Here is a 55,619-nt window from a genome sequence, read left to right as displayed (position 1 = left end):
CGGGAAACAGCGAGCACCATGGATTCTCTTCCCCTACGCTTTCGCTCCGGCCGGGAATGACACCGGGGGCGGCACGACCCTGTGATCCCCGGCGAGCGTCAGCGAGGCAAGGGGATCCCGATTAGGCTCAGCGTCATGACTTCGATCCGCCGCGCTCTCCCGGGAATGACGCCCGTTACCGGCCTGCCGTCGAGGAGCGCTTGCGCTCGACGAGATCGAGGGCGGCCCGGAAGGCGGCGTCGGCGTCCAGATGCGTGGTGTCGAGCGTGAGGGCGTCCTCGGCCGGCTTCAAGGGAGCGGTGCTCCGGTTCATGTCGCGCTCGTCCCTGCGGCGGATATCCGCGAGGATCGCCTCGTACTCCGCCTGCTCGCCACGGCTCTGGAGCTCCAGATGGCGGCGGCGCGCCCGCTCTTCGGGCGCTGCGGTGATGAACAGCTTCACCTCCGCGTCCGGGCAGACCACGGTCCCGATATCCCGTCCGTCGAGCACGGCGCCCGGTGCCCTCGTGCCGAACTGGCGCTGGAAGGCGAGAAGTGCATCCCGAACCGGCTGGTAGGCGGAAACCATCGAGGCGGCCTCGCCCATGGCGGCTCCCCGGAGGCGCGAATCGTCCAGATGCGACACATCGAGGGTCCGGGCCACCTCGGCGGCGGCCTCCCGGTCCTCAAGGGGAACATTCCGGTCCAAAAGCACGCGGGCCACAGCCCGGTAGAGCAAGCCCGTGTCGAGATGGGCGAAGCCGAAATGCTCCGCGAGGCGCTTGCCCAGGGTGCCTTTGCCCGATGCGGCAGGACCGTCGATGGCAATGATCATGACCGGCTTTAATCCTGAATCTGGGCGCCGAGTTCGCGCATGAGCGGGATGAAGGACGGGAAGCTCGTGACGATCATGGTTCCGTCGTCCACCGTCATCGGCTCGGCGCTCGCCAGGCCCATGACCAGGAACGACATGGCGATGCGGTGGTCGAGATGCGTGGCGACCGGGTTGCCGCCGCCGCGCACCTTGGCGCCCGATCCGTGGACGATCAGGTCGTCTCCCTCGATCTCATGGCTCACGCCGGCCTCGCCCAGGCCTGCCGCCACAGCGGCGAGGCGGTCGGATTCCTTCACGCGCAGCTCATGGAGGCCCTGCATCCGGGTGGTTCCTTGGGCAAAAGAGGCCGCGACCGCCAGGATCGGGTATTCGTCGATCATGGCGGGAGCCCGGGCATGGGGCACCGTCACGCCGGTCAGGGGGCTGTGGCGGACGCGCAGGTCGGCCACGGTCTCGCCGCCCTCGTCCCGCTCGTTCAGGCGCTCGATTGCAGCGCCCATCTCAAGGAGCGTCGTGATCAGGCCAGTGCGCAGGGGGTTCATCATGACGCCTTCGATCACCACGTCCGAGCCGGGGGTGATGAGGGCGGCCACCAGGGGAAAGGCGGCGGAGGAGGGGTCGGAGGGCACCACGATGTCCGTGCCGCGCAGCTCCGGCTGGCCCTGGAGCGTAATGGCGCGGCCATCCGCTCCATGAGGCGCAACCTCAACGCTTGCTCCGAAATGGCGCAGCATCCGCTCCGTGTGGTCGCGGGTGGCCTCGCGCTCGATCACGGTGGTCCTGCCGGGTGAGTTGAGGCCTGCGAGCAGGATCGCCGATTTGATCTGGGCGGAGGCCGCCGGGGTTTCATAGGTGACCGGGATCGTCTCGCGCGGGCCGCGCAGGGTCAGTGGCACCCGGCCGCCCTCGGCCTCGCTGACCACGGTCACGCCCATCCGGGCGAGCGGGTCGAGAATGCGCCGCATCGGGCGTTTGCGGAGTGAAGCGTCGCCGTCGAAGGTGGTGGTGATCGGGTGGCTTCCGGCAACACCCATCATGAGGCGCGAGCCGGTGCCGGCATTGCCGAAATCGAGAACGCCCGAGGGCTCCGTCAGGCCGCCGATGCCGACGCCTGCGATCCGCCACCGGCCCGGCGCCTCGCGGGTGATGGTGGCGCCCAGGGCCCGGCAGGCCTGCGCGGTGCGCAGCACGTCGTCGCCTTCCAGGAGACCCTCAACCCGGGTCTCGCCGATCGACAGAAGCCCGAAGATCATGCAGCGGTGGGAAATCGACTTGTCGCCCGGAACGCGGATGCGCCCCTTCAGGGCTGTTCCAGACCTGCTGGCGACCGGTGAGGGCGATCCGTGCGCATGCGACATGAGGCGGGTTCCTTGAAGGCTTATTGACGGCGGCTCCTAACACGGGGCTCCCGCGTCGTCACGCGCAAGCTGCACGAGCTTGGCCCTCTCCTGCAATTCTCCATTTGACAAGCCATTCCCCCACGACTAACGGAGCCTTCCCGACGATTCACACCCAAAGGCAATCACCCGTGGCCAAACCGGAACTCGGCTTGAAGCGCCAGTGCATGAGCTGCGGCGCGAAATTCTACGATCTCAACAAGGACCCGGCGGTCTGCCCGAAATGCGGCACCGTGTTCCAGGCAACCGCCCTGAGTCGGGTTGCGGCTCCCGTGGCCGCCCGCGCCGCCGTGGCGGACGACGATGAGACCGAGATCGAATCGGTCGGCCCGGAGATGGTCTCCCTCGACGAGGTCGAGGCCGGCGAGAACGAGAAGGACATCCCGGTCGACGACGATATCGACGTGGCCGACGATGTTGCCGATGACGATACCTTCCTCGAGGACGAGGAAGAGGGCGACGACGACGTGTCCGACCTGATCGACAGCGATCTGGAAGACGACGAAGAGGCTTGAACCGCGAAGCAGAGGCGACTATAGAGACGCCTCTGCTTCAAGCAGGAACTGCCGCGGCGCCCCAACGCCGCGGCTCGGATGGGGCCATAGCTCAGCTGGGAGAGCGCTTGCATGGCATGCAAGAGGTCGGCGGTTCGATCCCGCCTGGCTCCACCAAATCTTCAAAAGGCCGCCGCTCGAAGGCGGCTTTTTTGTTGGCCAGGCGCCATCCTCCGCCCTTCGTCTCATGGAAGTGGCGCTCATCTTCATTTTTAGTCGATACGCCTTAAGCTAAGGGCAGGATCTTTTAATCCACCGAAAGCGGGAACGATGACGCGCGTCCAGACGAACGGCCTCCAGGTTGCAACGGTTCTTCACGGCTTCCTCGAGCAGGAGGCGCTTGCCGGCACGGGCGTATCGCCAGACGCCTTCTGGAGCGGTCTGGCCGGGCTCGTGAGGAGCTTCGCCCCCCGCGACCGCGAATTGCTCGCGATCCGCGACAAAATCCAAGGGCAGATCGACGATTATCATCGCGCTCGCCAAGGCCAGGCCTTCGATCAGGCGCACTACGAGCAGTTCCTGCGGGACATCGGCTATGTGCTGCCCGAGCCCGAGAGCTTCTCCGTCAAGACCCAGAACGTGGACGACGAGATCGCCCGCATCGCCGGCCCCCAACTCGTGGTGCCGGTCTCCAACGCCCGCTATGCGCTCAATGCCGCCAATGCCCGCTGGGGCAGCCTGTACGACGCGCTCTACGGCACGGACGTGATCCCTGAGGACGATGGCGCCACCCGTTCGGGCGGCTACAACAAGGCCCGCGGCGCCAAGGTGGTGGCACGCGCCCGCGAGGTGCTGGACCAGGCCGCGCCCCTGGCAGGGGGCAGCCACAGGGATGCGGCTTCCTACGCGATCCAGGGCGGCGCCCTCATCGTCAAGCTTCAGGACGGGGAGACCGGCCTGGCCGATCCGGCTCAGCTCGTGGGCTACAGGGGCGATGCGGCCAGTCCGTCGGCGGTGCTGCTGCGCCACAACAACATGCATATGGAGATCCGGATCGACCGCTCGCACCCCATCGGGGCCGAGGACCCGGCAGGCATTGCCGACGTGGTGCTGGAATCGGCCGTCTCCACCATCATGGACCTGGAGGACTCGGTCGCGGCGGTCGATGCCGAGGATAAGGTCGAGGTCTACCGCACCTGGCTCGGGCTCATGAAGGGCGATCTGGTCGAGAGCTTCGAGAAGGGCGGACGCACCGTCGAGCGCCGCCTCAACCCGGACCGGGTCTATACGGCGGTCGATGGCGGCGAGCTGCGCCTGCACGGGCGCAGCCTCATGCTGGTGCGCAATGTGGGCCACCACATGTTCACCGATGCGGTGCTGGACGAGGATGGACGGGAGATCCCTGAGACCATCCTCGACGCCGCCGTCACGGCGCTGATCGCGATCCACGATCTCAAGGGCGAGGGCCCGATCCGCAACAGCCGCGCGGGCTCCGTCTACATCGTGAAGCCCAAGATGCACGGGCCGGACGAGGTGGCCTTCGCCAACGATCTCTTTGCCGCCGTCGAGGATATGCTGGGGCTTCCCAGCAACACCCTCAAGATGGGCATCATGGACGAGGAGCGTCGCACGACCGTCAACCTCAAGGCCTGCATCAGTGCGGCCTCCGAGCGGATCGTGTTCATCAACACCGGCTTCCTGGACCGCACCGGCGACGAGATCCATACCTCCATGGAAGCCGGCCCCATGATCCGCAAGAACGACATGAAGTCCATGGCGTGGATCAAAGCCTACGAGGACAACAACGTGGATGTGGGCTTGGCGTGCGGACTGCCCGGCAAGGCGCAGATCGGCAAGGGCATGTGGGCGGCGCCCGACAAGATGGCCGACATGCTGGCCCAGAAGGTCGGCCACCCGCAGGCGGGCGCCAACACCGCCTGGGTTCCGTCGCCCACCGCCGCGACGCTGCATGCGCTGCACTACCATCAGGTGAGCGTGCCGGCGCGCCAGGAAGAGCTGAAGAAGCGCTCGCGCGCGAAGCTTTCCGACATCCTGACCATTCCGGTGTCGCAGTCGAACTGGGTGCCTGACGCGGTGCAGCAGGAGCTCGACAACAACTGCCAGGGCATCCTCGGCTACGTGGTGCGCTGGATCGACCAGGGCGTCGGCTGCTCCAAGGTGCCGGACATTCACGATGTGGGCCTGATGGAGGATCGGGCGACCTTGCGCATCTCCAGCCAGCACCTCGCGAACTGGCTGCGCCACGGCATCGTCACCCAGGATCAGGTGATGCAGACCCTGCGGCGCATGGCCGAGGTGGTGGACCGGCAGAATGCGGGCGATCCGCTCTACCGCCCGATGGCGCCGGGCTTCGACGGCCCCGCCTTCCAGGCCGCCTGCGACCTGATCTTCAAGGGCGCCGAGCAGCCCAACGGCTACACCGAGTGGGTGCTGCACGCCCGCCGCCGCGAAGCGAAGGCCGCCGGTGCGCCGGATCGCATCGAGGCGAGCGGCGTCGCAACACGATGAAACGAAAGGGGCGTCGCGCTGGCGGCGCCCTTTTCTTCAGGACGCTTGATCAGATGCTGCAGGCGCCAGGCCGTTCACCATTCCGCCGATCAGGTTGCGGCTCAGCAGGTGTTCGGTGGTCAGGTTGAAGCGAACGGGCGTGAGGCTGCCGGGAAGCGCGGCGATCCAATCCTTAAGCTGGCGCGCCGCCGCAACGGCCTCGTCCCGCCCCACGGCCTTGAAGCGCACGGCCGTTCCGGGGCGCAGTTGCGCGAAGCGGCCGAGATCCGCGCTGATCACCGTTGCGATCTTCGGGTAGCCGCCAGCGGTCTGCCGGTCGCGCATCAGCACGATGGGCTGGCCGCTGCCCGGCACCTGGATATGGCCGTCCACGATGCCGTCCGAGACGATGTTGAAGCCCTTGGCGTGTTCGAGGCGGGGGCCGGTCAGCTGGAAGCCCATCCGGTCGGCCTGGGAGCTGATGGTGAATTCACTTTCCTGGAGCAAACGAATAGTTTCCGGCGTGAAATAATCGTCCTGCGGACCCAGCATGACGCGGATCGGACCGGTCTCCTCAGGCAGTGACAGCGCGAGCTGCATCGGCTCGCCGCCTTCAGCCCCGGCGCGGCAGGGGAGGCGGTCCCCGGCCTTCAGGGGGGTGCCGTTCAGGCCGCCGAGACGGGAGCGCAGATGAAACGAGAGGCTTCCCAACTGCGGCTCGACGGCAAGCCCGCCGGCCACGGCCAAGTACGCGAAGGTTCCGCTTCGCGCATGCCCCACCTCGAGGCTTTGCCCCTCCTTGAGGAGCACGGAGGTCTGAGGAGCAGCCGCCGTGCCATCGACGCTCAAGGAACAGCCGGCGCCCGCAAGTGCAACGCGAAGGTCGCCCCCCTCGGCCGTGAACGCACCGCCCAGATTCATGAACTCGATGGCGCCCGTATCGGGAGGATTGCCCACGAGAACGTTGGCCATCGCGAGCGCCCGACGATCCATGGCGCCGGAAGGCGACACCCCGAAGCGCTGGTAGCCGAGCCGTCCGCGATCCTGCAGGGTGGTCATGGGGCCGCAGGATTTCACCACGAGATCGGTCATGGGCGCACCTCCTCGGCCACGGGCTCGCCTGCGAGGGCTGCTTTCTCCAGGGCCTCCCAGCGCGAGGCATCGATAGGCTCGAAAACGAGCTCGTCCCCGGCCGCGAACAGGAACGCCGGGTCCCGCTCCGGCGCATAGGTGCGCACGGGCGTGCGGCCCAGATTGTGCCAGCCGCTCGGCATGTCCATGGGGGCGATCCCGGCCTGCTCGCCGCCGATCATGATGGTGCCCGAGGGAATCTTGGCGCGGGGATGAAGCCGGCGGGATGTGGCGATCCGCTTGTCGAGGCCGCCCAGATAGGTGAAGCCCGGCAGGAAGCCGATCAGGTAGATGCGGTAGACCGCGGAGGAGTGGATCTCGATCACCTGATGGGGCGTGAGACCATGGATTTCTGCGACCTCCTCCAGGTCGCTGCCGTACTCGCCGCCATAGACAACCGGGACCCGCCAGCGCCGACCGACGGCCTCGCGGGGCGCGATATCCCTGGCGGCATCGTTCAGGAAGCCGATGAGAGCATCGTAGTCGGTGGCGACCGGATCGAACTGCACCGTGATCGACCGGTAGGTGGGCACGGTCTCGATCAGGCCTGCCGGGGCGCGGGCGCGGATGATGTCGTCGAGCGCCAGGACCATGCCGTTGATGGCCGGGTCGATGGTCTGGCCGAATTCGACGGTCAGGGCGCTGTCGCCGCAGGGAAGGATTCTCGGTGCTGTCACCACGCCCCCAATCAATAGGCCGATACGTCAACAGACCTCTCACATCGGGGCCTGTCATTCAACGGCAAGGGGAAGAGCAAAGACATGCATTCAGCACATGGGCTCGCAAGGCCGGCCTCCTCGAGGCTATCAGTCTTTTTGCTAGGCTCAACCTCGCCTCGTGCTTCGTGCTATGCCACCCTCCATCTGATGCCTGGAGCCCAGGCCCCTGCGGAGTAGACCATGACTTTGACATCCAAGACAGCCGTCGTGACCGGCTCGACCAGCGGCATCGGCCTTGCCATTGCCCGCGCCTTCGCCAAGGAGGGCGCCAACGTGGTCATCAACGGCCTCGGCGACGCGACTGAGATCGAAAAGACACGCGCCGGCATCGAAAGCGAGTTCGGCGTCGGTGCCGTCTATTCGCCCGCCGACATGACGAAGCCCCACGAGATCGAGGAGATGATCCGCCTCGGCGAGACCAGGTTCGGTTCCGTCGACATCCTGGTCAACAATGCGGGCATTCAGTTCGTCTCGCCGGTGGAGGATTTCCCGGTCGAGAAGTGGGACCAGATCATCGCCATCAACCTTTCGTCGGCCTTCCATGCGATCCGCGCCGCCGTGCCCGGCATGAAGGCGCGGGGATGGGGGCGCATCATCAACACGGCCTCGGCCCATTCCCTCGTGGCCTCGCCCTTCAAGTCGGCCTATGTGGCCGCCAAGCACGGCATCGCGGGCCTGACCAAGACGGTGGCGCTGGAAGTGGCCACCCACGGCATCACGGTGAACTGCATCAGCCCCGGCTATGTGTGGACGCCGCTTGTCGAGAGACAGATTCCCGACACCATGAAGGCGCGCGGGCTCACCAAGGAGCAGGTGATCAACGACGTCATGCTGGAGGCCCAGCCCACCAAGCAGTTCGTGACCGTGGACCAGGTGGCGGCGCTTGCCGTCTTCCTCTGCTCGGACGCGGCGAGCCAGATGTCGGGTTCGAACCTGTCCATGGATGGCGGCTGGACGGCGAAGTAGTTTTTCATCATCGTCATCCTGGACGGCGCAGCCGGTCCGGGATCACGTAGACCAGTCAAGCACTGTCGTCGCGGGGCTGCGGAGCAGAGCCCGGGATCCATAACTACAGGCTTCGATCAGTCCGGCACTGTCAGCGGTTATGGATCCCCGCCTGCGCGGGGATGACAATGTTGTGCTTCTCGCACTCGATCCTGCCTGCAATCCCGGAACGGTTTCCGCCCTCCGGGATGCCGAGGGGGCTCACCCCCGCGCATATGCGTCCGTCGTCTCGATGAGATGATGCGTGATGCCGGGCTCGCTCACCGCATGGCCCGCATCCGGCACCATGACGAATCGGGCTTCGGGCCAGGCCTTGTGCAGATCCCAGGCGCTTTTCGGCGGCGTGGCCATGTCGTAGCGGCCCTGGATGATCACGCCCGGGATCCCTTTCAGGCGGCCGGCGTTGCGGATCAGCTGCCCTTCCTCGAACCAGCCCTCATGGACGAAGTAGTGGTTCTCGATCCGGGCGAAGGCGATGGCGTAGTGCTCGTCGCCGAACTGGTCGCTGTACTCCTGATTGTGCAGGAGCGTGATCGTTTCGCCCTCCCACAGGCTCCAGGCTCTTGCGGCATTCGCCTGAACGGCGGGATAGGGATCCGTCAGGCGCCTGCGGTAGGCGGCCATGAGGTCGCCGCGCTCCTCTTCCGGGATCGGCGCCAGGAAGCCCTCCCACTTGTCGGGGAAGATCCATGAGGCGCCTTCCTGGTAGTACCAGAGCAGCTCCGCGCGCCGCAGCGTGAAGATCCCGCGCAGCACCAGTTCGCTGACGCGCTCGGGATGCGTCTGCGCATAGGCGAGCGCCAGCGTCGAGCCCCAGGAGCCGCCGAACACCATCCACTTGTCGACGCCCAGCATCGCGCGCAGCCGCTCGATATCCGCCACCAGATGCCAGGTTGTGTTGGCCTCGAGGCTCGCATAGGGCGTCGAGCGCCCGCAGCCGCGCTGGTCGAAGAGCAGGATGCGGTACTTCTCCGGATCGAACAGCCGGCGCTGGGTGGGCGTGCAGCCGCCGCCCGGTCCGCCATGGAGAAAGACCACCGGCTTTCCCTGTGGATTGCCGCACAATTCCCAATAGACCCGATGCCCGTCGCCCACATCGAGCATGCCGTGATCGTAAGGTTCAATCTCGGGGTAGAAGGTGCGCATCGCGAGGGCTCCGCCGGAGGAAGCCTCTCCATAGCCCGCCAAGGGCCACGTGTCAGCCTGGCCATCCATTCCTAAGCCGGCTTTGAAACCACTGGCGCGTCGTTCAACTGTCATATAGTTTTGCAACTGGGGAACATGGGTAAAAGCCCAACCACACTGGAGGACGAGGATGTTGACGAAACGCGCCGGCTTGAAGCTGGCAACCGCTCTGGCCGCTCTCATGGTCGTTGGCTCGGCCGAGGCCGCCGAGAAGCTGCGGCTCCTGACCTGGGCCGATTACGTTCCGAAGGACGTGATGGAGCAGTTCACCAAAGAGACCGGCATCGAGGTCGAGGTCACCCTCTCGAACAACGAGGAGATGATCTCCAAGCTGCGCGCCACGCAAGGCGCAGGCTTCGATCTGGTTCAGCCGAGCCAGGACCGCATCGCCGGCCCGCAGACGGAATTCGGCATCTACAAGCCGCTCGATCTTTCCAAGATCAAGTCCGACCAGTTCATCGCCTCCATGCTGGAAGCCACCAAGAAGAACACCACGGTCGACGGCAAGGTCTACGGCGTTCCCCACATCTGGGGCACGGACGGCCTCATCGTGAACACCAAGACCGCCGCAAAGGTCGCCGACTACAACGATCTGTGCGATCCGGCGATTGCCGGCAAGGCGAGCTTCCGCGCCAAGCGTCCGGCGCTCATCGCGTTTGCCTTCGCCAACGGCATGGATCCCTTCGCGTCCTACAACGACCCGAAGGCCTACACGGCCATGATGGAGAAGGTCGGCACCAAGCTTGCCGAGTGCAAGAAGAACGTGAAGTTCTTCTGGGACGGCAAGGACCAGCTCCTCAACGCCATCCGCTCCGGCGAGGTGGTGGCCGCCATGGCGTGGGATACGGGGGGCTGGAAGCTCAATTCGGAGAGCGCCGACATCAAGTTCGTCGCGCCGAAGTCCGGGGCGCTCGGCTGGGTCGATACATTCGCGATTCCCGCCAAGGGCCGCAATGACGATGCCGCCTACAAGTGGATCAACTTCAACATGAAGCCCGAGATCGCCGCGAAAGTCGCCGCGACCGCCGGTAACTTCACGGCCTCGAACGGCGCCGACAAGCTCATGCAGGGCAAGCTGAAGGACCAGTTCGCCGAGAGCTTCCCGAAGGCCGCCATCGACAACATCAAGTGGTATCCGGCGGTGCCTGCCGGCATCGAGGAGATCGAGGGCAAGATCCTCGACCGCCTGAAGGCCGGTTCGTAAAACCTTGTGTATTGATCATCCCCCGGATTTCCGGGGGATGACTCTTTGTATCGGCAGCGTCATGGCCCCTTCCACCGATCTCGATATCGTTCGTGTCACCAAGCGCTTCGGCGCGCATGCGGCCGTCGATGACGTGTCGTTCAGCGTCGCCCCCGGCGAGTTCTTCTCCATCCTCGGCCCTTCCGGCTGCGGCAAGACCACCCTGATGCGCATGATCGCCGGGTTCGAGCATCCCACCTCCGGCGACATCCGTATCCGCGGCCAATCGATGATCGGCGTCCCGGCCAACAGGCGCCCCGTCAACATGGTATTCCAGAGCCTCGCGCTCTTTCCCATGATGAGCGTCGGCGAGAACGTGGCCTATGGGCTCACCTGCCGCGGCGTGTCTCGCGCCGAGGCGGAGGAGCGCGCCGGCCGCATGCTGGAGCGCGTGGGTCTCAAAGGCTTTGGCGAGCGCCGCGTGACGGCTTTGTCCGGCGGTCAGCGGCAGCGTGTGGCGATCGCCCGCTGCCTCGTGCTGGAGCCCACCCTCGTGCTGCTCGACGAGCCGCTGGGCGCGCTCGATCTCAAGCTGCGCGAGCACATGAAGATCGAGCTCAAGCAGCTGCAGGGCACCTTCAACACGACGTTTGCCTACATCACGCACGATCAGTCGGAAGCGCTCGTGATGTCCGACCGCATCGCCGTGATGAACCAGGGCCGGTTCGAGCAGGTGGGCAGCCCGCGCGAGCTCTATCACAACCCGGCCACCCCCTTCGTGGCGAGCTTCGTCGGCGAGACGAACCGCCTGCAGGGTGAGGCATCGGCCTCCAACGGGGCCATTGCCGTGCGCTTGCCCTCGGGCGCCGTGGTGCAGGGGCAGGGCAGAGCAGGACAGGCCGCGCTCGCCTTCGTGCGCCCGGAGGCCGTGGCGCTCGCGCAGGACCCCTCGTTATTGGGCAGCCTGCCCAACCGCTTCGAGGGCCGTGTCTCGGCCGTGCTCTTCGACGGTGCCGCTTCCAGCCTGCTCATCGACACGGCAGGCTTCGCCGAGCCTGTGCGCGCCGTGCTGCCCCAGGCGGGGCCGCTCGCCGGCATCCAGGTCGGCGCACCGGTCCATGTGGGCTGGACGGCGGACGCCATGAAGGTGTTCGCCGCATGATGCAAAAACCGGCGCAGCGCCTCACGCTCTTCCTGCTGCTTGCACCCGCCATCCTGTGGCTCGGGCTCCTCATCGTGCTGCCCCATGTGGAGATCCTCGTCCTCTCCTTCAGCGAGAGGGTGGCGCCGCGGGTCTATGCCTTCGGCTTTCGCAACTATCTCGAGTTCTTCACCGAGCCGCTCTACTGGCGCACCTTCGCGCGCACGGCCTTCATGTCGATCCTGGTCACGGCGCTCACTCTCGTGCTCGCCTTTCCCATCGCGCTCTATATCGCCCGCGTGGCGCAAGGCCGCGTGAAGGCGATGCTGCTGCTGCTCTGCCTGCTGCCGTTCTGGGTCTCGGAGCTGGTGCGTACGCTCGGCTGGATGATGCTGCTGCGCGAGACCGGCGTCGTCTCCTACATCCTGCGCGCGGTCGGAGCTGCCGATCAGCCGGTGGAACTGCTCTACAACGACGGCGCGGTCATCCTCGGCCTCGTTTATGGCGGGCTTCTGTTCATGATCGTGCCGCTCGCCAATGCGCTGGAAAGCCTGGAGCCGGCCGTCGTTGAGGCGGGCTTTGATCTCGGCGGCAGCCGCTGGACCGTGCTGCGCCGGATCGTCATTCCCCACGCGATGCCCGGCATTGTCGCGGGGTGCATCATCGTGTTCATGCTCACCGTCGGCAACTTCGCGACGCCGGTGCTGCTCGGCGGCAAGAACGGCCTGTGGTTCACGGAACAGATCTACGCGCAGTTCATCACGCGCTTCAACTGGCCTCAAGGGGCGGCTTTCGGCATGCTGCTCCTGCTCCTGTCCTCGGCCATCGTTTGGCTGGGACTGCGCCTCACGGGCCAGAGCCTCGGCACCACCTTGAAGCAGGCATGATCCCATGAACCGTCCGTCATTGGCCTGGAAGCTCTACATCGCGGCGTTCTACGTCTTCCTGTTCGCGCCGCTCCTCATCGTGGCGATCTTTGCCTTCAACGCGAGCCCGTTCCCGTCGCCGCCCTGGCGCGGCTTTACGCTGGAATGGTTCACCGGCTCCGGCGCCGCCTTCGGCAAGCCCGGCGTGCTCACGGATCCTGTCTGGCTGTCCAGCATCGGCAACAGCTTCAAGGTGGCGATACCCGTAGCGCTCCTCGCGGTGCTCGTCGGCACGGTCAATGCCTGGGTGCTGGAGCGGGCCGAGTTTCGCGGCAAGACGTTTCTCGCCATGATGATGCTCTGGCCTCTGGTGATCCCAGGCGTGGTGCTCGGCATCTCGATCCTCGCCTTCTTCTCGCGTCTGGCGAACGGCCTGGAAGATTGGCTTCAGACCGATCTGGACTTCCTGCGGCCCGGCCTGTCCCTTGTGATCCTCGGGCAGCTCTCCTTCATCCTCACCATCTCGACGCTCATCATCGCCGCGCGCCTTCGCAAGTTCGACCGCTCATTGGAGGAGGCGGCCTTCGATCTCGGCGCCAGCCGCACGCGGGTGCTGCGCACCGTCACGCTGCCGTTCCTGAGGCCTTCTCTCATCGGTGCGGGCTTGGTGGCGCTGCTCATGTCGTTCGAGAACTTCAACACGACTCTGATGCTCGTGGGTTCCGACGCACCGCTGCCGATCACCATGTACGGCCAGATGCGTGAGGGCGCGACGCCGGCCATCAACGCAGTGAGCCTGCTGCTCATGCTGGGCGTCGGTGGGATCGCGAGCGTGTTTGCCCTGACCGCGAAGGCGGAGCGGTAAGCAGCTCAATCCATCATCCCCGGACTGGTTCCGAGGCTCCACGTGTCAACTCTGCTTGAAAGCGTAGATGGCCGGGACGAGCCCGGCCATGACGGTGGGTGTCATCACGGATGCCGTAGGCAATCCGGTATCGCTTTCAGGAAAGAGCACTGTCATTCCGGGGCGGCGTAGCCGAGCCCGGAATCCATAACCACAGCCTTCGATCAGTCCGGCACCGTCAGCGGTTATGGATCCCCGCCTGCGCGGGGATGACAATGTTGTGCTTCTCGCACTCAATCCTGCCTGCTATCCCGGATCGGCTTCCGCCGTCCGGGATAGCCCTGGACGATCGCGGCCTATCCATCTCACCGTCCCCAGGTGCGCTCCAGAACGCCCACCCAGTTCTCGTAGCAGAGCTTGCGCAGGGTGGCCTCGTCGTAGCCGTGCCGGCGCATGGCGTCGACGAGGCGGGGCAGGCCGCGCACGTCGGCGATCTCGGCGGGAATCGTCGCCCCGTCGAAGTCGGAGCCGAGGCCCACGCCGTCGACGCCCACATGCTCGATCAGGTGGTCCATATGGCGGATCATCTCCTCCAGCGGCGTGTCGTCGTCGCGCCGGCCGTCGGGCCGGATGAACGAGGTGGCGAAGTTCACGCCCACCATGCCGCCGCTTTCGCGGATGGCGGCGAGCTGCTTGTCCGTGAGGTTGCGGGAGTGCTGGCAGATCTCCCACGCGTTCGAATGGGTGGCGACGAGCGGCGCGTCCGAGAGCCGCGCCACGTCCCAAAAGCCCTTCTCGTTCAGGTGCGACAGGTCGATCATCACCTTGAGCCGGTTGCAGGCGCGAACCAGCTCGATTCCGCGGTCCGTCAGCCCGGGGCCCGTATCGGGTGTCGATGGGTAGCGGAACGGCACGCCGTGGCCGAAGATGTTGGGACGGCTCCAGACCGGGCCGATGGAGCGCAGGCCGCTCTCGTAGAGCACGTCGAGCATGTGGAGATCCGGATCGATGCCCTCCGCGCCCTCGATGTGCAGGATGGCCGCGAGCTTACCGGTGTCGATGCAGTGGCGGATGTCGGCGGCCGTGCGGCAGATCTTCACCTCGCCGTTGGAGGCCCGCTCGATGCGGATGAGAAGCGACGCCATATGCACCGTGACCTGCTGGCTCGGCGCGAGCGCCAGGTGCGGCGGCAGGGGCACGTCGTAGCGCGGTTGCGCCATCAGGGCGTCCACATCCATGCCGATCCCTTCGGACGGGACATAGACGGCGAAGAAGCCCCCGACGAAGCCGCCCTGCTTCATCCGGGGCCAGTCGAGATGGCCGATGTTGTCGCCCTCGAGAAAGGCCTGCTCCGGCTGGATCTTGCCGCGCATCAGGCGAAGGAGGACGTCGTTGTGGCCGTCGAAGACCGGCATCAGGGAGGAACGGGGCATGGGTTCACATCAAACGGTTGGGGGTCAAAAGCTTTAGCCGGCGAGAGCCTGGGTGGATGGCCTCACAGCGCGCGTAAAGCCCTGGCTCGCATGGATCAGGGACTGAGTGTAATCGTTCGACGCCGCACCTGAGCGAAGCGCCACGGAGGTGGTTTCCTCGACGGCCTCGCCATGGCGCATGACCAGAAGGCGCTCGCACAGGTGCGCCACGACCGCAAGGTCATGGCTGACCAGAATATAGGTGAGCCCCAGCCTGCGGCGAAGATCGTCGAGAAGATTCAAGATTTCCGCCTGCACGGAGGCATCGAGCGCCGAGGTCGGCTCGTCGAGAAGCAGGACCTTGGGACGCAGGATGAGAGCCCGGGCGATGGCGATGCGCTGGCGCTGTCCGCCCGAGAGCTGGTGCGGGTAGCGGAACCGGAAGGAGGGGCCGAGCCCCACCTCGCGCAGGGCCTGGAGGATGCGCGCCTCCGCGTCCTTCTCGCCGTGGATGGACAAAGGCTCAGCGAGCGTGCGGTCGACCGTATGGCGCGGATGAAGGGATGCGTAAGGATCCTGAAAGACCATCTGCACCGTGCGGTAGAAGGCCTTGCCCCGCGGCGTGGTGACGGCCGCGCCGTCGACCCGGACGCGACCGGCCGTGATGGGCGCAAGGCCGCAGATCGCGCGCAGCACCGTCGACTTGCCGGAGCCGGATTCGCCCACGAGTCCATAGGCGGCGCCAGGCTCCACATGGAAGCTCACGTTCTTGACCGCGTCGACCCGGAGGCGGCCGGTGCCGAAGACGACTTGAAGGTTCTGGATATCGAGCATCGGATCCGTCACAGCGCCCAAGCCGGGTCACGGTTCAAGGTGGGAAGCGGACGAACGTCGTCCGCGAGCGTCGGCAGGCAGCGCATCAGGCCCTGGGTGTAGGGGTGCTTGGCCTCGCGCAGGTTCTTCGCCTCCAGCTCCTCGACCACACGTCCGGCATACATCACCAGCACCCGGTCGCAGAAGGAGGAGACGAGCTTGAGATCGTGCGAGATGAAGATCAGCCCCATGCCGCGCTCGCTGACGAGCTCGTCGAGAATGCGCAGCACCTCCATGGACACGGTCACGTCGAGGGCCGAGGTCGGCTCGTCGGCGATGAGCAGATCGGGATCGGTGACGAGCATCATGGCAATCATGGCGCGCTGGCCCATGCCGCCCGACACCTCGTGCGGGTAGAGCGAGAACACGCGCTGCGGATCGCGCATCTTCACGGCCTCCAGCATGGCCAGCGCCTTGTCGCGGGCCTCGTTGCGGCCGGCCTTGGCGTGAGCCTTGTAGGCCTCGATGATCTGCTCGCCGATGGTCATGACCGGGTTCAGCGAGTATTTCGGATCCTGCATCACCATGCTGATGCGCCCGCCGCGCAAGGTGCGCAGGGTGCGCTTGGAGGCGGTGAGAAGGTCGATGCCGTCGAAGGCGAGGCGCTGGGCCGTGACCTCGCCGGGCGGAGGGGTCAGGCCGAGGATGGCGCGGCCCGTCTGCGACTTGCCGGAGCCTGACTCGCCCACGATGCCGAGGCGCTCGCGGCCGAGCTGGAAGGACACGCCGCGCACCGCTTCCACGGTGCCGGTGCGCAGGTGAAAGCGGACGCGCAGGTCTTCGACGTCGAGAAGCGGCTTCGTCATTTGGCAGCCTTCGGATCGAGAACGTCGCGCAGGCCGTCGCCCAGCAGGTTGAAGCCGAGGCTCACCACGAAGATGGCCAGGCCCGGCATGGCGGCGACCCACCATTGATCGATGAGGTAGTTGCGGCCCGTGGCAACCATCGCGCCCCACTCGGGCATCGGCGGCTGGGCGCCCAGTCCGAGGAAGCCGAGGCCCGCCGCGGTCAGGATGATTCCCGCCATGTCGAGCGTCACGCGCACGATGAGCGAGGAAAGGCACAGCGGCACCACGTGGCCTAAGATGATGCGCGGCGTGGAGGCGCCCTGGAGCTTCACGGCGGCGATGAAGTCGCTGTTGCGGATCATCATGGTCTCGGCGCGCGCGATGCGGGCATATGGCGGCCAGGAGGTGATCGCGATGGCGATGATGGCGTTCTCGATGCCCGGCCCCAAGGCCGCCACGAAGGCGAGCGCCAGGATGAGACGCGGGAAGGCCAGGAAGATGTCGGTGATCCGCATCAGAACCGTATCGACCCAGCCGCCGAGATATCCGGAGACCGTGCCGACCAGAAGCCCGATGGGGGTTGCGATCAGGGCCACCAGCACGACGACGAAGAGCGTGATGCGTGAGCCGTGGATCACGCGGGAGAAGATGTCCCGGGCCTGATCGTCCGTGCCGAACCAATAGGTCCCGCTCGGCGGCAGGAGGCGCTGCGTGCGCAGGTCCCCGCCGGCGACCGGCGAGTAAGGGGCGATCACGTCGGCGAAGACTGCCACGAGGATCAGCATCAGGATGATGCCGAGACCGATGACGGCGAGCGGATTTCGGGTGAAGGCCCGCCAGCCGAGATAGAAGCGGCCCAGGCGCGCCTGCCAGCGGGAATTCGGCTCCGCTGACAGGAGCCAGCCACGCATGCCGGACGGCTCTGACGCAAGGGGGAGAGGGGCACCGGTCATCAGCGGGTCCTCGGATCGAGCAGACGGTAAAGCAGGTCGGAGACCAGATTGAGCAGCACGAAGACGGCTCCGATCACGAGGGTTCCGCCGAGCACCGCATTCATGTCCGCATTCTGCAGGGAATTGGTGATGTACTGGCCAAGCCCCGGCCATGCGAAGATGGTTTCCGTGAGCACGGAGCCCTCGAGCAGGTTGGCATAGGACAGGGCGATCACGGTCACCAGCGGCACGGCTGCGTTGCGCAGGGCATGGCGCCAGATCACCCGCATCTCCGACAAGCCCTTCACCCGCGCGGCGATCACGTATTCCTGCGCCAGCTCGTTGAGCATGAAGGAGCGCGTCATGCGGCTGATATAGGCCAGGGAGAAATAGCCGAGGAGGCAGGCGGGCAGGATGATGTGGGACACCGCATCCCAGAACGCGTCCCACTGGCCCTGCATGGCGGTGTCGAGGAGCACGATGTTGGTCACCGGCGTGTAGAGATAGGAATAGGTCACGTCGATGCGTCCGGGTCCCGCCACCCAGCCGAGCTTGGCATAGAAGACCAGCAGGCCCATGAGGCCGAGCCAGAAGATCGGGATGGAGTAGCCGGCAAGGCCGAGCACGCGCACGAACTGGTCGATGAAGCTGCCGCGCTTGACGGCGGCCAGGATGCCCAGCGGGATGCCGAGGATCACGCCGATCAGGGTGCCCAGCGTCGCCAGCTCCAGGGTTGCCGGAAAAGCGTTGGCGATATCCGTCATCACCGGATTGGTGGTGAGCACCGAATTGCCGAAATCGCCGGTCGCGGCTTTCTTCAGGTAGATCCAGAACTGCTGGATCAGCGGAAGGTCGAGGCCGAGTTCCTGGCGCGCGCGCTCATAGACATGCGCCGGCGCCCGGTCGCCCACGATGGCGATCACGGGATCGATGGGAACGACGCGTCCGATAAAGAAGGTGACGGCCACAAGCCCAAGAAGGGTGGTCGCCAGCACAATGACGAATTGGGCGGTCTTTGTAAGGTAGAAGCGGAGGGCGTCATGCCCTCCGCCTCCGTTCGCGACTGATGATGCCATCGAGAAATCAGTTCTTCTTGGCCTGAGAGACGAAGTTGGTATCGAACGACGGGCCGATGATGACGCCTTCGACGTTCTTGCGCATCGCCATGACCTCGATTTCCTGCATCATGATGATGAAGGGACCGTCCTTCAGAACTGCCTTTTGCAGCTCTTGGTACATGGCAGCGCGCTTCTCCGGATCCTGCTCGGTCACGGCGGCACGGGTCTTGGCCGTCAGCGGGCCGGGATCCCAAGCATTGCGCCAGGTGAGCGGCTTGGCCTTGGCGTTGTCCGAGTTGTCGTCGTTGGCCGCAAAGGTGTCGGCGTTGGTATTGGGGTCCTGATAGTCAGCGCCCCAGCGGTAGATCACCGAGTCGTGCTGACGAGCCCGATACTTCGTCAGAACCTGCTTGCCGTCGCCCGGAATAAGTTCGAGCTTCACGCCGGCCTGGGCGAAGGTCTGCTGGATCGCCTGGGCAATGGAGGCCGACTCGCTGTTCGAGCGCACGTCCATGGTCATGGAGAAGCCGTTCGGAAGCCCCGCCTTAGTGAGCAGGTCCTTGGCCTTGGCAACGTCGAGCTTGTAGGGCTTGTCGTCGATGGCTCCGAGGAAGCCCTTGGGCAGGAAGGTCTGGTGGACCTCGGCCTGGTTCTTCATGATCGTGTCGGAGATGGCCGAATAATCAACGAGGTATTTCAGCGCTTCGCGCACCTCGGGCTTCGCCAGGTTCGGGTTCTTCTGGTTGAGGCCGACATACCAGACGCCGCCCTTGACACCGCTGTTGGTCTTGATGTCCGGGTTCTTGGAGACAGCCGCCATCTCTTCCGGATTCAGGTTGCGCGCCACGTCCACGTCCCCCTTCTCGAGCAGGAGGCGCTGGGTGGCGGTTTCCTTGATGTGACGGTAGATCACGCGGGCGAGCGGGGTCGGCTTCTCGTAGTTCGGGTTGCGCTCCAGAACCACGACCTCATTGGCCTTCCAGTCGCGGATGGTGAAGGGTCCGGAACCGGCATACTTGGTCTTGAGCCAGTTGTAGCCCATGTCGCCGTCCTTCTCGTTCTGCATCACGAGCTTCTTGTCGACGACGGAGGCCACGCTGGACGTCAGGCAGTAGAGAACGAAGGTGGGGGCGTAAGGCTTGTCGAGTTCCATGGTGAACTCGTAGGGGCCGGTCTGCTTGATCTTGTCCTTCACATTGTCCTTCGTGAAGCCGAACTGGCCGATGATGAAGGCCGGGGACTTGTCCAGGATCACGGCACGTTGCAGCGAGAAAGCCACGTCTTCGGCGGTCAGCGGATTGCCGGACGCAAATTTCTTGCCTTGGCGGATCTTGAAGGTCAGAGTCTTGCCGTCAGGCGAAACCGTCCAGGATTCCGCCACCTCGCCGTGGATCTTGGACACGTCCTTGAGATCGAATCCGATCAGGCGCTCATAGGTGTTGCCGGCGATTTCGGAAGCGGTGAACTCGAAGAGCTCGGCCGGATCGAGGGAGATGATCTCGTCGAGCTTCCAGGCCTCGACCAGCGTGTCCGGCGGCGTGGCTGCCTTTACGGCAGAGAAGGATGTCGCCATCGCCGCGACCATGGCGGCGGATAGGATAAATTTCGGAATACTTTTCATAGGCCAGTTCCCTTGCAGCGCTGGGTGCGCTTCTTGTGCGCCCGTATGAATGCAAATCACACAGGTTCTGTCGAGTCTACCAACTGGTTACTAACTGGTAAACATCGCGCAGCATGCCCAAAGGCCGGGCAGGGCCGCTTCGGATTGGCCTCGGGGGCAAACTGTGGCAAAGGCTCCTCGACCCTTATTCTGGATGAACGACAGTGTCTGACGAAGCAAAGAAATCCGGTGCCAACACCATGTGGGGCGGGCGGTTCTCGTCCTCGCCCAGCGCGCTCATGGAGGCCATCAACGCCTCGATCGGCTTCGACAAGCGATTGGCCTCGCAGGACATCCAGGGTTCCATCGCCCACAGCGCCATGCTGGCGAAACAGGGGATCATCGCGGAGAGCGACCGGGATGCGATCCACGAGGGGCTCCGGCAGGTGCTGGGCGAGATCGAGGCCGGCACGTTCACCTTCTCCACGGCGCTCGAAGACATCCACATGAACGTGGAAAGCCGGCTGCGCGAGATCGTCGGCGACCCGGCGGCCCGCCTGCACACGGCCCGCAGCCGCAACGACCAGGTGGCCACCGACACCCGTCTCTGGGTGCGCGAGGCCCATGACCGGACGGACGAGCAGCTCACGAACCTGATCGGGGCCCTTCTCGACAATGCCCATGCGCATGCGGCCACCGTCATGCCGGGCTTCACCCACCTCCAGAGCGCCCAGCCGGTGACCTTCGGGCATCATCTCATGGCCTATGTGGAGATGTTCGGCCGCGACCGCAGCCGCTTCCGCGATTCCCGCCGGCGCCTGAACGAGTGCCCCCTCGGCGCGGGCGCGCTCGCCGGCACGTCCTTCCCCATCGACCGGCACATGACCGCCGAGGCCCTCGGCTTCGACGGGCCGACCCGCAACTCGCTGGACACGGTCTCCGACCGGGACAGCCTCCTGGAGTTCATGGCGGCGGCCTCCATCTGCGCCATGCACCTGTCACGTCTTGCGGAAGAAATCATCATCTGGATGTCAGCCCCCTTCGGCTTCGTCCGCCTGCCGGACCGCTGGACCACCGGCTCCAGCATGATGCCGCAGAAGCGCAATCCCGACGCCGCCGAGCTGGTGCGCGGCAAGAGCGGGCGGGTCATCGGCTCCCTGGTGGCCGTGCTCACCATGATGAAGGGCCTTCCGCTCACCTATTCCAAGGACATGCAGGAGGACAAGGAGCAGCTCTTCGACGCGGCCGACACCATCGAAATCGTGCTCGCGGCCATGACCGGCATGATCCAGGACCTCGAGCCGGTGCCCGCGCGCATGGCGGCCGTGGCCGGGGCGGGCTTTTCCACCGCGACCGACCTTGCCGATTGGCTGGTGCGCAGCCTCGACATTCCCTTCCGCGACGCCCACCACGTCACGGGCCGCATCGTCTCGGAGGCCGAGAGCCGGGGCTGCAGCCTGGAGGAACTCCCGCTGGAGGCCATGCGGGCGGTCGAGCCCCGCATCCACCAGGGCATCTATGAGGTGCTGGGTGTGGAGAACTCGGTCCGCTCCCGGACAAGCTTCGGCGGCACGTCCCCGGCGCGGGTGGCCGAGCAGATCGCCTGGTGGCGCGAGCGGCTTTAGCACGCTCCGTTTACCTTGATCGAGCCTCTGGCCCAGGCGACTTGGCCGGGGGCTTGATAGGGCCTCATGCCGTATCCATATTCCTGACAGCGGCTCCGTTGGAGCCACTTTGAGTGCCGCATGTGCGGGCTCGAAACCAACCGAAGTGCCTCTAACCTTGGGCTTCGAACATGTCGCGTCAATCGCCCTTCGGGCACCCGTTTCTGTTAGGCTTCGACGAGATCGAGCAGGCGCTCGATCGGGTCGCAAAGGCGGCAGGGGACGGCTATCCGCCCTATAACATCGAGCGTTTGGCGCGCAGCGAACACGCTCCCGAGCGCCTCCGCATCACCCTTGCCGTTGCTGGATTCACCCAGGATCAGCTCGAGGTGACCCTGGAGGAAAGCCAACTCGTCATCCGGGGGCGGCAGTCCGACGACAAGACAAGGCACTTCCTTCATCGCGGCATCGCCGCCCGTCAGTTTCAGCGCACCTTCCTCCTCGTCGACGGCATGGAGGTTCTGGGCGCTGACCTGTCCAACGGCCTGTTGTCGATCGATCTCGTCCGGCCCGAGCCGGAGCGGATCGTTCGCAAGATCAACATCATCGCCTCCGACAAGGTGTGACGGCATCCGCGTGACAAGGAGATGTCCATGAACTTCGATATCAAGCATTACGACACACCGGCCCTGGACGTTGCCGAACTGGCAGCCTTGGGCCTGGGGCAGATGGCCTATGTGAAGCCCATGGAGTCCGACGAGGTGGCCCGGCTGTTTCCGCAGGCTCCCAAGCTCGAACCCGGCATGCGGCTGTTTGCCCTTCTGTCCGCCAGCGGCGAGCCGATCCTGCTGACCGACAACCATGACGCGGCCCTTGCGAATGCCTGGGCCCACGACCTGACGACGGTGAGCCTCCATTAAGGCTCACCCCACCGGGTTCATCAGGCAATCGCTTCGACGGCGGCGATCAGCCGCTCGATGTCCTCGGGCCGGGAGAGCCGGTGGTCGCCGTCCTTGATCAGGGTCAGCGACACGCTGTCTCCCGGCAGGTGCTCCACGATCTGGAGCGCATGGCTCCAGGGCACATCGGGGTCTTCCATCCCCTGCAGGATATGAACTGGACAGCCGGTCTGGATCGGCTGTCCGAGCAGGAGATGGCGTCGGCCATCCTCGATCAGCGCCCTGGTGATGGGGTAGGGGTCCTCGGAATAGGCCGATGGCCGGTTGTAGACGCCCGTCTCCTCGACGACGCGCTTCAAGTCGTCCGGGAAACGGTCCCACATCAGCCGTTCGGTCATGTCCACGGCCGGCGCGATGAGGACGATCCCGGCAGGTGCACTGTTGGGCCGCCTTTCCAGGAGATGGCGGGCCGCCAGGAGGCTGATCCAGCCGCCCATGGACGAGCCGACCAGGACCGGCCGTTCCGTGACGAAGCGCTCGATCACCGTCATCGCATCCTCAAGCCAGCGGGAGATCGTGCCGTCCTCGAAGGCTCCCCCCGATTCGCCATGGCCGCTGTAATCGAAGCGCACGAAGGCGCGGCCGTTCTTCTCGGCCCACTCGTCGAGGGCGGCGGCCTTCGTGGCCCGCATGTCCGACTTGAAGCCGCCGAGCCATACGATGGGTGGCCCCTTGCCCTCACGGGAGAGCACGGCGATGGGACGGGCCTGCACACCTTGGCCTGCCGTGACGCTTTGCGGCATGGTTAACTCATCCTCAACTGCTTTGAAGCAAGCGTTGTAGACGATTCTTTTGAGAAGGCTCTTACTTCTGTGAGTTTTTCATCGCGACCCGGCGGAGGGATGGCTTTCCCGTCCTCCCATTTTCACCCGCTGGAGGGACGGACCATCCTGCAGGTCGTCCCGGAGCTCGAGGCGGGCGGGGCGGAGCGCACCACCGTCGACATCGCCGAGGGGCTGGTCCATGCCGGCGCCCGCGCCCTGGTGGCGACGGAGGGCGGGCGCCTCGTCGGTGAACTGCAAACCAAGGGCGGCGTCTGGATACCGTTTCCGGCGGCCACGAAAAATCCGTTCTCGATGGTCGTCAACGTGCGAAAGCTCGCCCGCATCTGCCATCAGGAGCGGGTCTTCCTGGTGCATGCCCGCTCCCGGGCGCCTGCCTGGGTGGGTCTGGGAGCCGCGCGTTCCCTGAACATCCCGTTCGTGACAACCTATCACGGCAGCTATTCCGGCCGCTCCTCGGTCAAGGTTCTCTACAATTCCGTCATGGCCAGGGGCGACGCCGTCATCGCCAACTCCAACTATACCGGTGAGCTGATCCGCTCGGTCTATCCTCAGGCGGGCGAGCGGATCCGCGTCATCCATCGGGGAACGGACTTTGGCCTCTTCTCTCCGCAGGCCATCGCGCCGGAACGGATCGAGGCTCTGCGCAAGGCCTGGGCAGTGGCGCCCCACGAGCGCGTGGTGCTGCTGGCGGCCCGGCTGACCGGCTGGAAAGGCCAGAGGGTTCTGATCGAGGCCGCGGCCAAACTTCGGGATGCGGGCCTCGGCGACGTCGCCTACATTCTCGCGGGCGATCCGCAGGGACGGGACTCCTACGTCAAGGAGCTCGACGGCTTGATCGAGGCGCGGAAACTGAAGGGGGTCGTGCGCCGCGTCGGCCATTGCACCGACATGCCCGCAGCCTTCCTGGCGGCCTCGGTGGTGACCGTGCCCTCGACGGAGCCCGAAGCCTTCGGCCGCTCCGCCGTGGAGGCCCAGGCCATGGGCACCCCGGTGGTCGTGTCCGATCTGGGCGCCGTGCCGGAGACGGTTCTCTCGCCGCCTGCCGTTCAGCCCCACGAGCGGACGGGCTGGCGCGTCCCGGCAGGTGACGCGGATGCGCTGGCCGAAGCCCTGGGCGCAGCGCTGAGTCTGGGTGCCAGCGCCAGAATCGCCTTAGGAAGCAGGGCCAGGGCCCATGTGGAGCGCCATTTTTCGCTGGAGCGCATGGTGTCGGGCACCCTCGATGTGTATTCAGCCCTTCTGGAGGGCCGTTTTACGCACAGAACAAGTTGACTTCCCGCGCATTTGCGCGAAATGTCGAATCATTCGCGGCAAGGCTGAGCAGGAACAGCAGGGTCCCTCAGGGGGCTCCGATCCTCGGCCTAGCCCTTAACAGGAGATACGAGCCATTCGCAGACCAATGAGAGCCATGCCGGTGCCGCAAAAGGACGGACCGCGCGCCAACCGAGACATTCGCGGTGTTCGCGAAGTGCAGCTGATCGACGATGCAGGGCAGAACCGGGGCGTCGTGCCCTTCTTCGATGCCCTGAAGGTTGCTGAAGACGCGGGCCTCGATCTCGTGGAGATCTCGCCGAACGCAACCCCTCCCGTCTGCAAGATCCTTGATTACGGCAAGTTCCGCTTCCTTGAGCAGAAGAAGGCCGCCGAGGCGCGCAAGAAGCAGAAGACGGTCGAGGTCAAGGAAATCAAGCTGCGTCCAGGCATCGATGACCACGATTACGAGGTCAAGATGAAGGCGATGAAGGGCTTCTTCGAGGAAGGCAACAAGGTGAAGATCACCCTGCGCTTCCGTGGCCGCGAAATGGCGCACCAGTCGCTCGGCCTGAAGGTTCTGGACCGGGTCAAGGCCGATGTGGGCGATCTCGCCAAGGTCGAGATGGAGCCGAATTTCGAGGGCCGCCAGGTCGTCATGGTTTTGGCGCCGCGCTAAGACTCTCCTCGGGCAGAGAAATTCATGGCCGTCGGGGCACCGGCGGCCATTGCTTTTTGAGCGGCCTTCTGCCATAAGGCCGCCTTCATCGAACCGCCCGGCCGTTAGGGCTGCCGTGGCGGTTTGTTTTGCTCAATGCAGCAATGAAAAGGTCGACGAGCGGTTCAAGCCGCTCCGGAGGCCTGTCCAAAGGAGAGCCAAATGCCCAAGCTGAAGACGAAGTCGGGCGCGAAGAAGCGCTTCAAGATCACTGGCACCGGCAAGGTGGTTTACGCCCAGGCCGGCAAGCGCCACGGGATGATCAAGCGGACCAACAAGCAGATCCGCAACCTGCGCGGCACCACGACCATGTTCGAAGGTGATGCGTACAACGTGAAGAAGTACTTCCTGCCGAACGGCTAAGGCGGTTCTTTCCCACATCCCAGATTTTGAAGGAGTTTTAAATGGCCCGCGTCAAACGTGGCGTAACATCCCACGCCAAGCACAAGAAGGTCCTGAAAGCCGCCAAAGGCTTCTACGGCCGCCGCAAGAACACCATCCGCATCGCCAAGCAGGCGGTCGAAAAGAGCATGCAGTATGCGACGCGCGACCGTCGCAACAAGAAGCGCACCTTCCGCGCGCTCTGGATCCAGCGCCTCAACGCCGCTGTCCGCATGCACGACATGACCTATTCCCGATTTATCGACGGTCTCGGCAAGGCTGGGATCGAGGTTGATCGCAAGGTCCTGTCCGAGCTGGCCATCCACGAGCCGGCGGCTTTCGCCGCCTATGTGGAGCGCGCCAAGGCCGCCCTGCCGCAGCAGCAGGCTGCCTAAGCTGGATAGACTGGCTTCCGGTGCGGCTGAACCATCAGCCGCACCGCCTTCCTTCCCCCTTCTCCGAGACCACCCGCGCTGACGGCCCCTGCGCTGTCGGCTGCCAATTCGCGGCTCGGACGACTTGACGGTTCCCGCGCCGCGCCTCACTCAAGGCGCCTCTCATGTGGCGCTTGCATCTGGCCAGGGACCGATGACCGATCTCAACCAACTCGAACGTGACCTGCTCACCCAGGTCGAAGCCGCCGGCGACGAGGCGGCTCTGGAAACCGTGCGCGTCTCCGCGCTCGGCAAGAAGGGCTCCGTCTCCGAACTCCTGAAAACCCTCGGGGCCATGACGCCCGAGGAGCGCAAGGAACGCGGCCCGCTCATCAACGGCCTGCGCGACAAGGTTCAGGGCGCGATCGCAGCCAGGAAAGAGACGCTTGGGGAGGCGGCCCTCGAAGCCCGGCTTTCCGCCGAGCGCATCGACGTGACGCTGCCGGTGCCTGAGGCGCCCGAATCCCGCGGCCGCATCCACCCGATCAGCCAGGTCATCGAGGAACTGACGGCGATCTTCGCCGATATGGGGTTCTCCGTGGCCGAGGGGCCGGATATCGAGACCGATTACCTCAATTTCACGGCGCTGAACTTCCCCGAAGGCCACCCGGCCCGCGAGATGCACGACACCTTCTTCCTCGCCCCCGACGAGAAGGGCGAACGCAAGGTGCTGCGCACGCACACCTCGCCGGTCCAGATCCGCACGATGACGTCCAAGGCGCCGCCGATCCGGGTGATCATCCCCGGGAGGACCTACCGACACGACTCCGACCAGACCCACACGCCGATGTTCCACCAGGTGGAAGGCCTCGTCATCGACAAGCAGGCCAACATCGCCCACCTCAAGTGGATCCTGGAGGAGTTCTGCAAGGCCTTCTTCGAGGTCGAGCAGGTGAAGATGCGGTTCCGCCCGTCCTTCTTCCCCTTCACGGAACCGTCCGCCGAGGTCGACATCCAGTGCTCGCGCAAGGGCGGCGAGATCCGCTTCGGCGAGGGCACGGACTGGCTCGAGATCCTCGGCTGCGGCATGGTCCACCCGAACGTGCTGCGCAATTGCGGGCTCGATCCGGACGAGTACCAGGGCTTCGCCTGGGGCATGGGCATCGACCGCATCGCCATGCTGAAATACGGCATGCCGGACCTGCGCCCGTTCTTCGAGGCCGATGTGCGCTGGCTCAACCATTACGGCTTCCGCCCGCTCGACATCCCAAGCCTCGTCAGCGGCCTCACGTCCTGAGGCGTCATTCCGGCCGAAGTGCCGGGATCGCAAGACGAGACAACACCCCTTCGGATCACGATCCCGGATCTGGCCAGCCAGTCCGGGATGACACTCAAGGAACAGTGTCATGAAATTCACCCTCTCCTGGCTCAAGGATCACCTCGAGACCACGGCTTCCCTCGACGAGATCGTCGAGACGCTCACGCGCATCGGCCTCGAGGTCGAGGGCGTGGAGGACAAGGCGACCATGCTGGCGCCCTACAAGGTCGCCTATGTGATCTCCGCCGAGCAGCACCCCAACGCCGATCGCCTGCGCGTGTGCAAGGTCGATACGGGGGAGGGGAGCCCGATCCAGGTGGTTTGCGGCGCGCCGAATGCCCGCACGGGCATGAAGAGCGTGTTCGCGCCCCCCGGCACCTACATCCCGGGCAAGAACATCACGCTGGGTGTCGGCACCATCCGCGGCGTCGAGAGCGCGGGCATGTTGTGCTCAGGCTCGGAACTCGAGATCTCCGACGACCACGACGGCATCATCGATCTGCCCGAGGATGCGCCGGTCGGTCAGGCTTATGCCGCCTATGCCGGGCTCGACGATCCGGTGATCGAGATCAACCTGACGCCGAACCGTCCCGACTGCACCTCGATCTACGGCATCGCCCGGGATCTGGCGGCTGCCGGCCTCGGCACCTTGAAGGGCGGCGACGTGCCGGTCATTCAGGGCAATGGCCCTTGCCCGGTTTCCGTGACGCTCGATTTCGCGCCCGGCGACGAGAAGCTCTGCCCTGCCTTCGCGCTGCGTCTCGTGCGCGGCGTGAAGAACGGCCCGTCGCCGGAATGGATGCAGCGCCGCCTGCTCGCCATCGGGCTTCGTCCGATCAACGCGCTGGTGGATATCACCAACTACGTCACCTTCGACCGGGGCCGGCCGCTCCACGTCTTCGATCTCAAGAAGGTGAAGGGCAACCTCACCGTCCGCCGGGCGAAGGAAGGCGAGGAGGTGCTGGCCCTCGATGGGCGCACCTACAAGCTCGATCCCGGCGCCGTGGTGATCGCCGACGACAACGGCGTGGAATCCATTGCCGGCATCATGGGCGGCGAGCATTCGGGCTCGGACGAGACCACCACCGACGTGCTGATCGAGTCGGCGCTCTGGGATCCGCTCAATATCGCGCAGACCGGCCGAAAGCACGGGATCATCACCGACGCCCGCTACAGGTTCGAGCGCGGCATCGATCCGGCCTTCACCGTGCCGGGTCTCGATCTTGCGACCCGCATGGTGATCGACCTGTGCGGCGGCGAGGCGAGCGAGGCCGTGGTGGCTGGCCAGGTTCCGCAGGACAACCGCGTCATCGCGTTCCCCTGGAACGAGGTCCCGCGCCTGTCGGGACTTGATGTGCAGCCCGGTGAATCCGAACAGATCCTGAAAAAGCTCGGCTTCGTTATCGAGGGATCGGGCGAGCGCGTCAGCGTCACGGCGCCGTCCTGGCGTCCCGACATCGAGGGCAAGGCGGATCTGGTCGAGGAGGTCATCCGCATCGCCGGTGTCGACCGCATCGAGCCCAAGCCTCTGCCGCGCCTGGAAGACACGGTGGCCAAGCCGATCCTGACCCTGATCCAGAAGCGCACGCGGCTCGCCCGCCGTTCGCTCGCGGTGCGCGGCCTGGTGGAGGCCGTCACCTGGTCGTTCATCGCAAAAAGCGAGGCGGAGCTGTTCGGGGGTGGCGACGGGCGCTTGGCGCTTGCCAATCCCATCGCGGCCGAGCTCTCCGACATGCGCCCGAGCCTGCTGCCAGGCCTGATGAAGGCCGCGCAGCGAAACGCGGATCGCGGCTTGGGCGACGTGGCGCTCTTCGAGGTCGGCCAGACCTTTGCGTCCGACGAGCCGGAAGGCCAGTCGATCAAGGCCGCCGCCGTCCGTCGCGGCACGGCGCGGGCGGAAGGCGTGGGCCGTCACTGGGACGGTGGCGCGCAAACGGTCGATGCGTTCGACGCCAAGGCGGACGTGCTGGCCCTGCTCGCGGCGCTCGGCATCCCGTCCGGCGGCCTCCAGATCGTGGCCGGAGGTCCGGCCTGGTTCCATCCCGGCCGTTCGGGCACCCTGCAGTTCGGGCCGAAGAACGTAGTCGGCGCCTTCGGCGAGGTTCACCCGAAGGTGCTCAAGGCGCTTGACCTGAAGGGGCCGCTGGTGGCCTTCGAGCTCAACCTCGACGCGCTCCCGCCGCCCAAGGCAAAGCCGACCAAGATGAAGCCGAAGCTGAACCTGCCCGACTTCCAGCCGCTCACCCGCGACTTCGCCTTCGTGGTGGGCCGCAACGTGGCAGCCGGCGACATCGTGAAGGCGGCGCAAGGCGCCGAGCGCCAGCTGATCGTGGGCGTCGACGTGTTCGACATCTACGAGGGCACCGGCATCGACCCGGACAAGAAGTCGGTGGCGATTGCCGTCACTCTGCAGCCGACGGAGAAGACGCTCACCGACGTGGAGATCGAAGCGGTTTCCGCCAAGATCGTCGGCGAGGTGTCGAAGAAGACAGGCGCGGTGCTGCGGTCGTAGCTAATTCGTCATCCCGGGGCCGCGTAGCGGAACCCGGGATCGCTTCCAGAATAAGGCGCTTTACTCGTCCTACGATCCCGGATCGCGGCTGTGCCGCGTCCGGGATGACGCCTGTGAGGACCCGCTCAGCGGGTTCGCCTCATCCCAGCCATAGCGAACCGTATCGAACCGCATCCCCCGCGCATCGACCATGAGAAGCCGCCCCACGAGGCTCTCGCCGAACCCGACGATCTCCCGGATCACCTCCATGGCCATCAGACTGCCCATGACCCCGGCAAGCGCGCCGAGCACGCCCGCTTCCGCGCAGGTGGGGATCGCGCCAGCGGGAGGCGGGGAGGCAAAGAGGCAGCGATAGGTGGGGTTGGGCCTGCCGTCCGGTCCGGTCTCATGGGCCCGGATCGTGGTGAGCGAACCATCGAACTGCCCGAGCGCTGCGGTCACCAGCGGCTTTTTTTCGAAGAAGCAGGCATCGGACACCGCGTAGCGGGTCTCGAAGTTGTCCGACCCATCGGCCACCACATCGTATCGGCCGATCAGATCCCGCGCATTCCCCTCCGTAATCCTAAGCCAATGGGGCTCCACCACAACGTGAGGATTGAGCAGCCTGACGGCCTCGGCCGCACTCTCGATCTTCAAGCGCCCAAGATCCTGCGTCCCATGGATCACCTGCCGCTGCAGGTTGGACACGGACACCACGTCGTCGTCTACGATGCCGATCGTGCCGATCCCGGCTGCGGCGAGATACTGGATCAGGGGAGCGCCCAGGCCTCCGGCGCCGATCACGAGAACGCGAGCGGCTTTCAGCTTCAGCTGGCCGGGGCCTCCCACGTCCTGGAGGACGAGGTGTCGGGCGTAGCGGTCGATTTCGTCGGGTGTTAGAGGCATGCCGTGACCTTAGGGGAACGGCTCCTGCCATCAACCATCCCGTGAAGGAAATAACGTGCCGTCTTGACAGGGGCCTTGGCGTTGTGACCCTTGCCGTGCCATCGTCAAGGGGCAACCGGACAACAAGCCCGGCGTCAAACAGGGAACAATGCCGATGACTATCACTAAATTTGGCTTCGCGCTTGCGGGCCTTGCCTTCTCCGCCACGGCTGCCTTCGCGCAGCAGGCCGCCTTCAAGCCCGCCATCGTCTACGATCTCGGCGGAAAGTTCGACAAATCCTTCAACGAGGGCGTCCACACCGGCGCCGAGAAGTACAAGAAGGATACCGGCACCGATTACCGCGATTTCGAGCCGCAGAACGACGCCCAGCGCGAGCAGGCCCTGCGCCGCTTCGCCCGCGACGGCTTCTCGCCGATCCTGGCCGTGGGCTTCTCCCAGGAAACCGCGCTGAAGAAGGTGGCCGACGAGTTCCCCAACATCAAGTTCGCCATCATCGATGCCGTGGTCGAGAAGCCGAACGTCCAGTCCGTGCTGTTCAAGGAGCACGAGGGCTCGTTCCTGGTCGGCCTCCTGGCGGCCCAGGCCTCCAAGACCAACAAGGTCGGCTTCGTGGGCGGCATGGACATCCCGCTCATCCGCAAGTTCGCCTGCGGCTACGTCCAGGGCGTGAAGCACGCCAAGAAGGACGCCGAGGTGTTCCAGAACATGACCGGCACGACGGGCACGGCCTGGAACGATCCGGTCAAGGGCGGCGAACTCGCCAAGAGCCAGATCGATCGCGGCGCCGACGTGATCTATCATGCGGCCGGCGGCACGGGCGTGGGCGTGCTGCGCGCCGCGGCCGACGCGGGCAAGCTGGGCATCGGCGTCGACTCGAACCAGAACGCCATGCATCCCGGCAAGATCCTGACCTCCATGGTCAAGCGCGTGGATCTGGCGGCCTACAACGCCTTCGATCAGGCCAAGAAGGGCACCTTCAAGGCCGGCGTCTCGAACCTCGGCCTTGCCGAGGACGGCGTGGCCTGGGCGCTCGACGACAACAACAAGGCGCTGATCACCCCCGAGATGAAGGCCGCCGCCGACAAGGCCGCCGCCGACATCAAGTCCGGCGCCATCAAGGTGCACGACTACATGTCGGACTCCAAGTGCCCGATGTAAGCTGACGCATCCTTTCGGCCGCAGGCTCGAGGAGGCCTGCGGCCGATTTTTTGAGCGAGTTCTTTGTTTTTCCGATAAGATCCGGCTCCGTCTCTCGTATTTGCCGGCAGATCGTCCGAGGCCGATGTCCCCAGCCATCCAACTCATCGCCATCAACAAGAGCTTCGGCGCCGTTCACGCCAACAAGGATGTGAACCTTTCCGTCGAGCGCGGCACCATCCACGGCATCGTCGGCGAGAACGGCGCGGGCAAGTCGACGCTCATGTCGATCCTGTACGGGTTCTACGAGGCGGATTCCGGCGAGATCCGGGTCAACGGCAAACCCATTGCCATCCGGTCGCCCAATGACGCCATTCAGGCGGGCATCGGCATGGTCCACCAGCACTTCATGCTGGTCGAGACCCTGACGGTCGTCGAGAACGTGATGCTCGGCGCCGAGGGCGGTGCCATGCTGCGCGTGGGCGAGGCGAAAGTTCGGGCCGAGCTTGCGCGGCTTGCCAGGGATTACGGCCTCGAGATCGACGTGGACGCCGTTGTGGGCGACCTGTCCGTCGGCCTGCAGCAGCGCGTCGAAATCCTGAAAGCTCTCTATCGCGGCGCGGATATTCTCATCCTCGACGAGCCCACCGCCGTGCTGACGCCGCCGGAAGCTGATGCGCTGTTCGGGCTGCTGCGGTCGCTGAAGGAGCAGGGCAAGACCGTCATCCTCATCACGCACAAGCTGCGCGAGATCATGGCGATCACGGACCGCGTCTCCGTGATGCGCCGCGGCGAGATGGTGGCCACTCTCGAAACCGCCAGTACCTCGCCGCCTGAATTGGCCGAGCTGATGGTGGGCCGCCGCGTGCTCCTGCGCGTCGAAAAGGCCGAGAAGGTGCCCGGCGCGCCCCTGCTCGAGGTCGACAACCTGTCCGTCGTCGATGCCCGCGGCGTGCTGCGTGTGGCGAATGCGTCCTTTACCGTTCGTGCGGGCGAGATCGTCGGCATCGCAGGGGTGGCCGGCAACGGCCAGAGCGAATTGCTGGAGGCCATCGCCGGCATGCGCCCGCCCATGCTCGGCTCGATCCGGCTGGAGGGGAGCCCCGTCCATTCCAGCGAGCACAACCCGCACCGCATGCGCGAACTCGGCCTCCTGCACGTGCCGGAAGACCGGCTGCGCATGGGGCTTGTGCCCGCGTTCCCGGCCTTTGAGAGCGCCATCCTGGGCTTCAGCGACGAGCCGCATCTCGGCCGTGGGCCGATCCTCGACCATGAACGCCTGATCGCGGATCTTGCCAGGAAGATGGAGCAGTACGATGTGCGCCCGCCGGCGCCGCGGCTCAAATCGTCGAAGTTTTCCGGCGGCAACCAGCAGAAGATCGTTCTGGCGCGCGAGATCGAGCGCAATCCGAAGGTGCTGCTCGTCGGCCAGCCGACCCGCGGCGTCGATATCGGCGCCATCGAGTTCATCCACCGCCGCCTGATCGCGTTGCGCGATGCGGGCGTCGGCATCCTGCTGGTTTCCGTGGAACTCGACGAGATCATGAATCTCTCCGACCGCATCCTCACCATGTGCGGCGGCAAGATCACCGGCGAGCGCAAGGCCTCCGAGACCAACGAGCAGGATCTCGGCCTGCTCATGGCCGGCATCACGGACGAGGCCGCCTGATGCAGCCGCGACTGACCCTTGTGACCCTTGGCGTCGCGGATCTTGCAAAGTCGCGCGCCTTCTACGAGGCCTGGGGCTGGAAAGCCTCCTCCGCCAGCCAGCCCAGCGTCGCCTTCTATCAGGCCAACGGCTTGGCGCTCGGCCTCTTCGGGCGCGCCGATCTGGCCAAGGATGCGGGCGTCGAGGACAAGCCCACCGGCTTTGCCGCCATCACGCTTGCCTACAACGCGCGCTCGAAGCAGGAAGCGGACGAAGTCTACGCCCTTGCGGTGAAGGCGGGCGCGCGCCCGATCAAGCCCCTGCACGATGTTTTCTGGGGCGGCTATTCGGGCTATTTCGCAGATCCTGACGGGCACCTCTGGGAAGTGGCCTGGAACCCGTTCTTTCCTCTCGACGAACAGGGCCACATGTTCCTGCCGGATACTCAAACGTGAGCGCTCCTCTCGACCTGCCCAAATGGGCCGATACGGTTCTCGTGCCCGCCATCTCCGTGGTGGCGGCTTTTCTCGTGGCCGGCCTCGTCGTGGTCGCCATCGGCGAGAACCCGCTGACGGCCACCCGCTGGCTGCTCCAGGGCAGCCTCGGCACGGGGGAGGGGCTCGGCTTCACCCTGTTCTACATGACGGACTTCATCTTCGTCGGGCTGGCGGTTGCGGTGGCCTACCATGCTGGGCTGTTCAACATCGGCGGCGAGGGACAGGCGACGCTTGCGGGCCTCGGCATCGCGCTCGTGCTGAACAACCTGACCTTTCTGCCGGGCTTTCTGCTCATCCCCCTCGGCATCCTGGGGGCGGCTGCCTTCGGGGCCGCCTGGGCTGCGATCCCCGGTTATCTTCAGGCCAAACGCGGCAGCCACATCGTCATCACCACGATCATGTTCAACTGGCTTGCCAGCGTGTTGATCGTTTACCTGCTGGTGAACGTACTGCGCGAGCCGCAGTCCATGAACCCGGAAACCCGCGCCTTCCCGGAGCAGTCGTACATCCCGTTCATGCATGAGGTCTTCGCCGCCTTCGGGATCGAGGTTCCGGCGTCCCAGCTCAACCTCACGCTGGTGCTGGCCCTGGCGGCCGCCTACTGCGTCTGGCTTCTCATCTACCGTTCGCGCCTCGGCTATGCGATCCGCGTCGTGGGATCGAACCCGACCGCCGCCGTTTATGCGGGCATCTCGCCCGCGCGCATCACGGTCATCGCCATGGTGCTGTCGGGCGCTCTCGCCGGCGGCCTCGCGGTCAACGAGCTCATGGGCTACCAGCATCGCCTGCTGCTGGAGTTCACCTCCGGCTACGGCTTCGTCGGAATCGCGGTCGCCCTCATGGGCCGTGCTCATCCGGTGGGCATCATCCTGGCCTCGCTCCTGTTCGGCATTCTCTATCAGGGCGGTGCGGAGCTGGCCTTCGAGCAGCCGGCCATCACCCGCGACATGGTGGTGGTGATCGGCGGCATCATCATCTTGTTTGCGGGCGCCCTCGACGGGTTGTTCCGGCGCGCGGTGGCGCATGTGCTCACGCGTCAGAAGCTGGCGAGGGTGTGACGCCATGGATCTCGGCATTCTCGTCACGGTTTTCGACTCGGCCCTGCGGCTCTCGATCCCGCTTCTTGCCGCATGCCTCGCGGGCCTCTGGTCCGAGCGCTCCGGGGTGGTGGATATCGGCCTCGAGGGCAAGATGCTGGTGGCGGCCTTCGCGGCGGCCGCAGCGGCCTATGCTTTCGGTTCCGCCTGGGCCGGGCTCGTTGCGGGCATCGGTGCATCGGTGGTCTTCGGGCTCATTCATGGCTTTGCATCGATCAGCCAGCGCGGCAACCAGATCGTGTCGGGCGTCGCCATCAACATGCTGGCGGCAGGGCTCACCGCCATCGTGGGCAATGCCTGGTATGCCCAAGGCGGGCGCACCCCGCCGCTGGAAGGGGCGCAGCGCTTCGGCGATGCCCTCCTGGGCCATTCGGCGCTGGTCTATGTGGTTCTGCTCGCAGTGCCGCTGACCTGGTTCGTCCTGGGACGCACGCGCTTCGGGCTTCGCCTGCGGGCGGTTGGCGAAAATCCCGCAGCCGTCGATACGGCGGGCATATCCGTCACAGGCTTGCGCTATGTGGCCGTGGTCATCGGCGGCGTCCTGTGCGGCATCGGCGGCACCTATCTGTCGGTCGGGCAATCGGCGGGCTTTCTCACCAACATGACGGCCGGCAAGGGCTTCATCGCGCTTGCCGCCCTCATCTTCGCCAAATGGCGGGCATGGCCGGCGCTCGGGGCCTGCTTCCTGTTCGGGCTGCTCGACGCCATCGCCATTCGCCTTCAGGGCATTTCGCTGCCGGGCATCGGCGAAGTGCCGGTGCAGGCAATCCAGGCGCTGCCCTATCTCATGACCGTCATCCTGCTCGCCGGTGTCATCGGCAAGGCGATCCCGCCGCGCGCCGCGGGCGTGCCCTATGTGAAGGAGCGCTGAGCATGGCGTCATTGGATACCCTGTTCGAAGCCGCCAAGAGCATCCAGACCAAGGCTTACGCGCCCTATTCACGCTTCAAGGTGGGCGCCGCGATTGCGACGCCCGAGGGCCAGGTCTTCACCGGCTGCAACGTGGAGAATGCAGCTTATCCGGTCGGCTCCTGCGCGGAAGCCGGTGCCGTTTCGGCGATGATCGCCGCTGGCGGGAACCGCATTGCCCGGATCGTCGTGATGGGCGAGGGCGATGTGCTGTGCACGCCCTGCGGCGGCTGCCGCCAGCGCATCCGCGAGTTCGCGGCACCCGATACGCCGATCCACGTTGCGGGTCCCGAGGGGATCCGGAAAAGCTTTACTCTCGAAGAGTTGTTGCCCTTCTCCTTCGGTCCCGACAACCTGACGGATCGGTAGGGCGATTTGCTGTGATGAAAGGAAGGCCTGTCGTTCAGGCCTGAGATGACGATGCACCAGATGATTCAAGAGGCGGTCGAGTTCGTGCGCGGCCGCGGGTTCGACGGCCATTTCGATGCCGCCTTCGTGCTCGGCACGGGACTCGGCACCCTGGTCGACGAGGTCGATAACGCGGTCAGCCTCGCTTACGCTGATATTCCGCATTTCCCGAAGAGCGGCGTATCCGGTCACGCGGGCAAGCTCGTCGCCGGTACGCTCGAAGGCAAGCGCGTCCTGCTGTTCCAGGGCCGTGCGCATTACTACGAGACGGGAGATGCGGGCGCCATGCGCGTGCCCGTCGCCTTCGTGAAGGAGCTTGGCATCCCGACGCTGGTGGCCACCAACGCGGCCGGCTCCGTGCGGGCCGATATTCGTCCCGGAAGCCTCGTGGCGATCAACGATCACCTGAACCTCTCGGGCGCCAACCCGCTGCTGCGCGATCACACGGAAGGGCGCTTCGTGTCGCTCACCGGTGCGTACGATGAGGGCCTGCGCGAGACGCTGCAGCGTGCCGCGAAAAACACCGGCATCGATGTGCCCGAAGGGGTCTATGCCTGGCTGTCCGGCCCGAGCTTCGAGACGCCGGCCGAGATCCGCATGGTGCAGGTCCTTGGCGGCGACCTCGTCGGCATGTCCACGGTGCCGGAGGTGATCCTCGCGCGCTATTACGGCCTGAGGGTCGCGGCGATCTCCGTCGTCACCAATCTCGCGGCCGGCATCGAAGGCGCCTCGCCCTCGCACCAGGAGACCAAGGACACGGCGGCGGAAGCCTCCGAGAAATTCAAGCGTCTCATCCGGTCCTTCGTTGCGGAGCTGTCCCATGTCTGATGCAGAACTTGCAGCACGCGCCCTGCGCAGCCTCGATCTTACCGACCTGACGGAAACCTGCACCGATCAGGCGATCGACGCATTGTGCAAGAAGGCGCTCGATCCGCGCGGGCCTGTGGCCGCCGTGTGCGTGTGGCCACAATTCGTGAAGCGCGCGCAGGAGGGTCTGAAGGGGTCATCCGTGCGCATCGCGACGGTGGTCAACTTCCCCGCCGGCGCTGAGGATGTGGGCCGTGTAACGGACGATACGCAGGAGGCGCTTTCCGACGGCGCGAACGAGATTGATCTCGTGCTGCCCTACAACGCCGTGCGCCGGGGGGATCTCGCTGTCGCCAAGGACATGGTTGATGCGGTGCGCGAACTCGTCGATGGAGACCGCCTGTTGAAGGTGATCCTGGAGACCGGGGAACTGAAGGACCCGAGGCTCATCGAGACCGCAAGCCTCATTGCCATCGAGGCAGGTGCGGACTTCATCAAGACCTCGACCGGCAAGACGCCGGTTTCGGCCACGCCGGAAGCTGCCGAAATCATGCTCACCGCCATCAAGGCCTCCGGTCGCTCGGTAGGCATCAAACCCTCCGGCGGCATCCGCACCGTTGCGGATGCAGGGATCTACCTCGATATGGCCGACCAGATGATGGGGCCGGGCTGGGCGACGCCGCAGACCTTCCGCATCGGGGCAAGCAGCGTCTATGACGCGCTGATCGCCGCTATCGAGGGGCGGGCCGGAACGGCTGCCGCCGGGACCTACTGACATGAACCTTCTTCCGCAGGAAATCATCCGCCGCAAACGTGATGGCGGTACGCTTGAGCCTGAGCATATCGAGCAGTTCATCGAAGGGCTGACCGCAGGTCGCGTGTCCGAGGGCCAGGCGGCCTCCTTCGCCATGGCGATCTTCTTCCGCGGCCTCTCCGTGCCGGAGCGGGTGGCGCTGACCCGCGCCATGATGAACTCCGGGACTGTGCTCGGCTGGGATCTGCCCGGTCCGGTGCTCGACAAGCATTCGACCGGCGGCGTGGGCGATACGGTAAGCCTCGCCCTCGGGCCAGCGGTCGCGGCCTGCGGCGGCTACGTGCCGATGATCTCCGGGCGCGGCCTCGGCCACACGGGCGGCACCCTCGACAAGTTCGATTCCATTCCGGGATACGTCACCCAGCCCGATATCGACACGTTCCGACGCGTCACCCGGGAGGTGGGCTGCGCCATCATCGGACAGACGGCGGATCTCGCGCCCGCCGACAAGCGTCTCTATGCGATCCGCGATGTGACGGCGACGGTGGAATCCATCGATCTCATCACCGCCTCCATCCTGTCGAAGAAGCTCTCCGCCGGTCTGCAAGGCCTCGTCATGGACGTGAAGTTCGGCTCGGGCGCCTTCATGGACAACGCCGCCGATGCGCGAAAGCTCGCCGAGAGCCTCGTGCTCGTCGCCAACGGGGCGGGCCTGCCCACATCCGCGCTGCTCACCAACATGGACGAGCCGCTGGCGTCCGCCGCCGGCAACGCGGTCGAGATGGCCTATGCGGTCGATTACCTGACGGGCCGCCGCCGCGAGAAGCGCTTCCATGAGGTGACGGTGGAGCTGTCCGCCGAGATGCTGGTGCTCGGCAGGCTTGCGGCCGATATCGCCGAGGCGCGCGCGAAGATCGAGCATGCGATTGCGTCGGGCAAGGCGGCGGAGGTTTTCGGGCGCATGGTGTCTGCCCTCGGCGGTCCTGCCGACTTCCTGGAGAACCATGAGAAGCACCTGCAGGCAGCCCCCGTGATCCGCGCCGTCCATGCGGAGCGCTCCGGCATCGTGCAAAAGATCGCCACGCGCGACGTGGGCGTGGCCGTCGTGGCTCTCGGCGGTGGACGCACGCGGCCGCAGGACCCCATCGATCATGCGGTCGGCCTCACAGACTTGGCTTCTGTCGGCAGCATGGTCGACGGGAGCCGTCCGCTCGCCATCGTGCATGCGCGCAGCGAAGAGGCCGCCGATGCGGCAGCCCACGCGGTCCGCGCCGCTTATGCTCTCGGTGAGGAGCAGGCTGCATCGGGCGCCTCCATTCTCGAACGTGTTGGGGCCGGCGCATGAGCCTTCTTATTGCCGTCACGTGGCAGACGCAGCCGTGGGTCGAGCGTTTCCAGCGGCATCTGCCCGGGCGCGAGATCGCGGTGCTGGGTGAGGATTTCGACAGGAGCGCCATCCGCTACGTGGCGACCTGGGGTCCGAAGCCCGGCAGCCTGTCGGGCCTGCCCAATCTCGAGGCGATCTTCTCCCTCGGCGCGGGCGTCGATCACCTGATGAGCTATCCGGATCTTCCCGACGTGCCCATTGTGCGCGTGGCGCAGGACGATCTCACCCATCGCATGAGCGAATACATGGTGCTGCACTGCCTCATGCATCTGCGCGACCAGCGCCGCTTCGACGAGGACCAGAAAGCCAAGCGCTGGAAGCCGGATCGTGCGCCGCCGATTGCGGGCGATGTGCGGGTCGGCATCATGGGCTTCGGCGTGCTGGGGCAGGATTCCGCGCGCAAGCTGAAGACCATGGGCTTCGATGTGGCCGGTTGGAGCCGCACCCCGAAGAGTGTGGAAGGCTTTCAGGTCTATTCCGGCGAAGGCGGACTTGTGCAGTTCCTGGGCCGCACCGACATCCTCATCAGCCTGATCCCGCTCACGCCGGACACGCAAGGGATCCTCAACCGATCCCTGTTCGAGAAGCTTGCCCGCGATGGCGCCCTCGGCGGGCCCATCTTGATCAATGCCGGCCGCGGCAAGCTCCAAGTAGAGGCGGACATCCTGTCCTGCCTCGATGACGGCACCCTGAAGGCGGCGACCCTCGACGTGTTCGAAACCGAGCCGTTGCCGGAGGATTCACCCCTCTGGACCCATCCGCGCGTCACCGTCACGCCGCACAACTCGGCCACCAGCGAACCGGAGGCGACAGCCCGCTACATCGCGCAGCAGATCCTCCGTTACGAGGCAGGCGAGCCGTTCGAGGCTGTCGTGGATCGGGCGCGAGGGTATTGATCTGCTCTGCGGCAGGATCAAAGAGCAATGCCGCATCCCGGAGGGGGAGCCGATCCGGGATCGGGTGCAGTCCCGGGATGACGCTAGGATTAGCGGATTCGCTTGATCGCGGTGATCGGTCCATAGCTCGTGCGGCGGATGCGCTCCTCGGCCACTGCAATCGGCTCGATCATGACCGTCATGCTGTGGCCGGTGGCGTGGATGAAGCGCGTCTCATCCATCATCAGGCCCACATGGCCTTTCCAGAACACCAGATCGCCGCGTCGCAAGCCGCTGAGGTCTGACTTTACTTCGACAGGCGTGCCGAGCTCGCGCTCCTGCATGTCGCTGTCACGGGGAGCCCGGATGCCGGCGGCCGCCAGCACGGTCTGGGCCAGCCCCGAGCAGTCGATGCCGAGGCTCGTCTTGCCGCCCCAGAGATAGGGCGTGTGCAGGAAGCGCTCGGCCATGCCCACGTAATCGGCCTCATATGCATCGAGGACGGTCAGGTGCGGGGCGTAAACCCAGCCGCCGGTGGCAAGGCGCGCGTAATCGCCTTGTGTTTCCACCACGGCCACCTTGGAGTTCAGGGTCAGGTAGCTCTCATGGGGCAGCTTCAGGCTCGGTCCCGGATAGATGAAGGTGCGGACTGCGCCGACCTTGTGGGTGGGCTCTGCTCCTGACCAGCCAAGAACGGTGCTTGGCAGATAGCCCACATAGCCGTCCTCACGCAGCTGCACCCAGGCCCAGCCCTCATGCTCGTCATAGACGGTCACGGCCTCCCCGAAGATCGCCTGCGTGTCGACAGGCGCCTCGCGGGAGGGGTGGCGGTGCAGGTCGGCAAAGGTGGCAATGACGCGCTTGACCGTACCCGTCGTGAAGCGCTCGGCCTCCACCTGCCCGCGCAGGCGCTCATCGGCGAGATCCGCGCGAAAGGGCGTGAGGCGGCGGTCGAAACTCATCGGGGCAGCTCCTTGGCACGGGCGATGATCATGTCTCCTAGCCGCTCCACGGCCAAAGCGCCAGCCACCGTGCGTTTTGGAAGCCTATCGTGGGGGCCGTCAACGCACGGTGCAAGCCATGCCTGCTGCTATGCTTTAGGAAGCGTAGCGCTCCTTGATGAGGCTGTACATCAGGCGCGCCGCCTGCACCTCGCCGCCTTCGGGACGGCCAGGCTTCGTGGAGGGGTTCCAGGCGAAGATGTCGAAATGCACATGCGCCTTGGCGGCCTGCACGAAGCGGCGCAGGAACAGGGCGGCCGTGATCGAGCCCCCCATCGGCCCGCCGGTGTTGTTCATGTCGGCGAACTTGGAATCGAGCTGGCTCTGGTAAGGCGTCCAGAGCGGCAGGCGCCACACGGGATCGTTCACGGCCATGCCGTGGCGGGCGATGTCGGCCGCAAGCTGATCGTCGTCGGTGTAGAACGGCGGCAGCTCGGGACCGAGCGCCACGCGGGCCGCGCCCGTGAGCGTGGCGAAATCGACGACGAGATCGGGGTTCTCCTCGTCGGCGAGCGCCAGAGCATCGGCCAGGATGAGCCGGCCTTCCGCATCCGTGTTGCCGATCTCGACCGTGATGCCCTTGCGGCTTTGCAGGATGTCGCCCGGACGGAAAGCGTTGCTGGAGATCGAGTTCTCCACGGCCGGAATGAGCACGCGCAGGCGCAACGGCAGCTTGGCGCCCATGATCATGTCGGCCAGCGCGAGAGTCGCCGCAGCGCCGCCCATGTCCTTGCGCATGAGCAGCATGGACGAGGAGGGCTTGATGTCGAGGCCGCCGGTGTCGAAGGCGACGCCCTTGCCCACAAGCGTGACGCGCGGCGCATCCGCCTGGCCCCAGGTGAAGTCGATCAGGCGCGGAGGGGTTTCCGAAGCCCGGCCGACCGCGTGGATCATCGGAAAATTCTGCTCTAGAAGATCGTCGCCGACGATGCTGGTGAAGGAGGCGCCATGCCGCTCCGCGATGCCTCGCGCGGCAGCCTCGATGCCGTCGGGGCCAAGATCGCTGGTGGGCGTGTTGACGAGATCGCGGCTTGCGACGACCGCGTTCGCGATGCGCGCCACATCCTCGGCGTCGACGCCGTTCGGCGCCACGAGGCGCACGGATTTTTCAGGTCGCTTGCGATAACGGCCGAAGCTGTAGCTGCCCAGAAGCCAGGCGAGCGTCGCCAATGCGGGATTGGGCGCTTGCGTCTCGAAGCGATAGACACCGTCAGGCAGCAGGCTCGGGAGCTTGCCGACGAGGAATGGGTCGGTGTGCTTGGCGTCCGTTCCGTTGAGGCCGAAGGCAACGCCCAGAAGGTTGCCGTCCGCATCCGGCAGCAGGCAATGGCTTCCCGCCTTGCCCTCGAACCCCTGTGCCTTGGCAAAGCCCTGCGACGTCTTCGGCAACTGCTCGGCAATGGCTGACCATGTCTGCTCCGTCACAAGCCAGATGGGCTTGGATGCGTCGGTCGCGGAGGCAAGGAGGGGATGGGGCATGGATGCTGACCTGGAGGGTTGTGGAGATCGTGCGGGCGAAAGTTGTATGGGCGAAAACGGGCCGTGTCATCCCAGGGCCCCCCGCGATCGTCTGCAGTAGAAGGTTCTTGAACCTCGACACTGTCATCCCCGCGCAGGCGGGGATCCATAACCACGACTTCTTCGGACGAGGCGATCAGCGCTGCGCCTCTTTCTGCACCGCGAGCGGTTATGGATTCCGGGCTCCGCTACGCGGCCCCGGAATGACAGTGCCTTGATTGCACACGATCACTTACCCCACAGCATGCTGCCGCACGATCCGTGCGAGGCCTGCAATCAGCGCCTCCTGGGGAACCTTGACCTCGGATTTGATCCCGTGGCGCTCCAGCGCATGCACGTAGAGATCGGCGCGGCCGGGCTCGGCCAGGATGGTGACGGAGGAGGGGCGGCCGAACTGGGACAGGGCTCCGTTGATCTCGTCGCCCGTGAGAAGGCCCGACAGGTAGGGGGCAAGCAGGCCGCTGTCCATGCGGCGCGACACGACGGACGCGCGCGCGCTGAACAGGAGATGGAGCAGGCCGACGCCGTTGTCGCCCTGATTGCGCTCGGCGGCATCGAGGCCGAGATCGAAGCCCTTCGGGTCCTGAGGCTCGCTGGCCGGACGGCCGATCATGGAATGCTCGCGCAGGAGCGCGTACATCTCGCCGGTCATGTAGGTGGCGAAGCGCTCGATGCGCCCACCGCGCATCAGGATCCACTTGGGGTGGGTTCCGGCCGAGCAGATCAGGCCATCCTCGACGCCCGTGCCCAGCACGAGCGTTTCCTCGCCGCGCATCACATCCGCGGCGCCGGGAGCAGGTTCGCAGAACAGGCCCGGGATGATGTGTCCCTGCCGGCCGTTCTCCAGGTCCACCGGCACGAGGGCGCCGGCGATTTCCGCAGGGCCCGCGGGGCAGGAGGCGTATGGCGCCTCGACCCAGCCTTCGCGGCTTCCCACCATGCCGACGAGCAGCACCGGAGCCTTGGGTTCGGCCTCGAGCCAGCGTCCGCACTGGCGCAGGAAAACGTCGCGGTGCTGGCCCTTTTGCAGGGCCGAGACCCCCTCATTGGACGAGACCTGATCGAGAACCGTCTCGTTCTCGATCAGGTAGCCGCGAAAGCGGGTCGTTCCCCAGTCGGCGACGATGAAGCGCAAGGCAATGATCCGTGGTTGATGCCGGTAGAGGATAAAGCCCGAGAGGCGTCAGCGCGTTCCGTACATCCGGTCGCCCGCATCCCCCAGGCCCGGCTCGATATAGCCGTGGTCGTTGAGGCGATCGTCGATGGAGGCGGTCCAGATATGCACATCAGGGTGCGCGCCGCGCAGCTTCTCGATGCCCTCGGGCGCTGCCAGCAGGCAGACGAAGCGCAGGTCCTTGGCGCCGCGCTCCTTCAGCCGGTCGATGGCCGCAACCGCCGAGTTGGCCGTGGCGAGCATGGGGTCGAGCACCAGCACCATCCGGTCGGCGAGATCCGACGGCGCCTTGAAGTAGTACTCAACGGCCTGGAGCGATTCCGGATCGCGGTAGAGGCCGATATGGGCCACGCGGGCTGCGGGAACCAGGGTGAGCATGCCGTCGAGAAAGCCGACGCCGGCGCGCAGGATCGGGGCCAGGACCAGCTTCTTGCCGGCGATCTGCGCGCCTTCCATGGTGGTGAGCGGCGTCTCGATCTGGATGCGCTCCATGGGCAGGTCGCGGGTGACCTCGTAGCACAGCAGCATGCCGATCTCGTTGAGGAGCTGGCGGAAGCCCTTCGTGGAGCGCTCCTTGTCCCGCATCAGGGTCAGCTTGTGCTGAACCAGCGGATGATCGACCACCGTGACGCCCTGCATGCCTGTCCCCTTTTGGATTGTCGTCTGCTGATTCATCTAAAACACCGTCCCGTCACTAATCACGCTCAGAGGAGGCGAGCCGTCGCCGCGCTTCTCCTTCGCCAATCTCCGCCCTGTGGCCCAGGTGCCGCCTTCGAGCGCCTTGGCCAGGGGGAAGTCCTCCGCGGCGAATCCTAGCTTCGCGCGGATCGGATCGGCAATGCGGTCGAGAAGGGCAACCGTCAAGGCGCGCCACTCCACGACAAGCTGCGAATCCACCGCATGCGCGCGGGAGGCATCCGCAGGGTCTTTCAGGGCGATCACGCCGGTGTCCAGGAAAAGACCGCCGTTGCGGTACTCGGGCAGGCCCGTGAGGCCGTCGATCTCGATGACGTTGCAGCCCGCCCATTCGATGGGCTCGATCAGCGAGTACGACAGCCACTGGGACAGCTTGTGGAAGGGCACGAGCCCCTTGGTGGCATCCGGCGCCTCCACGAGCGGGTGACGCCAGGTGTCGCCGAGATCGACGCCGCCCAGGGTGATCCGGCCCGGCCAGATGGGGCCGAGATGGGTGAGCAGGGCCTCCAGGATCGCGGTCGCCTTGACGGCGCCGTTCTCGGCGGTGGCGGTGATCACATCGTAGAGCCCGCCGGGACGGGAATCGTCATGCTGGCCGAAGATGTCCGGGTTCGTGGCGATCACGCGCCCGAGGCGGTTGAGGAGCGCGGCGCGGCCTTCGAGCCCGACGAGCGGGTTGTTCGGGGATACCTGGAAGCCCGAGGCCAGATCCTCAGGCGTGAGGGTCATCAGCACATCCGCATCGACCCGGAACGGGTCTTCCGGCCGGCTGGAGAAGGCGCCGCTCACGAACATGTCGAAGCTTGCCACCGCCAGACCCTCGGAGCGGATATAGGTTTCGCCCGTGCGGCCTTCCTCGTAGCGCCACTGCGCACCCGCGCCCGCATCGAGCAGCACGGACACGATGGCGAGATCGAAGGCCGAGCGCGCCATCTCGGAGGCGTCCTGCCAGGGCGCGCCGTGCATGACCGCGTCCCAGCGGTCATGGCCGCCGGCCGAGAAATGCCGCCAGCGGGCATGGAAGGGTATGTCGAGGGACGGATAGGCCTGTCGGATCGTGGCCACGACCTCGTCGGCGCAGGCCTCCAGGCGAGCGAGATCGACCGTGAAATGCTGGAGGCGGCCATCGAGGCCAGCCTGCAGCAATTGATGTGACCGCTCGCGCACGGCGGCGGCAGACAGAAGGTTTCGGGCGGCTTCGGTTTCAGAAGACAGGTCAGGCTGGTCGGTCACGCAAGGCTCCGATGCTCTCCGGGGGAGACGCGATAGCACAGTCTTTGGGCAGCCCAGTATCTCCAGGCGAGGCCGTTTGGCGACAAGGTTAAAAACGAAGCGGATGCCGGCGGCAAACCGGCACCCGCTTCACCTTCCGATGGTTCAAAAGCGCTCCAGATCGCGGCCCTTCACCTGCTCGAGCGCGGACGGATCTGGCGCTCCCTCGGGTGTATAGTAGCCGGCGGCCTTCTTGGCCTCGATCTCCACCTGCGCGTCCGGCGGCACCAGTTCGGCCGGGATCGGTACGCGCTCCACCACCTCGATGCCGGAGCCGGTGATGGCGTCGTACTTCATGTTGGACATGGACATGAGCCGGTCGATGCGGCGGATGCCGAGCCAGTGCAGCACATCGGGCATGAGCTGCTGGAAGCGCGCATCCTGCACGCCGGCCACGCATTCCGTGCGCTCGAAATAGGTGGAGGCCTGATCGCCGCCCTCCTGCCGCTTGCGGGCATTGTAGACCAGGAACTTGGTGACCTCGCCGAGCGCCCGGCCTTCCTTGCGGTTATAGGCGATGACGCCCACGCCGCCCCCTTGAGCTTCCCGTACGCATTCCTCGATGCCGTGCACCAGATAGGGGCGGCAGGTGCAGATGTCGGAGCCGAACACGTCGGAGCCGTTGCATTCGTCGTGAACCCGGCAGGCGATGCGGGTCTTAGGATCGCTCAGGCGCGACACGTCGCCCACCACATAGACCGTGATGTTGCCGATGGGCGGCAGGAAGACGCTCATGTCCGGGCGGGTGACGAGCTCCGGGAACATGCCGCCGGTCTGCTCGAACAGGGTGCGGCGCAGCTCGCCCTCGGAGCAGCCGAAGCGCTCGGCGATGCCCGGCAGGTACCACACGGGATCGACCGCGATCTTGGTCACCGAGATGTCGCCGGATTCGTGCAGGAAGCCGCCGTCGGCCTTGAGGCGGCTTGCCCCCATGGCGGACAGGATCTCCGGCATGTTGAGGCGCGCCTTGGTGATGGCGATGCTGGGCCGCACATCAATGCCGCCTGCGATGTCGTCCTGGAAGACCTGGCCCGCCATATGGCCCCAGGGGTCGAGGGACACGATCTTGCCCGGCTCGAACCATTGCGGATGCGGGCCAACCTCGGCGGTGGGGTGCGTGTTGTGAAGATCGGGACGCGCCAGCGGGTTCATGGCCCGGGCCGAGATGGCGAGCGCCCTGTAGAGCGAGTAGGAGCCGCCATGGGCGCCGATCACGTTGCGGTCGGCCGGGGTGGTGACGGTGCCGATGATCGGGCCGCGCTCCTTCGGGTCCGAGGCGCCCCACTTGACTGGATGCTTGATGGTGCCTGCGTTGGGCTCGGGGTGCGAGGTGAGCCGGATATGCGTCGAGCGGTTGGGTGAGCTCATCAATGATCTTCCACGCGAGAACGGGAAGACTCTCCATAGACCGTCCGGAGAGCCTCCTTACGATCTATGGAAGACTGATCCAAAGTTTCGGTGGCGTCAATGGGCCGGGTCAGGATGTGCCATCTTAGCCATGAGACGGGAGAAAATCGGGGTGGCGGCGAGCGTCATTCCGGACGGTGGAGCCGGTCCGGGATCATGAGGGTGTTAGAGCCAGGATGTTCCCTTGCCCTGGTTCCCGACGCCCAGATGCGCCAGCACGCTTGCCCCAATGTCTGCAAAGGTCTCCCGCCGTCCGATGGTGCTCTGCTTCACGCCCGGCCCGAAGCTCAGGATCGGCACGTGCTCGCGGGTATGGTCGGAGCCGCGCCAGGACGGGTCGTTGCCATGGTCGGCCGTGATGATGACGAGGTCGCCCTCCTGGAGAGCAGCCTCGATTTCCGGGATGCGCCGGTCGAAGGCTTCGAGCGCCGCAGCATAGCCGGGAATGTCGCGGCGGTGGCCGAACTCGCTGTCGAAATCCACCAGGTTGGCGAAGACGAAGCCGCCCTCCGGCAGATCGCCCATGGCCTCGATGGCGGCCGACAGGCAGGCGTCGTTGCCGTTCGGCTTGATCTCCCGGCCCGTCGAGCGATGGGCGAAGATGTCGCCGATCTTGCCGACGGTAACCACGGAGCGGCCGGCCTTCGTCAGGGTGTCGAGAATGGTGTCGGCCGGCGGCGGCGTGGCGAAATCCCTGCGGTTGCCGGTCCGCTTGAAGCCCGCTTCCGGCGAGCCGACGAAGGGGCGGGCGATCACGCGGCCGATGTTGTACGCATCGCAGACCTCGCGCCCGATCCGGCACAGCTCGGAGAGGCGCTGCAACCCGAAGGTTTCCTCGTGCGCCGCGATCTGCAGCACGCTGTCGACCGAGGTGTAGAAGATCGGCTTGCCGGTGCGCATATGCTCCGCGCCGAACTCGTCGATGACCGTGGTGCCGGAGGCGTGCTTGTTGCCGAGAATGCCCGGAAGGCTGCCGCGCTCGATGAGCGCCGCCGTCAGCTCCGCCGGGAAGGCCGGGACGGTGTCGGGAAAGTAGCCCCAGTCGAAGGCGACGGGCACGCCCGTGATTTCCCAGTGGCCCGAGGGCGTGTCCTTGCCCTTGGAGGTCTCGACCCCGTAACCCCAGGCTCCCTTCAAGGGGCCTTGCGGCGCGAGGTTGGGCGGCATGCGGCCGGTGGAAGCCTCGCAGGCCAGGCCTAAGCCAAGCGCCGTCATATGGGGAAGATGGAGCGCGCCCTGGCGGAGCCCGGCTTGGTCGCCACGGCCCTCCGCGCAGGCCTCAGCGATGTGCCCGACCGTATCGGCACCCGTATCGCCATAAGCATCGGCATCCTCCGCGCCGCCGATACCGACGGAGTCGAGCACGATGAGAAGAGCGCGAGGCATGACCAGGATCCTTCAACCAGGGGAATCACGCTGATACGGCATTACGGCAAAAGATGCGATGCCCTCTAGCGAGGGGGGTGTCCCCCATGATCGTGCCCCTTGTGGGGATGGTCATGCCGGTGCTCATGATGCTCGGGAGGGTCCCCCTCGCCATGATCCCGCCGTCCCGGGGTGTGGATCTCGATCTGCAGGGTGGCATGCCCGATGCCGAAGCGCTCGTTCAGCTCCCGCTGAGCGCTGGCCAGAAAACCATCGCCCGGATGGCCGCCGGGCATCACCAGATGGGCTGTGAGCGCGGTTTCGGTCGTGCTGACGGCCCAGACGTGAAGCTGGTGGACACGGGCGACCCCTGGCATCTGTTCCAGCGTTCTTCTGACCTCGGGAACCGCGATGCCGCGGGGAACGCCGAGGAGGGAAAGGGTCAGGGACTGCTTCAGCAGGTCCCACGTGCCCCAGACGATCACGGCGGCGATGACGAGGCTGAGAACCGGGTCGATCCAGGTTGCGCCCGTCCACAGGATGCATAAGCCTCCGAGAACGACGCCGAGGGAAACGGCCGCATCGGCCACCATGTGCAGGAAGGCGCCGCGGATGTTGAGATCGTGCTGCCCCTTCATGAAGAGAAGGGCAGTCAGGCCGTTCACGACGATGCCGATGCCCGCCACGACGATCACGGTGCCGGCCGCAACGGGGGCGGGTTCGATCAGGCGCTCCACGGATTCCCACACGATGCCGCCGACGGCGACGAGCAGAAGCAGTGCGTTGAACAGCGCCGCGAGGATGGAACTGGGACGCAGGCCGTAGGTGAAGCGCTCCGTCGGGCTGCGCCGGGCCAGGATCGCGGCGCCCCAGGCAACCGCGAGGCCGAGCACGTCGCTCAGGTTATGGCCGGCATCCGAGAGCAGGGCCATGGAATCCGCCCAGACGCCGTATCCCGCCTCGATGGCAACGAAGCCGAGATTCAACGCGATGCCGATGGCGAAAGCGTGCCCGTGACCCGCCTGGGGAGCGTGGGAATGCCCGTGATGCGAATGGCCGGCCGAGTGGTGATGCGCAGGCATGTTCGACCAGTGGCGTCCTATTCCCGAACCGCGTTCGATGCTGCGGTTTCGAGGTTGAAGGCCGCAGCGAACAGGGCCTTGGTGTAGTCCGTGCGCGGAGCGGCGAAGATGCTCTCGGCCGATCCTTCCTCGACGATCCTGCCGTTCTGCATCACCACCACGTGGTTGGCGAGCGCCCGCACCACCTTCAGGTCATGGCTGATAAACATGTAGGCGAGGTTGCGCCGCTTCTGGAGATCGCGCAGCAGCTCCACGATCTGCGCCTGCACGGACATGTCGAGGGCCGAGGTCGGCTCGTCGAGCATGACGAATTGCGGCTCCAGGGCCATGGCGCGGGCGATGGCGATGCGCTGGCGCTGGCCGCCGGAAAATTCGTGCGGGTAGCGATCCATGGTGGCGGGGTCGAGTCCCACATCGTCCAGGGCCTTGGCGACGATGTTGCGGCGCTCCGCATATGAGAGATCCTTGTTCTGGACGAGGAGGCCTTCCTCGACGATCTCGGCGATCGACATGCGCGGCGAGAGGGAGCCGTAAGGGTCCTGGAACACCACCTGCAGGTCCTTGCGCATCGGGCGGATGTCCTTCGCCCGCATGCCGTCGATGCGGCTGCCGAGGAAGACGATGGGGCCGTCCGACTGCACGAGGCGCAGGATGGCAAGGCCGAGCGTGGTCTTGCCGGACCCGGACTCGCCCACGACGCCCACGGTCTCGCCCCGGCGCACGCGCACGGACACGCCATCCACCGCCTTCACGTGACCGACGGTCTTCTGGAAGAAACCGCGCTTGATCGGAAACCACACCTTGATCGGTCCGGCCTCGACGATGACCGGCGCATCGTTCGCAACAGGATTGGCCCGGCCCTTCGGCTCGGCTGCGAGAAGGCGCTGGGTGTAGGGATGCTGCGGATTGCCGAAAACCTCCTCCACCGTTCCCTGCTCGACGATCTTGCCTTTCAGCATCACGCACACCCGGTCCGCGATCTTGCGCACGATGCCGAGATCGTGGGTGATGAACAGCATCGACATGCCGAGCCTGCTCTTCAGTTCCGCGAGCAGCTTGAGGATCTGCGCCTGCACCGTCACGTCGAGCGCCGTGGTCGGCTCGTCTGCGATGAAGAGGTCGGGCTCGTTGGCAAGCGCCATGGCGATCATCACGCGCTGGCGCTGGCCGCCGGAGAGCTGATGCGGATAGGCGCCGAGCCTCGACTCCGCATCGCGGATGCCCACGAGTTGCAAGAGTTCCAGGGTGCGGGCGCGCGCCTCGCGTTCGGAGAGGCCGCGATGCAATTTGAGGATTTCGCCGATCTGCCGGTCGATGGTGTGCAGCGGATTGAGCGACGTCATCGGCTCCTGGAACACCATGGTGATGTCGTCGCCGCGCACCCTGCGCATCTCGCTCTCGTTCAGCCCGATCAGGTCCTTGCCCTTGAACAGGACACGGCCCGAGGGATGATGGGCGGACGGGTAGGGCAGGAGCTTGAGCACCGAGAGCGCCGAGACGGACTTGCCCGAGCCGGACTCGCCCACCAGCGCCACCGTCTCGCCCGGCATGACGTCGAAGGACACCCGGTCCACCGCCAGCATGTCGCGCTCGCCTTGGCGGAAGGCGACGGAGAGGTCTTGAACCGAAAGCAAAGGCTCTGTCATCGGAAGGTCTTCCTCGGGTCGAAGGCATCGCGCACCGCTTCGCCGACGAAGATGAGAAGGCTGAGCATCAGGGCGATCACGAAGAAGCCCGCAAGGCCGAGCCAGGGCGCCTGCAGATTGGCCTTGCCCTGCGCGAGCAGCTCGCCGAGCGACGGCGAGCCCGGCGGCAGGCCGAAGCCGAGGAAGTCCAGCGAGGTCAGCGTCGTGATCGAGCCGTTGATGATGAACGGCATGAAGGTGAGCGTCGCCACCATGGCGTTGGGCAAGAGGTGCTTGAACATGATGGTGCCGTTGGACAGGCCGAGCGCACGGGCGGCGCGCACATATTCGAAGTTTCTCGCGCGCAGGAACTCGGCGCGCACCACGCCCACCAGCGACACCCAGGAGAAGAGCAGCAGGATGCCGAGCAGCACGAAGAAGCTCGGCGTGATCACCGCCGAGATGATGATGAGCAGGTAAAGCGACGGAATGGCCGTCCAGATCTCGATGAAGCGCTGGAACAGCAAGTCGGTCCAGCCACCGTAATAGCCCTGCACGGCGCCCGCCAGGATGCCGATGATCGACGAGATGCCCGCAAGCGTCAGGCCGAACAGAACCGAGATGCGAAAGCCGTAGATGAGGCGCGCGACCACGTCGCGGCCCTGGTCGTCGGTGCCGAGCCAGTTCCACTCGATGTCGTTGCAGCCCGTGCCGCCGTTGCGCTCCGCGATGGGCCGGCACTGCTCGTCGGCGAGCATCCAGGTGGGCGGGGCCGGGGCAGGCACGGGAAGGTCGAGATTGTGCGTGGTGTAGGAGAAGCGCACGGGCGCCCAGAGCAGCCAGCCGTTGTCCTGGATTTCCTTTCGGATCACCGGATCGCGGTAGTCGGTCTGCGCCAGGAAGCCGCCGAACTTCTCCTCCGGGTAGTCCACGAAGGCCGGATAAAGGATCTCGCCCTTGTAGGAGGCGAGGATCGGCTTGTCGTTGGCGATGAGCTCCGCGAACAGGCTGAGCACGAACAGGACCAGGAAGATCCAGAACGACCAGTAGCCGCGCCGGTTGGCCTTGAAGTTCTCCATCCTGCGCCGGTTGAGCGGCGAGAGCTTGATGAAGCCCTGCCGCGGCAGGGGCGGCGCGACGGGCGACGAGGCCGGGGAGACGACGGGAACGTTCTCGTTCATCTCACGCCTCCTTCGCGCTTGTCATCCCCGGCGAGCGTAGCGAGGGAAGGGGATCCATAGCTGTGAGCATGAGAGTGGATTCCCTTCCCCTCCGCTGCGCTCCGGCCGGGAATGACACTGAGGTGTGAGCGCTTCATCATCTCACGCCTCCCTGGTTTCGAAATCGATCCGCGGATCGATCCAGGTGTAGGTGAGATCGGACACGAGGTTCACCGCCAAGCCCACGAGCGAGAAGATGTAGAGGTTGGCGAACACCACCGGATAGTCGCGGTTCACGATGGACTCGAAGGACAGAAGCCCGAGGCCGTCGAGGGAAAAGATCGTCTCGATGAGAAGCGCCCCGGCAAAGAACGCGCCGATGAAGGCTCCGGGAAAGCCTGCGATGACGATGAGCATGGCATTGCGGAAAACGTGCCCGTAGAGCACCTGTCGTTCGGATAATCCCTTCATGCGGGCGGTGAGCACGTATTGCTTGCGGATCTCGTCGAGGAAGGAGTTCTTGGTGAGCAGCGTGGAGGTGGCGAAGGCCCCAAGCGCCATGGCCGTGATGGGAAGCGCCAGATGCCAGAAGTAGTCGGCGATCTGGGCATACCATGGCATCAGGGCCCAGTTCTCCGAGGTGAGGCCGCGCAAGGGAAAGAACTGCCAGAACGATCCGCCGGCGAACAGCACGATCAGCAGGATCGCGAAGAGGAAGCCCGGAATCGCATAGCCGATGATGACGACGGCCGAGGTCCAGATGTCGAAGGAGGAGCCGTCGCGCACGGCCTTCTTGATGCCCAGCGGCACCGAGATGGCGTAGGACAAAAGCGTCATCCAGAGGCCCAAACTGATGGAGACCGGCAGCTTCTCCTTGATGAGCTCCAGCACCGAGATGTCGCGGAAATAGCTCTTGCCGAAATCGAAGCGCGCGTAGTCCCAGATCATCTTCAGGAAGCGCTCATGGGCCGGCTTGTCGAAGCCGAACTGCGCCTCGAGCTGCTTGATGAACTGCGGGTCGAGTCCTTGGGCGCCCCGGTAGCGCGACGAGGAGGCGTCTCCTGTGCCGCCGGCACTCTGGCCTCCGCCCGAGAAGTCGCCGCCTCCGCCGGAGATGCGGGAGGAGGCGCTTGATTCCTGGCCCTGCAGCTGCGCGATGATGCGCTCGACAGGCCCGCCGGGCGCAAACTGCACCAGCACGAAGGAGATGAGCATGATCCCCAGGATCGTGGGGATCATGAGAAGAACGCGACGCGCGATATAAGCCAGCATCAAACGCCTGCGGATTTGAGGCCGATGCGGCCGAGATGGGTGTCGTTGAAGCCGGATGCGTATTTCAAGCCATATCCCAACATGCGGTCGAACCCGATGTGAGCCGCCCAGATCGCGGCCAATCCCAGCAGCATAGAGTGGTCAAGGGAAAGACCAAGCCCTGTCAGAGCCGCAGGTCCAAGGGTGGAGTGGAAGGCATTGTAGACGGCAGCCCCCGGGCGCGGGCCGGCGGTGTAGGCCACGAAGCTCAGGTCGGGAGCGAGGAACAGGACCGCATAGAACCACCAGGAGAGGTCGGTATAGGTGAAGGCAGTGGTTGCCAGGATGAAAAGGGCCAGGCCCTCGAGGCGCAGGATCAGGCGCGGTGCGTCCACGCCGGCATGTGCTGTCAATGGTGTATCCAAACCTTACCCTCGCCCGATCCGCTTGGCCTTTTCCGCATCGTACCACCAGGTCCAAGGCGCGCCCGAGCTGAAGCGCGGCTTCGTCGCTGGGCGGGAGAACTGGTCCCAATAGGCAAGCCATTCGCTGGCCCTGTACCACATGGGCACCCAATAATGGCCCGAACGGAGAACCCGGTCCAGGGCGCGACAGGCGATGTTGAGCTCGGGCCGAGTCTTGGCATTCCCAAGCGTCTCGATCAAGGCGTCGACGACCGGATCATCGATGCCGGCGAGGTTCTGCGATCCAGGCCGTTTGCCGGCCTCCGAACCGTAGATCACCCGCAGGCTGTCGCCGGGGGTCGGCGAGCCGCTCAGGTTGCGGCTCGCCACGTCGAAGTCGTAGGCATCCATGCGGGAGCGGTACTGGGCGGCATCCACGATGCGGGAGGAGGCATCGATGCCGAGCCGTTTCAGGTTGGCCTGGAATGGCTGGGTATGGGGCTGGAGCGACGGCTGGAAGTCCAGGAACTCGATCCTGAAAGGCTGCCCGTTCGGCAGCTTCAGCACGCCGCCCTCGCGTTTGCAGCCTGCTTCGCGCAGGAGTTCTTCGGCCCGGCGCAAGTGACGGCGGTCCTGTCCCGAGCCATCGGAGACCGGCGGCATCACGGGCTCCCCGAACACCGAGGCAGGCAGCCTGTCGCGGAACGGCTCCAGCAGGGCGAGTTCCTCCGGCGAGGGCTTGCCCACGGCCTTCATGTCGCTGTTCTCGAAAAACGAGCTCGTGCGCTTGTACAAGCCGAACATGATGTTGGCGTTGGTCCATTCGAAATCGAAGGCAAGGCCGACGGCTTCCCTGATGCGCGGATCCTTGAAGGCTTCGCGCCGGGTGTTGAAGTACCATCCCTGAACGTTCGAGGGCGCGTCGTTCGAGATCTCTTCCTTTTTCACGCGGCCTTCGCGCATGGCCGGAAAATCATAGCCCGTCGACCAGATGCGGGACGTGTATTCCTCGTTGTAGGTCAACGTGCCGTTCTTGAAAGCTTCGAAAGCCACGATCCGGTCGCGGAAATACTCGTAGCGGATGCGGTCGAAATTGTTCAAGCCCACATTCACCGGCAGGTCCTTGCCCCAGTAATCCGCCACGCGCTCGAACTCGATGAAGCGGCCCTGCTCGAAGGGGCCGACCTTGTAAGGGCCGGAGCCGAGCGGCGCTTCCAGCGTGGAGGCCTCGAAATCCCGTCCCTGCCAGTAGCGTTCGGACAGGATCGGCAATCCCGCGATGACGAGGTGGAGATCGCGGCTGCGCTGGGGCGTGAGCCGCACGCGCAGCATCTCGTCGGACTCCGCCTCGGCCGAGGCCATCTGGGTCAGCAGCTGGCTGAAGAGCGGATGCCCCTTCGTCTTCAG

At 65.5% G+C, this 55,619-nt stretch carries 52 protein-coding genes, 1 tRNA gene and 1 pseudogene; 27 read left to right on the top strand and 27 right to left on the bottom strand.

Annotated elements, in window-relative coordinates; genetic code table 11:
- Nucleotides 1–175: 175 nt before the first annotated feature.
- Complete coding sequence (gene cmk, locus JKG68_RS15630; RefSeq protein WP_202061165.1) at nt 176–814, bottom strand: (d)CMP kinase; 639 nt, start codon at nt 812–814, stop codon at nt 176–178.
- 8 nt (nt 815–822) lie between these two features.
- The gene (gene aroA, locus JKG68_RS15625; RefSeq protein ID WP_202061163.1) at nt 823–2,172 is read right to left on the bottom strand and encodes a 3-phosphoshikimate 1-carboxyvinyltransferase; all 1,350 of its coding nucleotides are present in this window, start codon (nt 2,170–2,172) and stop codon (nt 823–825) included.
- A gap of 170 nt (nt 2,173–2,342) precedes the next feature.
- Here aroA and JKG68_RS15620 point away from each other — a divergent pair, with 170 nt between their 5' ends.
- From JKG68_RS15620 to JKG68_RS15610, 3 genes are all read left to right on the top strand, one after another.
- Nucleotides 2,343–2,726 (top strand): TIGR02300 family protein, encoded by a 384-nt coding sequence (locus tag JKG68_RS15620; protein WP_202061161.1) that lies wholly within the window; start codon nt 2,343–2,345, stop codon nt 2,724–2,726.
- Nucleotides 2,727–2,806: 80 nt separating this feature from the next.
- Nucleotides 2,807–2,882, top strand: a tRNA-Ala gene (locus JKG68_RS15615).
- A gap of 153 nt (nt 2,883–3,035) precedes the next feature.
- Entirely contained in the window at nt 3,036–5,234 is a 2,199-nt protein-coding gene (locus JKG68_RS15610; protein WP_202061159.1) for a malate synthase G, read from the top strand.
- A 36-nt stretch (nt 5,235–5,270) separates the two neighbouring features.
- On the opposite strand, the gene JKG68_RS15605 is transcribed toward JKG68_RS15610, so the two are convergent.
- Both JKG68_RS15605 and pxpB read right to left on the bottom strand, forming a co-directional pair.
- Nucleotides 5,271–6,305, bottom strand: a complete 1,035-nt coding sequence (locus JKG68_RS15605) for a 5-oxoprolinase subunit C family protein (protein WP_202061157.1) — start codon at nt 6,303–6,305, stop codon at nt 5,271–5,273.
- Entirely contained in the window at nt 6,302–7,021 is a 720-nt protein-coding gene (pxpB, locus tag JKG68_RS15600) for a 5-oxoprolinase subunit PxpB (protein ID WP_202061155.1), read from the bottom strand. Before pxpB ends, JKG68_RS15605 begins: the two co-directional genes overlap by 4 nt.
- A gap of 222 nt (nt 7,022–7,243) precedes the next feature.
- Between pxpB and JKG68_RS15595 the strand changes: the two genes are divergently transcribed.
- The gene (locus JKG68_RS15595; protein ID WP_202061150.1) at nt 7,244–8,029 is read left to right on the top strand and encodes a 3-hydroxybutyrate dehydrogenase; all 786 of its coding nucleotides are present in this window, start codon (nt 7,244–7,246) and stop codon (nt 8,027–8,029) included.
- Between the two features lie 240 nt (nt 8,030–8,269).
- Here the strand turns inward: JKG68_RS15595 and pip are convergent, their stop codons facing one another.
- Complete coding sequence (gene pip, locus JKG68_RS15590; RefSeq protein ID WP_202061148.1) at nt 8,270–9,214, bottom strand: prolyl aminopeptidase; 945 nt, start codon at nt 9,212–9,214, stop codon at nt 8,270–8,272.
- Nucleotides 9,215–9,383: 169 nt separating this feature from the next.
- On the opposite strand from pip, the gene JKG68_RS15585 reads away from it, so the two are divergent.
- The 4 genes from JKG68_RS15585 to JKG68_RS15570 are packed head-to-tail and all read left to right on the top strand — an operon-like array spanning nt 9,384 to nt 13,308.
- The gene (locus JKG68_RS15585) at nt 9,384–10,457 is read left to right on the top strand and encodes an extracellular solute-binding protein (RefSeq protein ID WP_202061146.1); all 1,074 of its coding nucleotides are present in this window, start codon (nt 9,384–9,386) and stop codon (nt 10,455–10,457) included.
- Between the two features lie 37 nt (nt 10,458–10,494).
- Nucleotides 10,495–11,598 (top strand): ABC transporter ATP-binding protein, encoded by a 1,104-nt coding sequence (locus JKG68_RS15580; RefSeq protein ID WP_312890815.1) that lies wholly within the window; start codon nt 10,495–10,497, stop codon nt 11,596–11,598.
- Complete coding sequence (locus tag JKG68_RS15575; protein WP_202061144.1) at nt 11,595–12,464, top strand: ABC transporter permease; 870 nt, start codon at nt 11,595–11,597, stop codon at nt 12,462–12,464. The genes JKG68_RS15580 and JKG68_RS15575 overlap by 4 nt, the downstream gene beginning before the upstream one ends.
- A gap of 4 nt (nt 12,465–12,468) precedes the next feature.
- A complete protein-coding gene (locus JKG68_RS15570; RefSeq protein WP_202061142.1) occupies nt 12,469–13,308 on the top strand; it encodes an ABC transporter permease in 840 nt (279 codons plus the stop codon).
- A gap of 344 nt (nt 13,309–13,652) precedes the next feature.
- Here JKG68_RS15570 and JKG68_RS15565 read toward each other — a convergent pair whose 3' ends face one another.
- Genes JKG68_RS15565 through JKG68_RS15540 form a run of 6 tightly spaced genes read right to left on the bottom strand, consistent with a single transcriptional unit; the run spans nt 13,653 to nt 19,971 of the window.
- Nucleotides 13,653–14,720: a dipeptidase gene (locus JKG68_RS15565; RefSeq protein WP_202061140.1), complete on the bottom strand. Its 1,068-nt coding sequence runs from the start codon at nt 14,718–14,720 to the stop codon at nt 13,653–13,655.
- Between the two features lie 33 nt (nt 14,721–14,753).
- A complete protein-coding gene (locus JKG68_RS15560) occupies nt 14,754–15,533 on the bottom strand; it encodes an ABC transporter ATP-binding protein (protein ID WP_202061138.1) in 780 nt (259 codons plus the stop codon).
- Nucleotides 15,534–15,541: 8 nt separating this feature from the next.
- Nucleotides 15,542–16,378 (bottom strand): ABC transporter ATP-binding protein, encoded by an 837-nt coding sequence (locus JKG68_RS15555; protein ID WP_202061137.1) that lies wholly within the window; start codon nt 16,376–16,378, stop codon nt 15,542–15,544.
- Nucleotides 16,375–17,313, bottom strand: a complete 939-nt coding sequence (locus tag JKG68_RS15550; RefSeq protein ID WP_202061135.1) for an ABC transporter permease — start codon at nt 17,311–17,313, stop codon at nt 16,375–16,377. Before JKG68_RS15550 ends, JKG68_RS15555 begins: the two co-directional genes overlap by 4 nt.
- Complete coding sequence (locus tag JKG68_RS15545; RefSeq protein WP_202061133.1) at nt 17,313–18,368, bottom strand: ABC transporter permease; 1,056 nt, start codon at nt 18,366–18,368, stop codon at nt 17,313–17,315. Before JKG68_RS15545 ends, JKG68_RS15550 begins: the two co-directional genes overlap by 1 nt.
- 7 nt (nt 18,369–18,375) lie before the next feature.
- Nucleotides 18,376–19,971 carry an ABC transporter substrate-binding protein gene (locus tag JKG68_RS15540; protein ID WP_202061131.1) on the bottom strand — a complete coding sequence of 532 codons (1,596 nt, stop codon included), beginning with the start codon at nt 19,969–19,971 and terminating at the stop codon, nt 18,376–18,378.
- A 239-nt stretch (nt 19,972–20,210) separates the two neighbouring features.
- Between JKG68_RS15540 and argH the strand changes: the two genes are divergently transcribed.
- The 3 genes from argH to JKG68_RS15525 all read left to right on the top strand — a co-directional run bounded on the left by argH (nt 20,211) and on the right by JKG68_RS15525 (nt 22,474).
- Nucleotides 20,211–21,575, top strand: a complete 1,365-nt coding sequence (argH, locus tag JKG68_RS15535) for an argininosuccinate lyase (protein WP_202061207.1) — start codon at nt 20,211–20,213, stop codon at nt 21,573–21,575.
- 170 nt (nt 21,576–21,745) lie between these two features.
- Complete coding sequence (locus JKG68_RS15530; RefSeq protein ID WP_202061129.1) at nt 21,746–22,180, top strand: Hsp20 family protein; 435 nt, start codon at nt 21,746–21,748, stop codon at nt 22,178–22,180.
- Between the two features lie 27 nt (nt 22,181–22,207).
- Nucleotides 22,208–22,474, top strand: coding sequence for a BQ00720 family protein (locus tag JKG68_RS15525; protein ID WP_202061128.1), 267 nt, complete (start codon nt 22,208–22,210; stop codon nt 22,472–22,474).
- Nucleotides 22,475–22,494: 20 nt separating this feature from the next.
- On the opposite strand, the gene JKG68_RS15520 is transcribed toward JKG68_RS15525, so the two are convergent.
- The gene (locus JKG68_RS15520; RefSeq protein WP_202061127.1) at nt 22,495–23,256 is read right to left on the bottom strand and encodes an alpha/beta hydrolase; all 762 of its coding nucleotides are present in this window, start codon (nt 23,254–23,256) and stop codon (nt 22,495–22,497) included.
- 99 nt (nt 23,257–23,355) lie between these two features.
- Here JKG68_RS15520 and JKG68_RS15515 point away from each other — a divergent pair, with 99 nt between their 5' ends.
- The 6 genes from JKG68_RS15515 (at nt 23,356) to pheT (ending at nt 29,852) form a co-directional block, all read left to right on the top strand.
- The gene (locus JKG68_RS15515; protein WP_202061126.1) at nt 23,356–24,570 is read left to right on the top strand and encodes a glycosyltransferase family 4 protein; all 1,215 of its coding nucleotides are present in this window, start codon (nt 23,356–23,358) and stop codon (nt 24,568–24,570) included.
- A 136-nt stretch (nt 24,571–24,706) separates the two neighbouring features.
- Nucleotides 24,707–25,228 (top strand): translation initiation factor IF-3, encoded by a 522-nt coding sequence (gene infC, locus JKG68_RS15510; RefSeq protein ID WP_246515479.1) that lies wholly within the window; start codon nt 24,707–24,709, stop codon nt 25,226–25,228.
- Between the two features lie 201 nt (nt 25,229–25,429).
- Nucleotides 25,430–25,630 carry a 50S ribosomal protein L35 gene (rpmI, locus tag JKG68_RS15505; protein ID WP_091138934.1) on the top strand — a complete coding sequence of 67 codons (201 nt, stop codon included), beginning with the start codon at nt 25,430–25,432 and terminating at the stop codon, nt 25,628–25,630.
- A 41-nt stretch (nt 25,631–25,671) separates the two neighbouring features.
- Nucleotides 25,672–26,043 carry a 50S ribosomal protein L20 gene (rplT, locus tag JKG68_RS15500; RefSeq protein ID WP_202061124.1) on the top strand — a complete coding sequence of 124 codons (372 nt, stop codon included), beginning with the start codon at nt 25,672–25,674 and terminating at the stop codon, nt 26,041–26,043.
- Between the two features lie 193 nt (nt 26,044–26,236).
- The gene (gene pheS / locus JKG68_RS15495; protein WP_202061123.1) at nt 26,237–27,319 is read left to right on the top strand and encodes a phenylalanine--tRNA ligase subunit alpha; all 1,083 of its coding nucleotides are present in this window, start codon (nt 26,237–26,239) and stop codon (nt 27,317–27,319) included.
- A gap of 109 nt (nt 27,320–27,428) precedes the next feature.
- The gene (pheT, locus tag JKG68_RS15490; protein WP_202061122.1) at nt 27,429–29,852 is read left to right on the top strand and encodes a phenylalanine--tRNA ligase subunit beta; all 2,424 of its coding nucleotides are present in this window, start codon (nt 27,429–27,431) and stop codon (nt 29,850–29,852) included.
- A 69-nt stretch (nt 29,853–29,921) separates the two neighbouring features.
- Here pheT and JKG68_RS15485 read toward each other — a convergent pair whose 3' ends face one another.
- Nucleotides 29,922–30,737, bottom strand: coding sequence for a HesA/MoeB/ThiF family protein (locus JKG68_RS15485; protein ID WP_202061121.1), 816 nt, complete (start codon nt 30,735–30,737; stop codon nt 29,922–29,924).
- A gap of 154 nt (nt 30,738–30,891) precedes the next feature.
- On the opposite strand from JKG68_RS15485, the gene JKG68_RS15480 reads away from it, so the two are divergent.
- The 10 genes from JKG68_RS15480 to JKG68_RS15435 all read left to right on the top strand — a co-directional run bounded on the left by JKG68_RS15480 (nt 30,892) and on the right by JKG68_RS15435 (nt 40,278).
- Complete coding sequence (locus JKG68_RS15480; RefSeq protein WP_202061120.1) at nt 30,892–31,896, top strand: BMP family lipoprotein; 1,005 nt, start codon at nt 30,892–30,894, stop codon at nt 31,894–31,896.
- A gap of 124 nt (nt 31,897–32,020) precedes the next feature.
- Nucleotides 32,021–33,544 (top strand): ABC transporter ATP-binding protein, encoded by a 1,524-nt coding sequence (locus JKG68_RS15475; RefSeq protein ID WP_202061119.1) that lies wholly within the window; start codon nt 32,021–32,023, stop codon nt 33,542–33,544.
- Nucleotides 33,544–33,978 (top strand): VOC family protein, encoded by a 435-nt coding sequence (locus tag JKG68_RS15470; RefSeq protein ID WP_202061117.1) that lies wholly within the window; start codon nt 33,544–33,546, stop codon nt 33,976–33,978. The genes JKG68_RS15475 and JKG68_RS15470 overlap by 1 nt, the downstream gene beginning before the upstream one ends.
- A complete protein-coding gene (locus tag JKG68_RS15465; protein WP_202061115.1) occupies nt 33,975–35,078 on the top strand; it encodes an ABC transporter permease in 1,104 nt (367 codons plus the stop codon). Before JKG68_RS15470 ends, JKG68_RS15465 begins: the two co-directional genes overlap by 4 nt.
- Nucleotides 35,079–35,082: 4 nt before the next feature.
- Entirely contained in the window at nt 35,083–35,988 is a 906-nt protein-coding gene (locus tag JKG68_RS15460) for an ABC transporter permease (RefSeq protein WP_202061113.1), read from the top strand.
- Nucleotides 35,989–35,990: 2 nt separating this feature from the next.
- Nucleotides 35,991–36,395, top strand: a complete 405-nt coding sequence (cdd, locus tag JKG68_RS15455) for a cytidine deaminase (protein ID WP_202061111.1) — start codon at nt 35,991–35,993, stop codon at nt 36,393–36,395.
- 45 nt (nt 36,396–36,440) lie between these two features.
- Entirely contained in the window at nt 36,441–37,262 is an 822-nt protein-coding gene (locus JKG68_RS15450; protein ID WP_376773155.1) for a purine-nucleoside phosphorylase, read from the top strand.
- Nucleotides 37,255–38,016, top strand: a complete 762-nt coding sequence (gene deoC, locus JKG68_RS15445; protein ID WP_202061109.1) for a deoxyribose-phosphate aldolase — start codon at nt 37,255–37,257, stop codon at nt 38,014–38,016. Before JKG68_RS15450 ends, deoC begins: the two co-directional genes overlap by 8 nt.
- A gap of 1 nt (nt 38,017) precedes the next feature.
- Nucleotides 38,018–39,340 carry a thymidine phosphorylase gene (deoA, locus tag JKG68_RS15440; RefSeq protein ID WP_202061107.1) on the top strand — a complete coding sequence of 441 codons (1,323 nt, stop codon included), beginning with the start codon at nt 38,018–38,020 and terminating at the stop codon, nt 39,338–39,340.
- Complete coding sequence (locus JKG68_RS15435) at nt 39,337–40,278, top strand: 2-hydroxyacid dehydrogenase (protein WP_202061105.1); 942 nt, start codon at nt 39,337–39,339, stop codon at nt 40,276–40,278. Before deoA ends, JKG68_RS15435 begins: the two co-directional genes overlap by 4 nt.
- Before the next feature lie 89 nt (nt 40,279–40,367).
- On the opposite strand, the gene JKG68_RS15430 is transcribed toward JKG68_RS15435, so the two are convergent.
- The 14 genes and pseudogenes from JKG68_RS15430 to JKG68_RS15365 form a co-directional block, all read right to left on the bottom strand.
- Nucleotides 40,368–41,219 carry a C40 family peptidase gene (locus JKG68_RS15430; RefSeq protein WP_202061103.1) on the bottom strand — a complete coding sequence of 284 codons (852 nt, stop codon included), beginning with the start codon at nt 41,217–41,219 and terminating at the stop codon, nt 40,368–40,370.
- Nucleotides 41,216–41,302 (bottom strand): annotated as a pseudogene (locus JKG68_RS15425) (MarR family transcriptional regulator); the annotation flags it as partial. The gene JKG68_RS15430 and the pseudogene JKG68_RS15425, both read right to left, overlap by 4 nt.
- A gap of 52 nt (nt 41,303–41,354) precedes the next feature.
- Nucleotides 41,355–42,737: a leucyl aminopeptidase family protein gene (locus tag JKG68_RS15420; RefSeq protein ID WP_202061101.1), complete on the bottom strand. Its 1,383-nt coding sequence runs from the start codon at nt 42,735–42,737 to the stop codon at nt 41,355–41,357.
- Nucleotides 42,738–43,008: 271 nt separating this feature from the next.
- Nucleotides 43,009–43,911, bottom strand: coding sequence for a 2-dehydro-3-deoxygalactonokinase (locus tag JKG68_RS15415; protein WP_202061099.1), 903 nt, complete (start codon nt 43,909–43,911; stop codon nt 43,009–43,011).
- 48 nt (nt 43,912–43,959) lie between these two features.
- Complete coding sequence (upp, locus tag JKG68_RS15410; protein ID WP_202061097.1) at nt 43,960–44,589, bottom strand: uracil phosphoribosyltransferase; 630 nt, start codon at nt 44,587–44,589, stop codon at nt 43,960–43,962.
- Between the two features lie 36 nt (nt 44,590–44,625).
- Nucleotides 44,626–45,879 (bottom strand): URC4/urg3 family protein, encoded by a 1,254-nt coding sequence (locus tag JKG68_RS15405; protein ID WP_202061091.1) that lies wholly within the window; start codon nt 45,877–45,879, stop codon nt 44,626–44,628.
- Nucleotides 45,880–46,023: 144 nt separating this feature from the next.
- Nucleotides 46,024–47,286, bottom strand: a complete 1,263-nt coding sequence (locus JKG68_RS15400; protein ID WP_202061089.1) for a GTP cyclohydrolase II — start codon at nt 47,284–47,286, stop codon at nt 46,024–46,026.
- 204 nt (nt 47,287–47,490) lie between these two features.
- Nucleotides 47,491–48,711 carry a phosphopentomutase gene (locus JKG68_RS15395; protein ID WP_202061087.1) on the bottom strand — a complete coding sequence of 407 codons (1,221 nt, stop codon included), beginning with the start codon at nt 48,709–48,711 and terminating at the stop codon, nt 47,491–47,493.
- 65 nt (nt 48,712–48,776) lie between these two features.
- Nucleotides 48,777–49,772 (bottom strand): cation diffusion facilitator family transporter, encoded by a 996-nt coding sequence (locus JKG68_RS15390; RefSeq protein ID WP_202061085.1) that lies wholly within the window; start codon nt 49,770–49,772, stop codon nt 48,777–48,779.
- A gap of 17 nt (nt 49,773–49,789) precedes the next feature.
- Entirely contained in the window at nt 49,790–51,418 is a 1,629-nt protein-coding gene (locus JKG68_RS15385) for an ABC transporter ATP-binding protein (RefSeq protein ID WP_202061083.1), read from the bottom strand.
- The gene (locus JKG68_RS15380; RefSeq protein WP_202061081.1) at nt 51,415–52,578 is read right to left on the bottom strand and encodes an ABC transporter permease; all 1,164 of its coding nucleotides are present in this window, start codon (nt 52,576–52,578) and stop codon (nt 51,415–51,417) included. Before JKG68_RS15380 ends, JKG68_RS15385 begins: the two co-directional genes overlap by 4 nt.
- Nucleotides 52,579–52,719: 141 nt before the next feature.
- A complete protein-coding gene (locus tag JKG68_RS15375) occupies nt 52,720–53,829 on the bottom strand; it encodes a microcin C ABC transporter permease YejB (protein WP_202061080.1) in 1,110 nt (369 codons plus the stop codon).
- Nucleotides 53,829–54,221 carry a DUF4260 domain-containing protein gene (locus JKG68_RS15370; RefSeq protein ID WP_202061078.1) on the bottom strand — a complete coding sequence of 131 codons (393 nt, stop codon included), beginning with the start codon at nt 54,219–54,221 and terminating at the stop codon, nt 53,829–53,831. The genes JKG68_RS15375 and JKG68_RS15370 overlap by 1 nt, the downstream gene beginning before the upstream one ends.
- A 15-nt stretch (nt 54,222–54,236) precedes the next feature.
- A partial coding sequence (locus JKG68_RS15365) for an extracellular solute-binding protein (RefSeq protein ID WP_202061076.1) occupies nt 54,237–55,619 on the bottom strand: 1,383 nt, incomplete at its 5' end.

This window comes from Microvirga aerilata, from assembly GCF_016743775.1.
Taxonomy (GTDB): domain Bacteria; phylum Pseudomonadota; class Alphaproteobacteria; order Rhizobiales; family Beijerinckiaceae; genus Microvirga; species Microvirga aerilata.
The sequence above is the reverse complement of the archived record's forward strand: the minus strand, read 5'-3'. Positions and strand labels throughout refer to the sequence as shown.

What these genes read in the sequence shown, in the direction of transcription:
- pheT (WP_202061122.1), top strand. Translation starts at nt 27,429, where the DNA reads ATGAAATTCACCCTCTCCTGGCTCAAGGATCACCTCGAGACCACGGCT.
- JKG68_RS15485 (WP_202061121.1), bottom strand. Translation starts at nt 30,737, where the DNA reads ATGCCTCTAACACCCGACGAAATCGACCGCTACGCCCGACACCTCGTC.
- JKG68_RS15385 (WP_202061083.1), bottom strand. Translation starts at nt 51,418, where the DNA reads ATGACAGAGCCTTTGCTTTCGGTTCAAGACCTCTCCGTCGCCTTCCGC.
- JKG68_RS15560 (WP_202061138.1), bottom strand. Translation starts at nt 15,533, where the DNA reads ATGCTCGATATCCAGAACCTTCAAGTCGTCTTCGGCACCGGCCGCCTC.
- argH (WP_202061207.1), top strand. Translation starts at nt 20,211, where the DNA reads ATGTGGGGCGGGCGGTTCTCGTCCTCGCCCAGCGCGCTCATGGAGGCC.
- JKG68_RS15530 (WP_202061129.1), top strand. Translation starts at nt 21,746, where the DNA reads ATGTCGCGTCAATCGCCCTTCGGGCACCCGTTTCTGTTAGGCTTCGAC.
- JKG68_RS15550 (WP_202061135.1), bottom strand. Translation starts at nt 17,313, where the DNA reads ATGACCGGTGCCCCTCTCCCCCTTGCGTCAGAGCCGTCCGGCATGCGT.
- JKG68_RS15395 (WP_202061087.1), bottom strand. Translation starts at nt 48,711, where the DNA reads ATGCCTCGCGCTCTTCTCATCGTGCTCGACTCCGTCGGTATCGGCGGC.
- JKG68_RS15585 (WP_202061146.1), top strand. Translation starts at nt 9,384, where the DNA reads ATGTTGACGAAACGCGCCGGCTTGAAGCTGGCAACCGCTCTGGCCGCT.
- JKG68_RS15515 (WP_202061126.1), top strand. Translation starts at nt 23,356, where the DNA reads ATGGCTTTCCCGTCCTCCCATTTTCACCCGCTGGAGGGACGGACCATC.
- deoA (WP_202061107.1), top strand. Translation starts at nt 38,018, where the DNA reads ATGAACCTTCTTCCGCAGGAAATCATCCGCCGCAAACGTGATGGCGGT.
- rpmI (WP_091138934.1), top strand. Translation starts at nt 25,430, where the DNA reads ATGCCCAAGCTGAAGACGAAGTCGGGCGCGAAGAAGCGCTTCAAGATC.
- deoC (WP_202061109.1), top strand. Translation starts at nt 37,255, where the DNA reads ATGTCTGATGCAGAACTTGCAGCACGCGCCCTGCGCAGCCTCGATCTT.
- JKG68_RS15460 (WP_202061113.1), top strand. Translation starts at nt 35,083, where the DNA reads ATGGATCTCGGCATTCTCGTCACGGTTTTCGACTCGGCCCTGCGGCTC.
- JKG68_RS15595 (WP_202061150.1), top strand. Translation starts at nt 7,244, where the DNA reads ATGACTTTGACATCCAAGACAGCCGTCGTGACCGGCTCGACCAGCGGC.
- JKG68_RS15430 (WP_202061103.1), bottom strand. Translation starts at nt 41,219, where the DNA reads ATGAGTTTCGACCGCCGCCTCACGCCCTTTCGCGCGGATCTCGCCGAT.
- JKG68_RS15580 (WP_312890815.1), top strand. Translation starts at nt 10,495, where the DNA reads ATGACTCTTTGTATCGGCAGCGTCATGGCCCCTTCCACCGATCTCGAT.
- aroA (WP_202061163.1), bottom strand. Translation starts at nt 2,172, where the DNA reads ATGTCGCATGCGCACGGATCGCCCTCACCGGTCGCCAGCAGGTCTGGA.
- JKG68_RS15545 (WP_202061133.1), bottom strand. Translation starts at nt 18,368, where the DNA reads ATGGCATCATCAGTCGCGAACGGAGGCGGAGGGCATGACGCCCTCCGC.
- rplT (WP_202061124.1), top strand. Translation starts at nt 25,672, where the DNA reads ATGGCCCGCGTCAAACGTGGCGTAACATCCCACGCCAAGCACAAGAAG.
- JKG68_RS15420 (WP_202061101.1), bottom strand. Translation starts at nt 42,737, where the DNA reads ATGCCCCATCCCCTCCTTGCCTCCGCGACCGACGCATCCAAGCCCATC.
- JKG68_RS15520 (WP_202061127.1), bottom strand. Translation starts at nt 23,256, where the DNA reads ATGCCGCAAAGCGTCACGGCAGGCCAAGGTGTGCAGGCCCGTCCCATC.
- JKG68_RS15450 (WP_376773155.1), top strand. Translation starts at nt 36,441, where the DNA reads ATGACGATGCACCAGATGATTCAAGAGGCGGTCGAGTTCGTGCGCGGC.
- JKG68_RS15525 (WP_202061128.1), top strand. Translation starts at nt 22,208, where the DNA reads ATGAACTTCGATATCAAGCATTACGACACACCGGCCCTGGACGTTGCC.
- pip (WP_202061148.1), bottom strand. Translation starts at nt 9,214, where the DNA reads ATGCGCACCTTCTACCCCGAGATTGAACCTTACGATCACGGCATGCTC.
- JKG68_RS15555 (WP_202061137.1), bottom strand. Translation starts at nt 16,378, where the DNA reads ATGACGAAGCCGCTTCTCGACGTCGAAGACCTGCGCGTCCGCTTTCAC.
- infC (WP_246515479.1), top strand. Translation starts at nt 24,707, where the DNA reads ATGCCGGTGCCGCAAAAGGACGGACCGCGCGCCAACCGAGACATTCGC.
- JKG68_RS15480 (WP_202061120.1), top strand. Translation starts at nt 30,892, where the DNA reads ATGACTATCACTAAATTTGGCTTCGCGCTTGCGGGCCTTGCCTTCTCC.
- JKG68_RS15380 (WP_202061081.1), bottom strand. Translation starts at nt 52,578, where the DNA reads ATGAACGAGAACGTTCCCGTCGTCTCCCCGGCCTCGTCGCCCGTCGCG.
- JKG68_RS15475 (WP_202061119.1), top strand. Translation starts at nt 32,021, where the DNA reads ATGTCCCCAGCCATCCAACTCATCGCCATCAACAAGAGCTTCGGCGCC.
- JKG68_RS15470 (WP_202061117.1), top strand. Translation starts at nt 33,544, where the DNA reads ATGCAGCCGCGACTGACCCTTGTGACCCTTGGCGTCGCGGATCTTGCA.
- JKG68_RS15375 (WP_202061080.1), bottom strand. Translation starts at nt 53,829, where the DNA reads ATGCTGGCTTATATCGCGCGTCGCGTTCTTCTCATGATCCCCACGATC.
- JKG68_RS15565 (WP_202061140.1), bottom strand. Translation starts at nt 14,720, where the DNA reads ATGCCCCGTTCCTCCCTGATGCCGGTCTTCGACGGCCACAACGACGTC.
- pheS (WP_202061123.1), top strand. Translation starts at nt 26,237, where the DNA reads ATGACCGATCTCAACCAACTCGAACGTGACCTGCTCACCCAGGTCGAA.
- cdd (WP_202061111.1), top strand. Translation starts at nt 35,991, where the DNA reads ATGGCGTCATTGGATACCCTGTTCGAAGCCGCCAAGAGCATCCAGACC.
- JKG68_RS15435 (WP_202061105.1), top strand. Translation starts at nt 39,337, where the DNA reads ATGAGCCTTCTTATTGCCGTCACGTGGCAGACGCAGCCGTGGGTCGAG.
- JKG68_RS15400 (WP_202061089.1), bottom strand. Translation starts at nt 47,286, where the DNA reads ATGAGCTCACCCAACCGCTCGACGCATATCCGGCTCACCTCGCACCCC.
- JKG68_RS15575 (WP_202061144.1), top strand. Translation starts at nt 11,595, where the DNA reads ATGATGCAAAAACCGGCGCAGCGCCTCACGCTCTTCCTGCTGCTTGCA.
- upp (WP_202061097.1), bottom strand. Translation starts at nt 44,589, where the DNA reads ATGCAGGGCGTCACGGTGGTCGATCATCCGCTGGTTCAGCACAAGCTG.
- JKG68_RS15570 (WP_202061142.1), top strand. Translation starts at nt 12,469, where the DNA reads ATGAACCGTCCGTCATTGGCCTGGAAGCTCTACATCGCGGCGTTCTAC.
- JKG68_RS15610 (WP_202061159.1), top strand. Translation starts at nt 3,036, where the DNA reads ATGACGCGCGTCCAGACGAACGGCCTCCAGGTTGCAACGGTTCTTCAC.
- JKG68_RS15390 (WP_202061085.1), bottom strand. Translation starts at nt 49,772, where the DNA reads ATGCCTGCGCATCACCACTCGGCCGGCCATTCGCATCACGGGCATTCC.
- cmk (WP_202061165.1), bottom strand. Translation starts at nt 814, where the DNA reads ATGATCATTGCCATCGACGGTCCTGCCGCATCGGGCAAAGGCACCCTG.
- JKG68_RS15605 (WP_202061157.1), bottom strand. Translation starts at nt 6,305, where the DNA reads ATGACCGATCTCGTGGTGAAATCCTGCGGCCCCATGACCACCCTGCAG.
- JKG68_RS15540 (WP_202061131.1), bottom strand. Translation starts at nt 19,971, where the DNA reads ATGAAAAGTATTCCGAAATTTATCCTATCCGCCGCCATGGTCGCGGCG.